Here is a 57,671-nt window from a genome sequence, read left to right as displayed (position 1 = left end):
CGAATCGTTCGCCGAACTCATCGGCCTGCTTACGCTCGGCGGCATCAACGCGCGTCGGCAAGAAGCGGAAGGGCGGCGCTATTTCGGAAAGTTCCATCGTCCCTCGGCGGCCGGAGCGCTCGACTGGCGCCAGCCTGCCGCGGAGCTAGCCACGCTCGTGCGGGCTCTCGACCACGGACGCCATCGCAACCCCGTCTGCTCGCCGAAAGTGCGCATAAATGATCAAGTGCTGGTAGTCGGCGAGGCCCTCGCAATTGCGGCAGCGGAGGATGAACTTGCCGAGCCGGGCACCATCCTCGAAATCAACGACCAAGAACTCCACATCGCTACCGGCGACGGCACGCTGGCCGTGCGTCGTTTCGCCACGACCTGCGGCCGCGAGCAGTCGATCGCCGACGTCGTCGCACGACATGGGCTCACGGTGGGCCAAGCGTTCGATCTGCTTTCGGATTCGGAAGCCGAGCGCTTGACCACGCTCAACGCGCAACTGGCTCGGGGCGAAGACTATTGGGTTCGGCGATTGCCGACGCTCGATGCCGCTGCGATTCCGTATGTCGGCGGCGATATCCAAGCGAGCGAGATCCCGCTTTACGTCGACGTGCGACAAGTGATCCCGGCCGATTTCGTCGATCGCTACTTCGACGACGGCGCGGCCGATGCGCTCGTTTGCGCCTTGGCGGGCTATCTGGCGCGCGTCGGCGAAAAGAATGCCTTCGATCTCGGCTATGCCGATGCCGCGCTGCACGAAGCCGTGGGCGATCTCACCGGCTGGACAGCTACGCACGTTCCGCTCCGTTTCGAGATCGACCCTTCGCAAACGCTCGCCGCGACGCTCGCCGCCAACGCGCCCCACTTCGCCGCCGTCCGTAAACATCCGACCTATCTCCACGATCTGCTTGGCCGCAATCCGCCGCTCTACGACCGGCCGGAACTCGCCGCCGGCACGGCGCTGCCGATCGTGATCGATTGCCGCGACGACATCGCGACGTTTCGCCCGAGCGGTCGGGCAGCGCTCGTCGCCGTCGTGTCGATTCGTCAACGGATGATCCGCTGGATGTACGATTCGGCCTTGGTCTCGTCGGCCGCCTTCTCGACGATGCGCCTTCAGTTCTCGCATTTTCTGGCAGGCCTGTCCGCCCTGCCGCAAGCGAAGCTCGCGGAAATCGAACTTCTTTCGACCTCCGAAAAGAAAATGATTTTGCACGGCTGGAACGCCACGGCCGTCGACTATCGCCGCGACGCCACGGTCGCAACGTTGTTCGCCGAGCAAGCCGCGCGCACTCCGGATGCCGTCGCCGTCGTCTTCGAGAATCGGAGCCTCACCTACGCTAAGTTGAACGAGCGCGCCGGCCGCTTGGCCGCGCATCTGCAAACACTCGGCGTCGGGCCCGATCGGCTCGTCGGCATCCATCTCGAACGCTCGGAGAAGCTCGTCGTCGCCGTGCTTGCCGTGCTCAAAGCCGGCGGCGCCTATCTCCCGCTCGATCCGAATTATCCCGACGATCGCCTCGCCTTCATGATCGACGATGCCGCCGCGCCGGTCATCATCACCGAGCGTGAAACGATCGACCGGCTCCCGAGCCATCGGGCTGCCGTCGTCGATATCGATGCCGATTGGTCCGCGATCGCCGAACTCGCTCCGAGCGACGCCGCGAACAACGCCCGGCCCGAGAACCTCGCCTACGTCATCTACACCTCGGGCTCCACCGGCAAGCCGAAGGGAGTGATGATCGAGCATCGGAACGTCGTCAACTTCTTCGTCGGCATGGACGGCCGACTCGAACACGACCCGGCCGGCACTTGGCTCGCCGTGACGAGCCTCTCGTTCGACATTCACGTCCTCGAACTACTCTGGACCCTCACACGCGGCTTCCAGGTGATCATGCATCGCGACCGCGAACGAACCCTGGCGCCGGCCATCGCCACGACCTCCGACGCACACTCCGCGCGGAAGATGGATTTCAGCCTGTTCTATTTTTCCGCCGACAGCGAAGAACACTCCGCAGATAAATATCGCTTGCTGCTCGAAGGAGCGAAGTGGGGCGACGCGCACGACTTCTGCGCCGTCTGGACTCCGGAACGCCACTTTCATAGCTTCGGTGGGCTTTATCCGAATCCCGCGGTCACGGGAGCCGCCGTCGCGGCGATTACGAAAAACGTTCAGATTCGCGCCGGCAGCATCGTGCTTCCGCTGCATCATCCGCTGCGGGTCGCCGAAGAATGGCAAGTCGTCGACAATCTGTCGAACGGTCGGGCCGCGATTTCGGTCGCCGCCGGCTGGCAGCCGAACGATTTCGTGCTGATGCCGCAAAACTATCGCGACGCCAAGAGTGCGATGTTCCGCGACTTGGAAATCGTGAAGCGCTTGTGGCGCGGCGAAGCGGTCGAGTTTCCCGGCGCTACCGGTGCGCCGATCTCAGTGCGTACGCTACCGCGACCGATTCAAAAAGAGATTCCGGTTTGGGTCACGACCGCCGGCAACATCGAAACCTACCGCATGGCCGGAGCCGTCGGCGCGAATGTGCTCACGCACCTCCTCGGCCAAACGATCGAAGAGCTCGCTCCGAAGATCGCGGCCTATCGGGCCGAGCGCGCCGCGCACGGCTTCGATCCCGAAGCCGGCGTCGTGTCGTTGATGTTGCATACGTTCGTCGGTGAAGACGAGTCTGAGGTGCGCAATCTCGTGCGCGGCCCGTTGAAGGCCTATCTCGGCACCTCGCTCAATTTACTCAAGCAATACGCCTGGGCCTTCCCGGCGTTCACGCGCCGCAAAGAAATGGCCGGCGACCAAGGTACCGACTTCGACTCGCTGACGCCCGACGAACAAGACGCTCTCTTGGAGTTCGCCTTCGAGCGCTACTATGAAACCAGCGGCCTCTTCGGCAACTCGGCCCGCTGCCTGGCGATGGTCGATCGCTTAAAAGCGATCGGCGTCGGCGAGATCGCTTGCTTGATCGATTTCGGGATCCCGACCGAAACGGTGCTCGCGCATCTGCCGCAGTTGAACGACGTACGCTTGGGCTCGAATACCGCAGCGAGCTCGACGGCCGAATTCGAACATCACGACATCGCCTTCGCTCCCGACTCCGGCGATTACTCGCTCGCGGCCTTGCTCGAGCGACATCACGTCACGCACTTTCAATGCACCCCGTCGCTCGCGCGGATGCTCCTTTCCGACGACGCCGGCCGTGCGGCGGTGGGCGGCTTGAAAAACTTCCTCATCGGCGGCGAGGCGTTGCCGGTCGATCTGGCCGCCGACCTCGAGCGCCTCGTCGGCGGCACGGTCATCAATATGTACGGCCCGACGGAAACCACCGTCTGGTCGACCACGCAAGTCGTCGGTGGGGCACCCGGCCCGATCCCGATCGGCCGACCGATTGCGAACACGCAGCTCTACATTCTCGACGCCGCACGGGCACCCGTGCCGGTCGGCGTGGCGGGCGAGCTTTACATCGGCGGCGACAGCGTGACGCGCGGCTACTTGAACCGCGCCGAGCTCACGGCCGAGCGCTTCGTGCCCGACCCGTTTGCCGCGCGCTCCGCAGCGCGCATGTATCGCACCGGCGACTTAGTTCGTTATCGAGCCGACGGCGTGGTCGAGTTCCTCGGCCGGACCGATCATCAAGTCAAAATCCGCGGCCATCGGATCGAGCTGGGTGAGATCGAAGCCCGTCTCACGGCGCATGCCGGCGTGCGGCAATGCGTCGTCGTGCCGCGCGAGATCGCCGCGGGCGATGTGCGACTCGTCGCGTACTACGTGGCCGATGCCGCCACGGTCGGCACCACGATCGACGATGCCGAGCTGCGCAAGCATGTCCGCGATCAACTCCCCGACTACATGACCCCGTCGCACTTCGTCGCCTTAGTGGCTCTGCCGCTCACGCCGAACGGCAAAATCGATCGTAAGGCTCTACCGGCCGTCGAAGTTGCGCCCGCAACGGTCGCCGCGGCTTCGTTCGTCGCTCCGGAAAGCGAACTCGAAGTGCAGATCGCCGCGCTGTGGCAAGACTTGCTCGGCCGCGAACAGGTCGGACTCGACGACAACTTTTTCGATATCGGCGGCCACTCGCTGCTCGTCGTCCGGATGCATCGCCGGCTCGCCCAAGCGATCACCGTTCCCGTCGCACTCACCGATCTGTTCCGCTTTCCGACGATCCGAACCCTGACGGCGCATCTCACCGGCCCGAGCAGTTCGGCCGACGCAGCAGCGGAAACGGCCGATCGTGCGAAGCAGCGCCGCGATTCGCTCGACCGCCGACGCCGCACCGCGACCCGTCGCTAACCCCACTTGAATCACACGCAGCACGTTCGCCTCGCCCGTCGACTTTTCCTTCGCTTCGCCTTGTGCCTTATCGGACGAACGCAATGACCTTAGCAGCAGACTTTCAACCCGGTCCCAACGATATCGCGGTGATCGGTCTCGGGCTGCACGTGCCGGGTGCCGATTCGTCGGCCCGCTTCTGGCAGAACCTGCACGACGGCGTCGAATCGGTGCGGCGTTTCACGGATGCCGAGCTTACCGCCGCCGGTGTCGCACAGGAATTGCTCGACGATCCGAACTACGTGAAGGCCGGCGCCGTTCTCGACGGCGTCGAGTTGTTCGATGCCGAATTCTTCGGGCTCAGCGCCAAAGAAGCGGCGATCATGGACCCGCAACATCGCCACTTTCTGGAATGCGCTTGGGAAGCGCTCGAAAACGGGGCGCGCACGCCCGACAAGTTCGACGGCCGAATCGGTGTCTTCGCCGGTTGCGGAATGGGATCGTACTTCCAACAAAACATTCTCACGAATCCGGAACTCGTCGACTCGGTCGGCATGTTCCTGCTGCGTCATACGGGCAACGACAAGGATTTTCTGGCGACGCGCGTCTCCTATTGCTTCGATCTGAAAGGCCCGAGCGTCAGCGTGCAGACCGCTTGCTCGACATCGCTCGTCGCGATTCATACCGCCTGCCAAAGCCTGCTCGCGGGGGAATGCGATATGGCGCTCGCCGGCGGCTCGACGATCGAGCTGCCGCATCGCCAGGGTTATCTCTACAAGAAGAATGAAATCCTCTCGCCCGACGGGCATTGCCGCGCTTTCGATCATCGCTCGCAAGGGACGATCTTCGGCAGCGGAGCGGGCGTGATCGCGTTGCGTCGTTTGGAAGACGCTCTGCGTGACGGAGATCGCGTGTTGGCGATCGTCAAAGGCTCGGCCGTGAACAACGACGGCGCTGGAAAAGTCGGGTACTTCGCGCCGAGCGTGGAAGGGCAATCCGCGGCGATGGCCGAAGCGATGGCCGTGGCCGACGTGCCGGCCGATTCGATCGGCTACGTCGAATGCCACGGCACCGGCACGCCGATCGGCGACCCGATCGAAATCGCGGCATTGACGCATGCCTACCGACAATCGACCGACCGCAAAGGTTTCTGCGCGATCGGTTCCGTGAAGACGAACATCGGCCATCTCGACACGGCGGCCGGAGTCGTCGGCGTGTCGAAAGTCGTGCTGAGTTTGGAACACAAGCAACTTCCGGCCAGCCTGAACTTCGAGGCCCCGAACCCGGCGATCGATTTCGAGTCCTCGCCGTTTCAGGTGAACGCGAAGTTGCGCGATTGGGCCGCCGGCCCGACGCCGCGCCGCGCCGCGGTCAACTCGCTCGGCGTCGGCGGCACGAACGCGCATCTGATCCTCGAAGAAGCGCCGCAGCGGCCGGAGTCGTCCAATGGCGAACCGACTCAATTGCTCACGCTCTCGGCGCGCAACCGCGCAGCCCTCGACGATGCGGCTCGCCGCCTTGCCGAACACTTGCGAGCCCATCCCGAGCAGAAGCTCGCCGATGTCGCTTACACTTTGTTTCAAGGGCGCAAGAAGTTCGACGTCCGGCGCGTCGTCGCCGCGAGCTCGCATGAAGAAGCGGCTACGTTGCTCGACGCGAACCCCGCCGCGCGTGTGTTCACGCACAAAGCAGCCGATGCGAAACCATCGGTCGTGTTCATGTTTCCCGGCGGCGGCGCGCAGTATCCTCGGATGGGCTGCGAACTGTACGACTCCGAGCCGGTTTATCGACAATGGATCGATCGGGGCCTCGCTTGGCTCGACGGCAAACTCGACATCGATCTCCGCGCACTTTGGTTCGCCCAAGACGAACGCGACGCGGCCTCGAAGGGGCTCTGGGAGCGGCCTTCCATTCAGCTCCCTGCGCTCTATCTCTGCGAATACGCCCTCGCGCAGCTTTGGATCTCGCGCGGCGTCAAACCCGCCGCCTTGCTCGGCCATAGCCTCGGCGAGAACACGGCCGGCGCCGTGGCTGGGGTCTTCTCGTTCGAAGATGGGCTCGGCTTAGTCACCTTGCGCGGAAAACTGTTCGAGCGCGTCACAGCCGGCGGAATGCTCAGCGTTCCGCTCGCGGCGGAAGTGCTGCTGCCGATGTTGGGCGATGCGCTCGACCTCGCCACGATCAACGGTCCGGAACTTTGCACCGTCTCCGGCACGAACGGAGCGATCGAAGCGTTCGCCGCGCGGCTCAGCGACGACGGCGTCGAAGCCAAACGGATCCCGATCAAGATCGCGGCCCATTCGCGACTGCTCGAACCGATCTTAGCCGATTTCGCCGCGTATCTTCGGAGCATTCCGCTCCGCAAGCCGACGTTGCCGATCGTCTCGAACCGGACCGGCACGTGGCTCACCGACGCGGAAGCGATCGATCCGCTCTATTGGGTCGGTCATTTGCGCCACACTATCCGTTTCGCCGATAACATCTCGACGTTGCTCAAGACTCCGGGACGAGTGATGCTCGAAGTCGGGCCGGGCAAGACTCTCGGTTCGCTCGCGCGGCAACATCGCGAACTGCAACAGTCGCAAACGATCATTTCGTCGCTCAAGCATGCGAAGGAAACGGTCAACGATGCGGCGTTCTTTCTCACGGCGCTCGGCCGGCTGTGGGCCGTCGACGTGGCGATCGACGAAGCACTGCTGTGGCCGAACCAACGTCGGCATCGAATCGAACTTCCGAGCTATCCGTTTCAACGGAGCCGCTACTGGATCGAGCCGGGTAAGGGGAGCACTGCCGAGCAAGCCGGCGCTTCGCTGCCCGAGCGCATCGCCGATCCAAACAAATGGTTCTATCGTCCGACTTGGAAACAGCGCGAAGTCGAAGAAGCCGACGAAACGCTCGCGCCGACCACTTGGCTCGTCTTCGTCGACGAAGCAGGCCTCGGCGATCGGCTCGTCGCCCGACTTCGTTCGCGCGGCCATGAAGTCGTCACGGTTCGCCCCGGCGATGCCTTCGCGCGGCACGGCGCCGACAGTTACGTCCTCGCCCCGGAACATGGTCGCGACGGTTACGATGCCCTCGTGCGAGCGCTCGTCGCCGGCGGCAAGGTGCCGAGCCGCATCGTGCATCTGTGGCTGACGACGAAAGACGAATCGTTCCGGCCCGGCTCGAGTTTCTTTCATCGCAATCAAGAGCATGGGTTCTACAGCTTGCTCTTCTTGGCTCAGGCGATCGGCGCGGAAGCGCTGCCGGGCCCGCTGCACATTTCGGTCGTGACGAGCGGAATGCAGCAGACTCGCGACGAGGCCCTGCCGTATCCGGAAAAGGGAACGGTGCTTGGCCCGGTCGGCGTGATTCCGCGCGAGCTCACCGGCACGACTTGCGACACGATCGACGTAGCGCTGCCGCAGCCGCGCCGCTTCGGCGGCAAACGCCGCGCGACGGAGCAACTGGAAACCATCGTAGCGCAATTGTTCGACGAACTCGCGCAACCGCCGGCGAATCGGCGCACGGCGCTGCGCGACGATCGCCGCTACGAGCTCGCTTACGTGAAGCAATCGCCGGCCGGCGCCGCACCGCTCGGGGAAGCCCAAGCCGTCGTCGATCGGGTCCGCAAAAACGGCGTCTACCTGCTTACCGGAGGGCTCGGCGGGATCGGTCTCGTCGTGGCGGAGCATCTCGCGCGCACGGCGAAAGCGAAGCTCGTTCTCGTCGGACGTTCGACGCTGCCCCCCGCCGGCGAATGGGACACTTGGCTCCGCAGCCATGCCGACGACGAGGCCGTGAGCCGCAAGATTCAAAAGGTGCGCGAGCTGGAATCGCTCGGGGCCGAAGTGTTGCTGGCCGAAGCCGACGTGACCGATCTGGAAGCGATGCGCGGCGTCGTGGCGACGGCGAAAAAACGGTTCGGCGGATTGCACGGCGTCGTCCATGCGGCCGGCACCATTCGCGACGACCTAATTCCGTTCAAGACGCAAAGCGATGCCGAAGAGGTCTTCGCACCGAAGGTTCACGGCACGCTCGTACTCGATCAATTGCTTGCCGACGAGCGACTCGACTTCTTCGTGTTGTTCTCGTCGACGAGCACGGCGATCTGCCCGGCAGGACAAGTCGATTACGTCGCAGCGAACGCCTTCTTGAACACCTATGCGCAAAGCCGTTGCCGCGCCGATCGGTTCGTCGTCGCTTTGAATTGGGGAATCTGGAACGAAGTCGGCATGACGGCCAAACCCGTCGCCGACTCGACCGCGCCGGCGAGCGATCGCGAGGAGCCGGTCGTGCATCCGTTGTTCGACTATCGGCTCGGCAACTTGCACGACGCCGAAGTGGCGCTCATCGGACGTCATTCGGTCGCCGCGCATTGGGTCTACGACGAACATCGAACCGCCGGCGGACAAGCGATGTTGCCCGGCACCGGTTATTTGGAACTGGCCCGCAGCGCCTTGGCGGAAGTCGGCGAGACAGGCGGCTTCACGCTGGAAGACCTCTTCTTCCTTCGGCCGCTGGCACTGGAAGACGACGGCTCACGCGAGGTCGGCGTCGTGCTCGCGCGGAGTGCCGAAGGGTATGACTTCCGCGTGCAGAGTCGGCTTCCTACCGTCGACCGCACCGGCAATTGGGACCTGCACGCTCAAGGTCGGCTGATCTTGAGCGATGCCGAGGCACCGGCGAATGTCGACATCGACATCGCCGCGATCGACCTGCGTTGCGAGCGGCTGCGCGAAGCCAATAACCACGGCGAACTCCGCACCAAGCAAGAAGACCATCTCCGTTTCGGTCCTCGCTGGCGTGTGCTTCAAGCGATCGCCTACGGCGACAACGAAGCCTTAGCACATCTCGCCCTGCCGCGGAAGTTCCTCGGCGACTTGGAACAGTACCGACTCCATCCGGCGCTGCTGGACCTCGCCACCGGGTTCGCGATGAGCCTCATCGACGGCTACGAAAACTCGCGCGATCTTTGGGTGCCGGTGTCGTACAAACAACTTCAATACTTCGCTCCGCTCGAAGCCGAGATCGTCAGTTGGGTTCGCGGGCACGGCGTTAACAAAGTCGACGCTCCTTTCGCCACGTTCGACATCACGGTCACCGACCGCTCGGGCCGGGTCTTGCTCGAAGTCGCCGAGTTCACGCTCAAGCGTTTGGCGAGCCCGGAGATTTTCACTGCCGACGCCATCCCGACCTCGGCCGGCTTCGTCGGCGCGGCGCTCGAAGCGACCGGCACGAACGACATCGAGCGCGAGCCGGCGTCGCGAACCGAACTTGCGTTCCGTCGCAACTTGCGCAACGGCATTCGTAGCGAAGAAGGGGCCGAAGCGTTCGCCGCGGTGCTCCGCCGCTCGACGAGTGCCGTATCGATCGTCTCTTCGCTCGATCTTCCGGCACTCATTCGCCAGGCCGATGCAATCGTCGAGACGGCAAAGACCGACGGGTCGGCGAAGTTCGCCCGACCGCAGATCGAAGGGGAGCTTATCGAGCCGCGCGACGATCTCGAACGAACTCTGGTCGGTATCTGGAGCGAGTTGCTGGGGGTCGAGTCGATCGGCGTTCGCGATAGCTTCTTCGATCTCGGGGGGCATTCGTTGATCGCGGTTCGGCTGTTCGCGCAGATCAAAAAGTCGTTCCATGTCGAGTTCCCGATTTCGGTGTTGTTCGGCGCGCCGACGATCGAAGCCTGCGCCAACCTGATTCGCGCGGAGATCGGCGATGCCGCCGGAACGAACTCGCCGGCGCAAGCGAAGCCGGAGAGACAGACGACGCGCTACACGCATCTCGTGGCGATGCACGAAGGGGCCGGCAACTCGAAACGGCCGCTCTTCATCGTCGCGGGCATGTTCGGAAACATTCTGAATCTACGGCATTTGGCTCATCTCGTCGGGAACGATCGTCCTTGCTACGGCCTGCAAGCTCGCGGGCTCTACGGCGAGCACGAGCCGCACGAAACCTTCGAGGAGATGGCAGTCGACTATCTGCGCGAACTGCGCACGGTGCAGCCGCAAGGGCCTTACCTGCTCGCGGGCTTCTCGGGCGGCGGCATCACGGCTTACGAAATGGCACGGCAACTCAAAGCCGCCGGCGAAGAGGTAGCGCTGTTGTGCATGCTCGACACGCCGCTGCCGGTGAGTCGCGAATTGTGGGTCAGCGAAAAGATCCAAATGCATCTGCAACGGATCGCTAAGGAAAAGCATCGCTACTTCTGGAACTTCATCTCCGATCGCTGCGCTTGGGAATATCGCAAGCTGATGAACCGCTTGTTCCCGAAAAGCGCGCCGACCGAAACGACGCAGTATCACTCCGCCACGATCCAGCAAGCGTTCCTCAAAGCGTGCGACTTGTATCGGACGCCCGACTACCACGGAAAAATGTTGCTGCTTCGTCCGCGACAGAAGCCGACGCACGTCTTCGGTCCGAACCGGATGATCAACCACGATCGCCGCTTCATCTTCCCCGACAACGGCTGGTCGCAGCATGGGGTCGAAGTCGAGTTGCAGGAAGTGCCCGGCGATCACGACAGCATGGTGCTCGAGCCGCACGTCCGTACGTTGGCGACGAAACTTCGCAAAGCGATCGACCGCGCGGAAGCGGCCTACTCAGGCCGACGCCGCCCCGTCGCGAGGCCAGCCGCCTCGAGCGATGAGGCGTTTCTTAATGCACCGAGAGTCGCCGAGCCGGCCAGTTCGCCGGACACCGTCGAGGTGCGACATTAATGGAAAATTCGCGCCAATCGATTCCGGAGTTCTGGCAACCGACGTCGACCGCACCGGTGCCCCCTCTCGGTTTTCCACAACCCAAACGAATCCTCATCGCCAAGCCGGGCCTCGACGGCCACGACCGTGGAGCGAAGTACGTGGCGCAAGTCTTGCGCGATGCAGGCTTTGAAGTTTCCTACACCGGCATCCGTCGAACTCCACGACAGATTGTCGCTGCGGGAATTTTCCGCCAAGTCGACGCCATCGGCCTAAGCCTCTTATCTGGAGCGCATAATTTCTTGTTCGCTCAGGTGGTCGAGGCCCTGAAAGAACGGGATGCGAGCCACATTTATCTGTTCGGGGGGGGCGTCATCCCTGCGAAAGATGTCGATTTTTTAATGTCGCTCGGAGTGCAAGCCGTGTTCACGCCCGGCGCGTCTGCGGCCGAGATCGTCGCGGCGTTCGAGCGTGTGCTCGGCGGAGCGAAGATCACGGTCGCGAACACGGATGTCGCGCAGGTTTGAGTTGAGAATCGGGCAGTCCGTAGCGCAATTACTCTTTGCCGAGAATCGAGCCTGGGATTCATGTCGAACGTCGCACCCAACACGACGACGCAACTCGCCGACGCGGCCCACGATTGGCGTGCGGGCCTGCTGGCCGACGCGCTGCGCAAATCGCCGGAGCGCATCCCGACGTTCGTGACCGCGAGCAACGACCCCGTCGAACGACTCTATCTTCCTTCCGACGATGCCGCGCAGGGCTATGTCGAGAAGCTTGGCTTTCCCGGTCAGTTTCCCTACACGCGCGGCGTGCAGCCGACGATGTATCGCGGCCGGCTCTGGACGATGCGGCAATATGCCGGCTTCTCGACCGCCGAAGAATCGAATCGACGTTATCGCTACCTGCTCGCCCAAGGCAGCACAGGCCTGTCCGTAGCGTTCGATCTGCCGACGCAAATCGGTTACGACAGCGATGCGCCGGAAGCCGTAGGCGAGGTCGGGCGCGTCGGCGTGGCGATCGATTCTCTCGCCGATATGGAAACGCTCTTCGACGGCATTCCGCTCGACGCGGTCTCGACCTCGATGACGATCAACGCCACCGGCGCGATCTTACTGGCGATGTACATTGCAGTCGCGGAGCAACAGGGAGTTTCCCCTGCGAAGCTGACCGGCACACTGCAGAACGACATTCTCAAAGAGTATATCGCTCGCGGCACGTATCGCTTTCCGCCGCAAGCCTCGCTTCGAATCACGAGCGATATCTTCGCTTATTGCACGAGCGCCACGCCGAAGTTCAACACGATCAGCATCAGCGGCTACCACATTCGCGAGGCCGGCAGCACGGCCGCGCAAGAGGTCGGCTTCACGCTGGCCGATGCGATCTGCTACATCGAAACGGCCCTGCAAGCCGGACTCGCGATCGACGACTTCGGCCCCCGCTTGGCGTTCTTTTTCGCTGCACATACCGACCTGTTCGAGGAAGCGGCGAAGTTTCGCGCGGCCCGGCGCTTGTATGCCCGCATCATGCGCGAGCGTTTCGGCGCGCAAGACCCGCGTAGTTGCATGCTTCGCTTCCACACGCAAACCGGCGGCGTAACGCTCACGGCGCAACAACCGGAAAACAACGTCGTGCGCGTCACGATTCAAGCCCTCGCCGCGGTGCTCGGCGGCACGCAGTCGTTGCATACGAACAGCAAAGACGAAGCTCTCTCGCTGCCGACGGAAGAAGCCGTTTCGCTCGCGCTGCGCACGCAGCAGGTGATCGCGCACGAAAGCGGCGTCGTCAACACGATCGATCCGCTCGGGGGGAGCTACTACGTCGAAGCGCTGACCGACCGCATCGAGCAAGAAGCCGAAGCCTACATCGAAGCGATCGACGATCTCGGCGGCATGGTCGCGGCGATCGAGCGCGGCTACCCGCAGCGCGAGATCGAGCGTTCGGCGTACCGCTTCAATCGGGCGATCGACACGCGCGAGCGCTCGATCGTCGGCGTGAATTGCCACACGACGGGAGAAGCCCCGTCGATTCCGCTCTTCAGGTTGGATGAACAAGCGACCGCCGGGCAACTCGAGCGTTTGCGGTCGGTGCGTGCGAATCGCGATGTCGCGGTCGTCGAACGGACGCTCGCCGAGATAGGCACGGCTGCCCGAGGGACCGAGAACCTGATGCCGCCGATCGTCGCGGCGGTGAAGGCTTACGCCACGATCGGCGAAATCTGTCGCGTGCTGGCCGATGTGTTCGGCGAATACGAGCAGAACGCCACTCAGCAAACGGACCAACAAACAGAGTCGCCGGAAGCGGTAGAGTAACACGCATGGCTCCCACGATCATTCATTCGCCTCTCTCGACGACGCCCCCGGTGTTGGGCCTCGGCGGAGCTGCGCTTCCCTCGGCCGAGCCGACGCCGCTGGCGCGCCTCACGGCCGCGGTCGCCATTCGCGGACTCGATCATTTAGGGATCGCCGTGGCGAGCCTCGCCGCAGCGCGACCGTTTTACGAAGCGACTCTCGGAGCCGTGTTCGAGGGAGAAGAAGTCGTGGCGGAGCAGAAGGTGCGCGTCGCCTTTTACCAGCTCGGCACCGATGCGAGCGCCGTCCGACTCGAACTCTTGGAACCGCTCGACGAGGCCTCGCCGATCGCCAAGTTTCTCGCGAAGCGAGGGCCGGGCCTGCATCACACGGCGTACCTCGTCGACGACACGGCCTTAGCGCTCCAAGCCGCCGAGCAAGCCGGCTTGCGTTTGATCGACCGTGTTCCCCGCCTGGGTGCCCACGGTGCGAGGATCGGTTTCTTGCACCCGCAAGGGACCGGCGGAATGTTGATCGAGCTTTGTTCGCACCCGACGAAAGACAAGACGCCGCAGCCGGAATTGGAATGATTCCCGTAGGTCCGACGATCTAAGAACCATGTCGCAATTATTCGATAACACGATCGACTCCGACGAGCCCGCCCCAAGCGGGCTCGGGCCCGAGGCGCGCGCGCTGTTGGACGACTGGAGCCGCAACGGCCCTGAGCGGCGGATCGAAGGTTCGATCCTCGAGGTCTTCATGCGGCAAGCTGCGAGTCTGCCCGACGTCGTGGCCGTCGCGAAGGGAGACCGGAGCGTTACGTTTGCGGAACTGCATCGCGCGGCCGACGTCGTCGCCCGGCGCGGTTTACGTGCCGCTCGACCCGAAGTATCCGTCGCAACGCTTGAAATCGATCCTAGCCGACGCCGCGCCGAAGTCCGTCGTCTACGATCGACCGTTGCCGGCCGATATCGCGGCGACCGCGCAAAGCACGCTTTCGATCGCCGACTTCCAGGCCTTTGAAAAAGCCGACTCGATCGCGACAAAGAACGCCTTCCAAGACGCTCCGCACGCGCTGACCGATCGAGCCGTGGTCCTCTACACGTCGGGCTCGACGGGAACCCCGAAGGGGGTCGTGCTCACGCATCGCAATCTCGCGAACCACAACGCCTACGTCATTCGGATGCTCGGCCTCCAGGTAGGCGATCGACGCACGGCACTCGCTTCGATCAATTTCGATGCCTCGCTCGAAGAACATTTCTGCACGTTGAACGCCGGCGCAACCCTCGTGCTCCCCGGGCAGAACACGCTCGACTCGATGGACGGGTTTCTCAAGTTCATCGCCGTGGAGCGGCTTTCCGGCTTCTTCGTCACGACTTCGCTCTGGCGCGAGCTGACGAACTATCTCTACGAAACGCGCCGCGAACTTCCTCCGACGTTGCGCGCTTTAATGGTCGGCGGCGAACAAGCGTCGCTGGCCGTATATCGTAGATTTTTGCAAGTCGGCGGCCGGAAGATTCGCTGGATCAACGTCTACGGTCCCACCGAAACGGCGATCTATTCCTCGACCTACGAACACGATCCCGTGCGCGACGCCGACGCCGGCGATGCGCCGCCGATCGGGCGCCCGATCGATAACACGCTCCTATATCTTCTCGACGAGGCAGGCCGACTCGTCGCTCCCGGCAAGGAAGGGGAGCTTTACATCGGCGGGCTCGGAGTGTCCGAAGGCTATCTCGGGCGCGAGGATCTCACACGGCAAAAGTTCGTCGAGAACCCGTCGCCGGAGATTCCGCCGGGGCGTTACTATCGAACCGGCGACTTGGTGCGCTTCCGCGCCGACGGACAACTCGAATACGTTTGCCGACTCGACAACCAAGTGAAGCTTCGCGGCTTTCGGATCGAGCCGGGCGAGATCGAAGCGACGTTGCTGCAACATCCGACGGTGCGCGATGCCGTGGTCGTCGTGGTGACTTCGCCGTCGGCGACGCGCTATCTCGCGGCTTACGTGGTCTTGCAGCCCGGCGCGTCGTGGAGCGCCGAGGCGTTGCGGTTGTTCGCGCAAGATCGGCTGCCGGAATACATGGTGCCGCAGACTTTTCTGCAATTGGAAAGCCTGCCGCAAAGTGCGAACGGCAAGATCGATCGTCGCGCATTGCCGGAGCCCTTCTACTTCGAGCCGAAGGACGACGCGGAAGATCCTCAAGGAGCGATCGAAACGACGGAACTCGAACGACAGATTCTCGAGGTCTGGCGCGAGACGTTTCAGCTCGACGAGATCGGCCTGCACGACGACTTCTTCGCGCTGGGCGGCGACTCGCTCAAAGCGATGTCGCTCACGGCGAGGCTTGAAGCGACTGTCGGCCGCAAAGTGACGCCGACGATGCTCTTCGAGTGTCGCACGGTCGAGCACTTGGCCGCGGCGCTCGAATACTCGGTCGATGAAGTCTACGACGCGCCGGTCTTGCTGCGGGAAGGAGAACTCGGCCGACCGTTGTTCTTCCTCCATTCGCTGGCCGGCGATGTGTGGATCTATCGCGAAACGATCGCCGCGCTCCGTTCGACGCAAGCCGTGTACGGCATCCAATTGCCTCGACTCAACGACGAATCGCCCGACGCACACGTCGCGGAAGTCGCAGCGTGTGCGCGCGACTACATCGAAATGCTCCGTGGCATTCAGCCGCAGGGCCCTTATCGACTTGCCGGTTATTCGTCGGGCGCGTGGATGGCCTACGAAATCGCGCGGCAACTCGAAGCGCTCGGCGAAGAGGTCGAATTCCTTGGGCTGCTCGATGCCGGTGTCCCGCTCGCGCTCGAACGAACTCTGACCGCTTCGCGCTTCCATCGCCTTCGGGCCCTATCGCGCAATCTCCCGCTCTACCTCGGCGAACTCGCCGGCATGCCGGCGACCGAACGCCGCCGCGCACTCGCGCGCTGCCGACAGGCGGTCGCAAAAACGGCTCGTCGCTTACTCGGCCGCGCCGACCGAGCGCCGGCCGACGGCGACGCGGCGCAATGCACAGCCGACGGCGAGTTCATGAGCCACTTCGCGGAAGACATTTCGTTCTTCTCGCCGGTCCGGCTCCGGATGATTAAGGAACACTTCCACGCAATCGAGCGCTATATCGCCGGCCCGCTCCAAGGGGGCGCGCATCTGTTTCGCGCCGCCCGTCAACCGTTGTCCGCCGTGCAGACACCGCTGCTCGGTTGGGAGCATCTCATTCGCGGACCGATCCGCGTACGCAACATCACCGGCACGCATGCCACGCTGATGTACGGGGCACACGCGCTAGGGCTCGCCGCCGCGATCGACGACGAACTCGAGCGCCTGCCGAAGATCGAAGCGCCACGGCCGAAGCTTTACGAGCCGGTCGCAGTCTAGTCGCCAGCGCGACGAGCTACTTTTTCTTCTTCGTAGTTTTTTTCTTCGCGACCTTCGTCGGCGGCGACTTCGCCACGGCTTTTTTCACCGGCGCAGTTTTCGTCGCCGTGGCCTTCGGCTTTTCCGGTTTCGCGCCGAGTGCGTCTAAGGCCGCGAGGACTTCGGCATCATGACCGTCGACGTTTACCTTGCGCCACACCTTGCGCACGATGCCCGCGCCGTCGATCAGAAACGTCGAGCGCTGGATCCCCATCGACTTCTTGCCGTACATATTCTTCTCGCGCCAGGCACCGAACGCTTCGGCCGTCTTGTGGTCGACGTCGGCCAAGAGGGGAAAGTTTAAGGAGAACTTGTCGCGGAACTTCCCGTGGCTCTTCACATCGTCGGTGCTGATGCCGAGCACCGTAGCTCCGTGTGCTTTCAGCTCGCCGCTCCGATCGCGAAATGCGCAGGCCTCGCGCGTGCAGCCCGGCGTGTCGTCGCGCGGATAAAAGTAGACGACGACCGGCCCGCCGCGGAGTCCGCCGAGCTTGACCGGTGGCCCTTGATCCGAGGCGAGCGTGAAGTCCGGCGCTTTGCTTCCTTCTTCCAGCCAAGTGTCGTTCGTCGGTTTGCTTGGGTCGGCCATCGGGTGTTCTCGCTGAAAACGGCATGAAACGAGGCAAGATCGACACATTTTAGCGCATCTGCCGCTCTCCGCCGGCCCGGGAGGGGAAAATTCCGCCGCCCCGGCAAAGAACCTTCCGCCGATTCCTCTTGTCTCGGTAGAATGGAGATAGTTCGCAGCAGATTCACCCGAGGGACGGTCGTGGCCACCAGCAGCTTGAAAGTCGAAAACTCCGCGGTAGCGTCGCGCGAACGAGCATTGAACAGAGCCTTGGCAGCCGCTCAAACGGCACACGAAAATCGAGCCCGAGAGATCGTCGTGCTCGACCTGCGCGAGCTTACGACGGAGTTCGACTACTTCGTCATCGCGACCGGCTCCAGCACGCGGCAACTCCACGCCATCAGCGAAGAGATCGACCACAAGCTCGAAGACGATCTGCGCGATCGCCGGCTCGGCGTCGAAGGCTATCAAACCGGCGGCTGGATCTTGCTCGACTACGGGGACATCATCATCCATCTGTTCGACGGCAAGACCCGCGACTACTACCGCCTCGACGAACTTTGGACCGGCGCGAAGCGCGTACCGTTCACGCCGAAAGACCCAGCGAAGTAAAGTAGCAGGCACGTTCCACGTGCCGTATGCCACAAGCGCCGGACGAAGCGCACCGCCGGATCGAGCCGCCCTCTCGGTGAGCGAGGGACGTAAGTCGCCACTCTTCCACGCGCACCCGAGCTACCGAGCAACTCACGTCCCCCGCTTGCCAACGCCCCGCCGGGTTGAACAATCCGGTCGCATCGTTTCCAATCGGCGGATTACGTTTCTCTCGACTCGAATTTCCTCGACTAAGTTGAAGCCACGGCCATGAATGCTCGTCGATTGTTGCGCGATCGCCTCGAAGCGGCTCTCTCCGGTTGGGTCTCGCCGGCCGACATTGCGACCGTCGTCGAGATGGTCATCCCGAGCCAAGACCCGCGCAACGGCGACTACCAGATCAACAGCGCGATGCCGCTCGGCAAGCTCTTGAAGCGCCCGCCGCGCGAAGTGGCCGAAGAGATCAAAGCCAAGCTCGACGTCGCGGAATTTTGCGACGAGCCTTCGATCGCCGGCCCGGGCTTCATCAACTTGAAACTGCGCGACGATTGGCTCACGGCGCAATTGCAGATCGCCGTGCGCGACGAACGCTTGAACATCGCGCCGGTCGCCGAGCCGAAGACCTACGTCGTCGACTTCTCCGGCCCGAACGTCGCGAAACCGATGCACGTCGGACACATCCGTTCGACCGCGATCGGCGACAGCATTTGCCGGACGCTGAACTTCCTCTGGCACCACGCCGTCGGCGACAACCACATCGGCGACTGGGGGACGCAGTTCGGCATGATCATCTACGGCTTCCGCCACTTCCGCGACGAAGCGGCGTACAAGGCGAACCCGGTAGATGAGCTGTCGCGGTTGTATCGACAGGTGAATCAACTCGTCGGCTACTTCCAAGGCAAGGACGAGTTGCCGAAGCTCCGCGAAAAGCTCGCAGGCACCGAAGCGATGCTCCGAGTCGCCGAAGCGACGAAGCCGACCGGGGACAAAAACGCCGATAAAAAGGCCGCGCAAACGCTGAAGAAAGCGCAGCGCGACGTCGGCGAACAGCGCGAGGCCGTTGCCGATCTCGAAGCCAAGCTCGCGCAGATCGACGCCGACGCCGCACTGGCGAAGCTCGCCGCGGCGCATCCGAAGATCGGCTCGGCCGTGCTCGAAGAGACCGCGAAGCTGCACTCCGGCGATGCCGAGAACCTGCGGCTCTGGCAAGAGTTTATGCCGCCGTGCCTCACGACGCTGGAAGAGACGTACAAGCGATTATCGGTCACGTTCGACGAAACGCTCGGCGAGAGCTTCTACCACGATCAACTATCCGACGTCGTCGAAGAGCTCAAGCGTAAAGGGATCGCCCGCGAAAGCGACGGCGCGCTCTGCGTCTTCTTTCCCGACCAAGAAGTGCCGATGCTCATTCGGAAAAAAGACGGCGCGTTTCTCTACGCGACGACCGATCTCGCGACGATCCGCTACCGGATGCAGCGCTGGAAGCCCGACGCGATGCTCTATGTGGTCGACCATCGGCAGAGCCTGCACTTCGAACATCTGTTCGCCGCCGCGAAGCTCTGGGGTTTCGCTGCCTGCGACTTCCGGCATGTGAGCTTCGGCACCGTGCTCGGCAAAGACGGCCGGCCGTATAAGACGCGCTCCGGCGACGCCGTTGGACTCAAGTCGCTACTCGACGAAGCGGTCGATCGGGCTCATGCCATCGTGAGCGAGAACGACGATCGCAAAACCGGCGGCGCAGAGCTTAGCGCCGAAGATCGACGACGGATCGCCGAAATCGTCGGCATCGGGGCGTTGAAATACGCCGACCTGTCGCAGAACCGGACCAGTGACTATGAGTTCAGCTACGACAAGATGCTGGCGATGAGCGGCAACACGGCCACGTATATGCAGTATGCCTATGCCCGCGTGCGTAGCATCTTCCGCCGGGGCGAGATCCTAGTCGACATGCTGCGCCGCAGTGCGGCGGGAATGCAACTCGAGTTGCCTGCCGAGCGCGCGCTCGCGATCGCGATCTTGCGCTTCGAGGAAGCCCTGGAAACGGCGGTCGCCGACTTCCGCCCGAACGTACTCACGTCGTATCTCTACGATTTGGCGAACCACTACTCGACGTTCTTCGAGCAATGCCCGGTGCTGAAAGCGCCGACGGACGAAACGAAGCACAGCCGCCTATTGCTCTGCGATCTCACGGCCCGCACGATCAAGCTCGGCCTGACGTTGTTGAATATCGACGTCGTCGAGCAAATGTAGACGGGCAAATGTAGTCGGGCAGATGTAGACCGTCGTTCACTCCGGAAACAGCCGCAAATACTCTTGCTGGCAGAAGCGATCGGTCATGCCCGCGAGATAGTCGCACACGCTTCGGCCGAGGCCGTAGACTTCGATCCGTTGGCGAAACGACTCCGGCATCAGCTCCGGCCGCTTCGTAAAGCCGGCGAACATCTCGCGTAGCTGCTGTTGCGCAATGAGCCGGGAAGCGACGACCGTCGGGTGACGATACACGCGGGCATACAAGAACTTTTCCAACTCGGCCTTGAGGGCGAACAGCTCGTCGTTCGGCCGCACGATGACTTGCGCCTGCCGCACCTGCTCGGTCGATTCGATCCCCCAGGCTTCGAGTCGTTCGGTGGAGCACGCAAGCAAATCGCTCACTTGCCAATCGATCAGCTCATGCAAGATGCAGCGCTTGAGTTCGCCGGCTTCGAGCGCCGCATAACGGCTGCGGACGCGCGACGTCGCCTCGCGCCACAGCGGCACCTCGTCGAGCTCGGCGATCGTAAGCAAGCCGAGATGCAGCGCATCGTCGACGTCGTGCGTGTCGTAAGCCGTGCTGTCGGCCGCGTCGACGACTTGCGATTCCAAGAGCGGCCTCGTCGCCGAGCCCCGCTTCATCGCTCGCGTTTGCTGCCCTTCGAGCACTTCCAAGCTTAAATTCAGCCCCGAGAATTCCGGGTAGCGTTGCTCGATGATCTCGACGATGCGTAGCGCTTGCCGGTTGTGCGAGAACCCGACCTCGCCCGTGCTCGCCTGAGCCCGCACGCAGTCGTCGAGCACGTCTTCGCCGGCGTGTCCGAACGGGGGATGCCCGATGTCGTGCATGAGGGCGAGGGCTTCGATCAGGTCTTCGTTTAAGCGAAGCGCGCGGCCCAACGTGCGCGACACGCTCGCCACTTCGTGCGTATGCGTGAGCCGCGTCCGGTGGAAGTCTCCCATTTCGCGCGTGAACACTTGCGTCTTGCCGCTCAGCCGACGATAAGCCGTGCTATGCACGATCCGATCGCGATCGCGCTGGAACGGGCTCCGGTAGGCGTGAGTCGGTTCTTCGTGCTTCCGCCCCTTCGAGGCTGCGCCGGCCATCGCATAATCGGCCAGCAGCGCGCGCTCGCGATCGACGAATGTTTGCGACGATCTCTGTAGCGGGCCGTTAAACGGCGTCGGACTTGAGCGCATCCGTCAGGAACTCCCAAAGCGTGTCGAGCGATTGCGGGATGACCCGCACTCCGGCGAAGACCGGCATAAAATTCGTGTCGCCGTTCCACCGCGGAACGACATGCCAATGGAGATGGCCGGGCAGACCTGCTCCGGCGATCTTGCCGAGATTGAGACCGACGTTGATCCCCTCGGCGTTCAATTTTTTTTCGACGATACCGACGAGTCGTGCGAGCGTCTGCATTAGTTCCAAATGTTCCTCGGGCTCCAGTTCGTCGAGCCGGCCTTTGTGTGCTTGCGGTGCAATCAGCAGATGGCCGTTGTTGTAGGGGTAGCGATTGAGCACGATCAGCGTTCGCGCTCCCCGCCCGACGACGAAGTTGCGCCGATCATCCTCGGGCGTGGCGACGTCGCGGCAGAGGAAACACGCATGATCGGCCCCTTCGCGCCAGCGCGGTTCGGCCCGCGGCGCTTCGTCCTGGGCTTCCCCCCCTTGGATATAGCCGAGCCGCCAAGGAGCCCAAAGTTGTTCGTAGTTCATCGTCGAATGCTCCCGTGACGAGGGCTCGCGAAACCGCAAGCGGCGACGGCCTGCGTTGCTAGTAAGTCTATACGTGTGCTTCGTTTAAGGAAAGGCGTGCCGCCGCCGGCGGGAAACCTCAAGCCGGCAAGCTGTAACGGTCGAAAAGAACTTAAGGATCGCAACGATTCTCGGGATCATGCCGCGCTCGCGCGGCGCGTGTTACGATGAAGCGGTGTCGCCGGCCGGAGCTTCTTGTTCGGAGCTCGGCTGCGACGTCGTCCTCGTAGTGCGTGAGTTTCTCGATGAACGTTGCCCTTACGTCGCTTCGCCGCCGTAGGCCTTCGCCTGTTTCGCGCCCACAGACGGACGACGAACTATCGATGAACTTTCGTGTCGACCTGGAATCGTTTCGCGGCCCGCTCGATCTGTTGTTGTATCTCGTGCGCAAACACGAGATCGACATCGTCGACATGCCGATTGCGCTCGTCACGGAACAGTTCTGCGCGCATCTCGACTTACTGGAGAAGCTCGACATCGACGGGATCGGCGAGTTTCTCGAAATGGCGAGCACGCTGATCGAGATCAAGTCGCGGTTGGTGTTGCCGCACGCGGACGAAGTCGAAGAGCCGCTCGACGACCCGCGGCAAGACCTCGTGCGCCAACTGCTCGAATACAAAAAGTTTCGCGATGCCGCGAGCATGCTCGAAGACAAATGCCGAACGTGGCAAGAGCACTTCGGCCGGCTCGCCATCGAACGCCCGAGCCCGACCGACGATCTGGCGAACGAAGCGATTCAAGAGGTCGAGTTGTGGGACTTGGTCAGCGCGTTTGCGCGGATCGTGCGCGATCGCAAAGGCCCGGCGCAGACGAACATCGTGTACGACGACACGCCGATCCACGTGCATATGAAACGCATCGCCGCGTTGCTGAATGAACAGGGCAGTGTCGCGCTCGGCGAGCTCTTCGAGCCGGGCATGCACAAGTCGAAGCTCGTCGGCATGTTCCTCGCCGTGCTCGAATTGGCCCGGCACCATAGCGTGAAAACGGAACAGTCGAATCTGTTCGGCGAGATCATGGTCTTCCCCGGGACGTCGGGCAAGGTGTCGGTCGAAGACGATGCGGCGGACGAGTACGACCACCAACGGACGGACGATGTCCGCACCACGGCCGTCGCCGAACCTGCCGCCGACACGGCACACGCGCAACCCGCCGCGCCGCACTTCGCCGCCGCAGCCGAACCGGCCCGCACCCGCAAGCCGCGGGCGAAGAAGCCGAAGTAGCCGGCCGAATCATTCGTCTTTCGGACGACGATAGGGAAACCGGATCCAGCGGCGATGAATAGTATGACCGATTCGGGCGAGTTAGCGGAGATCGTTCGGCTGACGCTGCAAGTCTCGGCTGTCGCCGTGTCGTCGGCGACGCTCGTCGGCGTGCCCCTCGGGGCGTGGCTCGGGCTCGCGAAGTTTCCCGGGCGCGAGATCGTCGTCGGGATCATTCACACCGGCATGGCGCTGCCGCCGGTCGTCGTCGGGCTGCTCGTCTATCTGCTCCTCTCGCGCAGCGGACCGCTCGGCGCTTGGGGTTGGCTTTATACTCCGCAAGCGATGATGGTCGCGCAGTTCATCTTAGCGCTGCCGCTCGTCGTCGGCATTACCATGCACGCCGTGGCGGCGGTGCCGCGCGAATTGTTCGATCAACTTCGCGGGCTCGGCGCTTCGCCGAGCCAAGCGCGGCGCGCGATCCTCCGCGAGGCCCGCAGCGGCGTCGGCCTCGCAATCGCGACGGCCTTGGGGCGCAGCCTCTCGGAAGTCGGGGCAGTGTTGATGGTCGGCGGCAATATCCAAGGGCACACCCGCGTCTTGACGACCTCGATCGTACTCGAAACGGCGCGCGGAGAGTTTTCAATGGCGCTCGCGCTCGGAGCCGTGTTGATGACGCTGGCGCTCCTCGTCAACTTCGTTATCCTGCGCACGCAAGCGCGAGGGATGGCATGAGCGAGACGCCGCTAGTGCATGTCGATTGGATCGAAAAGCGCTTGAGCGCGACGTTTCGCCTGAGCGCTCCGACGTTGACGATTGCCCGCGGCGAAACGCTGGCGATCGTCGGGCCGACAGGTGCCGGAAAAAGTACGCTACTAAAGATGCTCGCCGGACTTATCGCGCCCGACCAAGGTCGCGTCTCGTTCGACGGAGCCGACCTCGCGAAGCCGGCGGAGAGCCAAGCGGCGCGGCATCGCATCGCTTGGATGCCGCAGAATCCGTTGATGCAGCGAGGCTCGGTTCGTTACAACGTCGAGTACGGTTTGCGGATTCGCGGCCTTTCCGACCAAGCGACGCGCAACGCGAAGGTCGACGCGATTCTGGCCCTGCTCGATCTCACGAAGCTCGCCGCGCAATCGGCACGAACTCTCTCCGGCGGGCAGATTCAACTGACCGCGCTGGCTCGGGCACTCGTCGTCGAACCGGAGCTCTTGGTGCTCGACGAGCCGACGGCGAACCTCGACCCGGCCCGAGTCGCGATGGTCGAAACAGCACTGCGCACGACTGCGCGCGAGCGCCGGCCGGCGATCGTGTGGGCCACGCACAACTTGTTCCAAGCCCGTCGCACGGCCGAGCGGGTTTGTTTAATATTAGACGGCGTGCCGATCGAAACGGCCGCGACGGAAACCTTCTTCACGCAGCCGCGCGACTCGCGCACTGCCGACTTCGTCGCCGGTAAGATGATCTATTAAGCACGCTTCGCCCGCCATGATGAAGGGACGCTTCTTATGAACCTTTCCCGTTGCTGGTTGCTCGCGTTGCTCGCCTTGTTGCCGGCGAGCGGCTGTAGCTCCGATACGAAACCCGCCAAGCAGCAAGCATCGGCGGCGGCGACGATCACGCTGCAAACGACGACGAGCCCGCGCGATTCCGGCTTGCTCGATTACTTGCTGCCGAAGTTTCGGGAGCAGTCGGGCATCGATGTGAAGGTAGTCGCCGTCGGGAGCGGACAAGCGCTTGAGAACTCGCGCCGCGGCGACGGCGATGTGATCATCTCGCACTCGCCCGAGGCCGAGCAGAAATTCATGGACGACGGTTTCGGCGTCTCGCGGCGTCCATTGATGGAAAACGATTTCATCATCGTCGGACCTGCGACCGACCCGGCGAAGGTGAAGGGCCTCAAGTCGGCGGCCGAGGCCGTGCGCACGATCTCGGAAGCGAAAGCCCCGTTCGTTTCTCGCAGCGACGAGTCGGGAACGCACGTCAAAGAAAAATCTTTTTGGAAGTCGGCCAAAGTCGAGCCGAGCGGCGATTGGTATGTTCGCGCCGGCTTGGGCATGGCCGATGCGCTGCGCATGGCGGACGAAAAGCAAGCGTATACGCTGACCGATCGAGGCACTTACCTCGCGCTCCGCGAGAAGTTGAAGAACGTGCCGCTCGTCGAAGGGGATCCGGCCCTGATCAACCGCTATTCGGTCATCGTCGTCTCGGCGGCGAAGCATCCCGGCTTGCATCAACCGGAAGCGACGAAGTTCGCCGACTTTCTCCTCACGCCGGAAACGAAGAAGCGGATCGGCGAATTCGGCCGCGAGAAGTTCGGCGAGTCGCTGTTTCGACCGGCGCCCTAACCCTTATCGGGCCGTTGGAACGGCGACGTCCTTCTTCTTCGTCAATAGCGAGACGAGGATCACCGTGGCGAAGCCGAGCGGGATCGTGACGATGCCGGGTTGGCTGAACGGCATCGGGGCCAAGTCGGGCGAGAGGCCGTAGACGTCTTTATAGGCATCGGCGCTGAGGAGCACCCAGCCGAGCGACGAGACCATGCCGACCAAGATGCCGGCGATGATGCCTTGCCGCGTCGTTCCCTTCCAGAAGAGCATCGTGGCGAGCGACGGCATATTGGCCGAGGCCGCGACGCTGAACGCCCAGCCGACCAAGAACGTCACGTTCATCTTCTCAAACAAGATGCCGAGGATGATCGCAATCACCCCGACGACGACCGACCCGATCCGCCCGAAGCGCACCTTCTTGTGGTCGTCCATCTCGAGCTTGAAGAAGCCGGAGAGCAGATCATGCACCACGGCGCCGGAAGCCGCGACGATCAGGCCTGCGACCGTTCCGAGCACGGTCGTGAAGGCGATCGCCGAAATGATCGCGAAGAGCGTCTCGCCGATGCTCTTCGCCAAGAGCGGAGCAGCCATGTTCGAGTTGGTCACGTCGATCGCGCCGCTCGTCATCGCGCCGAGGCCAATGAACAACGTGAGCACGTAGAAGAACCCGATCGAGGCGATGCCGACGACCGTACTCTTTCGCGCCGCGGCTTGGTCTTTCACCGTGTAGTAGCGAATCAGAATGTGCGGCAGCGAAGCGGTGCCGAAGAAGAGCGCGAGCATGAGCGAAAGAAAGTTCAGCTTCTTCGAGAACTCCGGCGCACGCAGGCCGGCGAACGTCGGACTGTTCCCCGGCATGAGGACGTCGGAGCCTTTCGTCGGCGTCGGATAGTAAACCGTGGTGACGGAGCCGTCGGCCTCGGTGATCTTCTTTTTGTCTTCGGCCCAGAGCAGCATCGTGCTCTGTTCGAGCGTACTTAAATACTCGAGCGGGCCGAGCTTCCCGGTCGACTTGGCATCGCCCGGCAACTTAGCCACCGTGCCGACCGGAAAGAAGTCGGCTTCGCCTGGTCCTTTGCCCCACGGCTTGCCGTTGACGAGCTTCTTGCCCTCTTTCGTGATCGTCGAGGCCTGGCATTCGATCAGTCCCGATTGCCCTTCGAGCTCGAACTTCTTCCAAACGGTGACGATTCCTTCGGCATCGCGAGTTCGGGAATAAGCCGATTTGCTCCAATCGCCGGTTGGTGCGACTTCGGTTGCCGATTTCGCTTCACTCGCCCCACTCAGCAAGATCCGCGGCCGGGTCGCCGCGTCGCTCTCCGAGGGATCGACGAGCCCGCGGTTCAAGATCGCCACGGTGAGCACCGTGCTGAACACGACCAACAGCGAGCCCTTGAGGAACTGCACGTACGTCGTGCTCACCATGCCGGCCGTGACGACGATCATCACGACCACGGCACCGACCAAGCAGACGCCGATCGCGTGGTCGAACCCTAGCAGCGGTTTCACGAGCGCGCCCGCGCCGACCATTTGCGGGATCAAGTAGAAGATGCTGACGACGAGCGTGCTGATGCCGGCCGCGAGCTTGATGCCGGGCGAGCCGAACTTCGCGTCGAGCGCGTCGGCGAACGTGTACTTGCCCAAACGCTTCAAGGGCTCGGCGACGACGAACAGCGCCACGACCCAGCCCGCCAGGTAGCCGATCGAGTAGAGGAACCCGTCGTAGCCGTAGAACGCGATCATCCCGCAGATGCCGAGAAACGACGCCGCGGAAAGATAATCGCCGGCGAACGCCACGCCGTTGACGAACCAATGAATCTGTCCGCCGGCGGCGAAATAGCTCTTCGCCGAGCTCGTCTTGCGCGCGAAGTAGAAGCTGATCGCCAACGTCACGAAGACGAACAGAGCAAAGATCACGACGGCCGAAAGCGAGGCTTCGTACTTCACGGGCACATCCTTATCGAGGCAAAAACGCAGACCGAAGAAACCGAAATCGAGCGAACGACGCGACTACCGAGCAGCACGGCAACAACGCTACCGCGGCGCATGCGTGCGGCAGATCCAAGCGTAGACCAACGCCAAGCAGAGCGCTTTGATGATGAGCCCGAAGCCGTAGAGCACGGCGACGTTCAAGCCGAACGGCCCGATGGTGCGCAGCGTCTGCGGCGAGAAGGCCGCGAGAAACACATAGATCGCATAGACGGCGAGATACAACACGAACAGCTTCATGCCGAGCTTGGCATTCCGCGCGGCCGTGATTTCATCTTCCGTTTCAATGTGCGTCGAAGGACCGTGGTCGAGACCCATAGCAGATGATTCCGAATGCAGGAGCGGAGATTAGTGCATCGACAGGCGCAAGCGGGGCCCCTCAGCGTAAGCGAAAGCCCGCCGAGGTTCCATCGGCTAACGACCGGCCGAGAGAGTTTTCCGAGACGGACCCGCTTAATAGACGGACGGTTTAATAATCCAGCACGACTTGCAAGATCGGCTGGCCGGCGTCGGGCATCGTGAGCGATTCGAGCAGCTCGGGCTTGCCCTGCGCCGTGAGCTGAGTCTTGTTGAAGTCGTTGACGGTCTTCAACACCTTCGTCCGTACGGCAGGCTGCCCACCGAAGACGACCATCAGCGTCGAGGCGGTCTCCGCCGTGCCGTTTTTCATCAGGGCGCTGGCATAGAACCGCACGGCTCCGGCCGCGTATAGGTCTTCCACAAGCTTCTTGGCGTCGTCTCGCTTGAGCTTGGCGTTGGTGAACTTATGGTTCGCTTCGTCCTTCAGCCAGGCTCGCGCCTCGGCAAACACTTCCTTAATTTGGTCGTATTGATTGGCCGAAAGCTTAGCGACCTCGTCCAACTGCTCGGGCGTCGCCTGAGCTCCTGCTTGCCCGGCCCCGCACGAAAACAACCCCACCACGGCAACGGCGAACGCGATGCGACGCAACATGCTTTGCTCCTCAAGATGTGAAATGGACGAGAAGGGACCGAGCCGGGCTATTTTGCAACCCGGCACGCCGCGAAGCAACGGGCCGCAACGTTGTAGGTATGCTCCGCATGCCGCGACCGAACCCGCGCCGCACCATCGTCGTCTTGGTAGCAGGCGAATTACGATCCCGACCTCTCTCGGCCGGGGCGCGCGTACCGGGCCTGCAACTTTGTCGTAACTTCGCTACGTCACTTGCTTTGATCGCGATCCTGCGAAGAAGCGTCGGGCATGCCGGCACGCCGCGGTTGCCGTTGACCCACCTTCGTGTTTCCCTAAAATACGGCACTCTTTAGACTTATCGCTCGAAAGAGTTATCGCTCTCCACCTTCTCTAGCACTGCGCCTGCCTGCCATGTCGACCGAAGATGTCAGTACGCCCGGAGTCCACGAAGCCGCGCGCCGCGAAAAGCTGCGCAAGATCACCGAGCTCGGGCACGACCCGTGGGGCCACCGGTTCGACGACCATCTGTCGATCGGGTCGATCCGCAAGCGCGAGAACGAAATCACGGAAGAGATCCCGGCCGAAGCCGCGGTCGAAGGGGCGCGCGACAAGGGCCCGATCTTGCATGGGCCGAAGGTGCGCGCCGCCGGCCGGATCGTGCTCCAGCGCACGAAGGGGAAGCTGATCTTCCTCGACATTAAAGATTGGACCGGCAAGATTCAGGTCTTCATCGGCCGGGGCCAAGTCGGCGAAGAGAATTGGGCGCTGGCCGAGAACTTCGACCTCGGCGACTTGATCGGCGTCGAAGGAGAGTTCAAGCGGACGAAGACCGGCGAGCTGACGATCTTCGCCGAGCAGCTCACCTTTCTCACGAAGTCAGTGCTGCCGCATCCCGATAAGTTCCACGGCATCCAAGACGCCGAACAGCGGCAACGGATGCGCTATATCGACCTCATTTACACCGAAGGGGCGCTCGATCGGTTCCTGCAACGAACCAAGATCGTGCAGTCGATCCGGAGCACGCTCGGCGGCGAAGGGTTCGTCGAAATCGAAGGCCCGACGTTGCACGCCATTGCCGGCGGCGCGGCGGCGCGCCCTTTCGAAACGCACCACAACGCGCTCGACATGCAGCTCTACATGCGCATCGCGCTCGAGCTGCACTTGAAGCGGCTGCTCGTCGGCGGCGTCGAAAGGGTTTACGAACTCGGCCGGGTCTACCGCAACGAAGGTATCAGCCCGCGGCATAATCCCGAATTCACGATGCTCGAGGTCTACCAGGCCTACGGCGACTATCGCTCGATGATGGACCTGACCGAGAAGCTGATCGTCGGCGCGATTCGCGCCAGCCGGCCCGCGGGCGACGATTCGCTGGTGTTGAAGTGGGGCGAGAAGACGATCGACTTCACGCCGCCGTTCCAACGCCTGAGTTACGACGAGCTCTTCGAGAAGCACGCCGGCGTGCGCCCCGACGACGAAGCCGCGGTGAAGGCGCTGGCGGAAAAGATCGGCTTCGAGACGACCGGCAAGCATCCGGATGTCATCAAGAGCGAAGTCTTCGAAGAGAAGGTGGAAGACGCGCTCGTCGGGCCGATCTTCGTAATCGATTATCCGGCGAGCATCTGCCCGCTGACGAAGCGGAAGCGCGACAATCCGCGCGTCGCCGAACGGTTCGAGCTGTTCGTGCATGGTATGGAAGTCGCCAATGCCTACACCGAGCTGAACGATCCGTACCTGCAAGAAGAGCTTTTCAGCGGCCAACTCGAAGGACAAAAAGAAGAAGATTCGATGTCGAAGATGGACCACGACTTCGTCCGCGCCTTGAAGCACGGCATGCCCCCTGCCGGCGGCTTAGGGATCGGTATCGATCGCTTAGTAATGCTGCTGACGAACGCCCAAACGATTCGCGATGTGATTTTGTTCCCAGTGCTACGACACGAAGTTTAGAGGGGCCAGGGCCAAGGATATGGCCGAGGGAATGCGAAAGCTTCGTCATTAGACATTAGTCATTCGTCATTCCCATCCTCCCACTTTCCGAAGAATAACCGCTTCGACAAACCAAGCCGCCCAACGAAACCCAAGGATGGGTAAATGTACGTCTTCCTCCTCTGCCGCAAATATCTTTCGACCCGCTACATCGCGCTGGCTTCGGTCGTGAGCGTGTTGCTCGGCGTGGCGACGATGATCGTCGTCAATAGCGTGATGAAGGGCTTCGCCGTCGAGATGCAAGCCCGCATCCACGGCGTCCTCTCCGACGTCGTCTTCGAGGCGCAGAGCCTCGAGGGGTTCGTCGATGCCCAGTGGCACATGAACGAAATCCGTAAGGCGGCCGGCGAGTATATCGAAGGGATGACGCCGACCGTCGTCGTCCCGGCGATGCTCAGCTATAAGGTGCAGCGGCAATGGGTCACGCAGCCGGTGCAGCTCATCGGCATCGATGCGCGAACGCAATCGCAAGCGAGCGACTTCGGGCAGTTCCTCCAACATCCCGACAACCGCAAGAACTTCAGCTTCAACCTCCGCGAGGCGGGCTACGACACGCAAGACGGCCGCCGCGCTTCGCTCGCCGAAGCCGGCTGGGGGCATCGTCGCGATGAAGCCGCGTTCAACCACACGCAAGCCGAGCCGCCCGACAACGATCCGCTCGGGCTGCGCGGGCCCGCCCCTTCGACATCGCCGAACGACGGCGCAGCGGCAAGCTCCCCGTATGCCGTAGCCGCCGGTCCGACCAATCCCGCGCCGCAGCCGAAGCCGGCCGTGCCGCAAAACGCGTTCGAGATCGCGCAGGCCGAGGCCGTGAAGACCGGGAATCCGTTTCCTGCCGCGCCGCCGTCGCAAAACACGTTCGATCCCGCCAAGCAGCAGCATTCCGGCCTCGTGCTCGGCATCGCGCTGGCGAGCTACCAAGATCGCGCGGGCCAAGAACAATTTCTCGTCATGCCTGGCGACGACGTCCGCCTCACGCTTCCTGCCGCCGGCACACCGCCGCGCGCGATCGACGACCTCTTCACGGTCACCGACTTCTACGAATGCAAAATGAGCGAATACGATTCGCAGTTCGTCTTCGTGCCGATCGAGAAGTTGCAGAAGCTTCGGGGCATGATCGACCCGCAAACCGGCAACGCGCGCGTGACTTCGATTCAAATCAAACTCAAGAACGATGCCGACGGCATCATCGTCCGCGACAAGCTCAAGGCCGTGTTCCATCCGCAGTTGTATCGCGTGTCGACGTGGCGCGATAAGCAAGGAGCGCTCCTCGCCGCCGTGCAAATGGAGACCGCGATCTTGAACGTCCTGTTGTTCCTCATCATCGCCGTCGCCGGCTTCGGCATCCTCGCGATCTTCTTCATGATCGTCGTCGAGAAGACCAAAGACATCGGCATCTTGAAGTCGCTCGGTGCTTCGTCGCGCGGCATCATGGGGATCTTCCTCGCCTACGGCTTATCGCTCGGCGCCGTCGGTGCCGGAGGAGGGCTCATCACCGGCCTCGCATTCGTCCATTACATCAACGAGATCGCCGACGTCCTCAGCCACGTGACCGGCCGAAAGGTGTTCGATCCGTCGATCTATTACTTCTATAAGATCCCTACGATCGTCGATCCTGCGACGGTCGCGATGATCGTCGTCGGCGCGCTCGGCATCGCCGTCGGGGCGAGCATCTTGCCCGCGCTCCGCGCGGCGCGCATGCATCCGGTCGAAGCGCTCCGTTACGATTAACGTCGCGCGACCAGCAACCGCCCCGCCCGAGATGCGTTACACGCCCTTCGCCCGATCCACCGCCGAGAACGAAGCATGTCTCCCTCGCAACCGCGCCCAACGTCCGACGAAGGGCAGCGCCTTTCGCCGCGCCTGCAATTGCTGAAGGCCGAGGAAGCCGATCCGGCCCCGGTCGTCGATCCGCAGCAGATCCATATCGAGGCGGTCGACCTACAGAAAAACTACTTCAAAGGAGCGCACAAGATTCCGGTGCTGCGGGGCGCAACGCTCCAAGTGCATCGAGGGGAATTTCTCGCGATCATCGGCTCGAGCGGCTCCGGAAAAAGTACGCTACTGCATCTGCTCGGCACGCTCGATCGGCCCGACCAGGGAGAGGTTCGGCTCGACGGCCGGCGGATCGACAACCGCCCGACGCGCGAGTGCGACGTGCTGCGAAACACGCAATTCGGCCTGATCTTTCAGTTTTATCATCTGCTGCCGGAAATGACGGCGCTCGAGAACGTGCTGTCGCCGAGCATGATTTCCGACGGCGTTTTCAAATACTGGCGCCGCCGGCGCGAACATGAAGCCGAGGCTAAGCGTCTGTTAGAGATCGTCGGCCTCGGGCACCGCTTGCATCACAAACCGCGGGAGCTTTCCGGCGGCGAAATGCAGCGCACCGCGATCGCCCGAGCCTTGATCACCGGACCGAAAGTGTTGCTGGCCGACGAACCGACCGGAAACCTCGACCGCTCGACCGGCAACGACATTCTGCGCATCCTGCGGTCGTTGAACGAACGCGAAAACCTCACTATAGTCATGGTCACCCACGACCTAGCCATTGCCGAACAGGCCGATAGAATCGTACGCTTGGTAGAAGGCCGCGTCGAACCGTAGCGAAGCAAAAACGTACGACACCCGAACACATTCGCCGGCGGCCGAGCCACGCAGCTCGCGCCGCCGACTTTATCGATATTGAATTTCGTAACGTTCGCGAAACCGCAAGCGAAGAACGATACCGCGAGAAAACACCTGAGTCTTTCGCATCCGTTCCGCCTCGTGCTTTTCCGAACTGCCCCCCGACCCCTGACCCCCGACCCCTTCCCCCCATGTCTCTCAAAATTTACATCGCCGGAAAGTTCTACGACAAAGCCGACGCCAAGATCAGCGTCTACGATCATGGGCTGCTCTACGGCGACGGCATCTTCGAGGGGTTGCGCAGCTACGGCGGCAAGGTCTTCCAACTGCAAGAGCATCTGCGCCGGCTCTACGAGTCGGCGAAGTCGATCTGGCTCGAGATCCCGATCTCGATCGAAGCGATGACGGCCGCGGTGCTCGAGACGTTGATCGTCAACAATCTGTCCGACGCCTATATCCGCCTCGTCGTCACGCGCGGCGCGGGGAGCCTCGGGCTCGATCCCACGCGCACCAGCGATCCGCAGATCATCATCATCGCCGACAAGATCACGCTCTACCCGCCGGAGTTCTACGAGAAGGGGCTCCAGATCATCACGGCGAGCACGATTCGCAACCATCCGGCGGCCCTGTCGCCGCGCATCAAGTCGCTCAATTACTTGAACAACATCCTCGCGAAGATCGAAGGGCTGCAAGCCGGCTGCATCGAAGCGCTGATGCTCAACAGCAAAGGTGAGGTCGCCGAATGCACGGGCGACAACATCTTCTTGATCCGACACAAGCAGTTGCTCACCCCTTCGATCGAGGCCGGCATTCTCGAAGGAGTGACGCGCGACGCCGTGATCCAACTCGGACGCGAGGCGGGCTTGGAAGTGCGCGAGATTCCGCTCACGAAGCACGATGTCTATATCGCCGACGAATGCTTCCTGACGGGCACCGCGGCGGAAGTAATTCCGGTCGTGAAGGTCGATAGCCGCACGATCGGCCACGGCGAACCCGGCCCGATCACGCGCGACCTCATGGCCCGCTTCAAGAAGCTGACGCGCGGCCAATAGTGCTCGCCTCGGAGACTACATCGCCATCGCGCGGCGGCGTTCCGCCATCGCGGGTTGCGGCGGCAGTTCCAGGCCTGCGCGGCGCAGTTCACTTTGCAGTCGGCGAACTTCCTGCTCGAGTTGGAACCGCTCTTGTCGCCACGCTTGGCCGCGCTGCAGCAGATCGGAGTCTTGCCGTTCGAGTTCCGCTTCGCGGTGCGTGAGATAGGCCGCTTGCTGCTCGATCTCTTCGCTCCGGGCATCGGCCCAACGCCGCAATTCGAGCGATTGCGTCCGCATCCGTTCGCTTTCGTTCGCGAGGTCGACGCGCAACGATTCGAGCTCGCCGGCCTGCGCCGAAAGATCGATCTGCACCAAGCGATACTGCTCGCTCAACTTGCCCCGCAGACGGGCCACTTGTTCGGTCAAAGCGGCCGGCGGGACGCTGCCCGAGAGCTGCGTCCAGAGTTCTTCGGCGGCGAGTCGCATCTCGAGCGTTTCGCGTTGCGAGGCGGCGAGCTCGTCTTGTTCTCGGCGAATCGCGGCGCGGCGGAAATCGAGTTGTTCGCCGTGGCGTTCGAGCGACTCGCGCCGCTCGTTCAACTCCATTTCCGCGCGCCGCCGCAATTCCGCCGCTTCGAGTCGGTCGCTTCTGCTTTGCGCGGCCAATCGCTCCCGTTGTTCTTCTAACTCCGCGCGCAGTCGCTCCCACTCGATCATCGCCGACTTCAATCGTAGCTCCTGTTCGCCGACGGCCGATTCTCGTCGACCGAGCTCCGCTTCGCGCTCGTCGAGCTCGGCCTGCATTTTCACTTGATATTCGCTCGGCTCGGCGGCCGTGCGCTCAATCTCTTCGCGCCGGCGGCGCAGGTCTTCGTGCCGGGCTTCGAGCACGCGCGCCGCTTCGATCTGCTCGGCACGCAGCTCTTCGCTCGTGCGCAGCGCGCTCCGCTCCGCTTCCGCTCGGGCCGCTTGAATCTGCGTTTGATGCTCGATCGCCAGTTGTTCCAACTCGGCGCGCCGCTGCTCGAAAGCTTCGTCGCGCGCCAGCACCAAGGCTTCGTGCTCGGCGGCTTTCAGTCGCACCGATTCCTGCCAGTCGGCTTTCGTCCGCTGGAGCTCTTCGTAGTGTCGAGCCACGGTCTCTTCGACTTCGTTAAGACTCGCGGCGCGTTGCGAAGCGATTTCCGCTTGCTGCCGGCGAACGTCGTCGATCGTCGCTTGCAGTTCTTCGCGCCGCGCTTCGACTTCCGCCAGAGCACTGCGCTGCGCCGCCATCGCCGCGCCGGCTTCCATTGCGACCTGTGCGGTGCGCTCTTCGAATTCGCGCTCGCGCCGTGCCGCCAAGTCGGCGATTTCCTTTAGCGCTTCATCACGGGCCTGCTGCGCCGCTTCGACTTCGTTCCACACGTCGGTCGCTGCGCTTTGGATCTCCGTCAGCTTGATGTAGCGTTGCTCGATCTCGGCCTCGCGGGCCGCGAAGCCCGACTCGCGGTCGGCCAGCTCCAACCGGCGTTCGGTAAGCCAGGCCTGCGCCGTGCGACGATCTTGATCGTGCAGCGCCAGTTGCCGTTGCCACTCCGACTCGCGACGATCCAACTCTTGCTGCCGCGACCTCAGATGCACGGCCAATTGCCGCGCCTGATTGCGCAACAACTCGACCGCTTCCAAGTCGACGACGACGGGCTCGACCTCGTCGAGTTCTTGAGCATCGCTTTCCGCATCGACGGAAGAGTCTTCAAGCACCGTCGCGTCGTCGAGCAAAGCGTCGTCGTGGGCAGACTCATCGTGGGCCGATTCGCCGAGTTCATCGTCGGCAAGTTCGTCGCCGGCGAGCGCGTCTTCCGCCTCGCGGCGTTCTCCGTGCGGCGGGTCGACGCGCGTATCGGTCGACAAGAACCGGCTGCCGGTTTCGTCCGTGGTTCGCGATCGGGTTTCGTTCCGCGTTTTCTTCGCCATGCCGCACCTCGCGCCGCTGATCGGGTCGCCGAAGTCGTGTCGACGCTAGCAGCCCGAGGGCCGCGCAATCGCCACAACCGGCAAAGTCTTACAGCCACGTAAATCGGCAATCGGCGCGATGAAGTTGACGGCAGTTTGGAGATTTTGCAGAAAGATTAACGCCGCCGGCGATGCATGTGGTGCTGAACTTCCCTAACGTTAGACTAGCAGTCTGAAAAACGCTCACGTCCACCACCACGGTGTTAGATGGCCGCAGTCCAAACGGAAAGGTCACCGTACTTCCGAACTGCGCTCAATGTCATTATCGGAATGATGGCGATTTCGCTTCTTTGGAGCTTGCTCAGTTCGGGTGGCACAGGTGAGGCCCACTACCGAAGCTTTGGAAATCTAGAGACGAAATATGCTTGGCGAGCGCGCGGAATCTTCCCTGCAAAGGCGGAATACCTCTTCGTTCTTTCAGATTATCCTTTGGACTTGGAGTATCTGAGAGATCTCAAGCTCTGGAGAGTTCGCTTCCGAAACGAAAAGCAGTTTGAATTCTCCGCTGGCGACGAATCCCTACTATGGATCGACACGGAATACGGAGTGAGACGCTTGGATGTGCGCCCGACAAAGAACCTATTCGATAAAATCGAAGCTCGACGAGCAGAAGCCGAATCACATCGATTTACGTCTGCGGAGCAGTTCTTAGAGTTCGTTAACAAAAGCTAGCGACTCAGGGCATAAAAAACCGCGAGGAGGAAGCAAGACCGAAGCGCCGCAACTCGGCAGCACCTCGGCCCAGCCTCCTCCCCGCGAGAAGACTTCTGGTTTTCTGACCCCCGACCCCTGACGCCCGACCCCTGCTTACTTAGCCGCATCCAGCGCCGCTTGCAGCACGCTCTTCGGCTTCGCACCGACGAAGCGATCGACCACTTCGCCACCCTTGAAGATCATCAACGTCGGAATGCTTTGCACTCCGTAAGCTCCGGCCGCTTGCGGGCTGTCGTCGACGTTGACCTTGCCGACCTTGATCGAACCGGCATATTCGGCCGCTAAGGCATCGATCATCGGCGCGATCTGACGGCAAGGGCCACACCACGGAGCCCAGAAGTCGACCAACACGGCTTGGCCCGATTTAAGTACTTCCGCATCGAAATTCGCATCCGTGAATTCGACCGTATTGGCACCCATGAGACTACTCCTCAACGAAAAGTTATTGATTGGCTGTTGGCGACGAAGTTGTAATGCAGGCGAATTATAGGGTCCACCGGGCTGTCGTCCAAGTCCCGACCTGCCCCTCTCACTGATATACCGAGGCCAGCCGAAGTTCTTACACGCTACACGCAATTGCGGTTTGAAGCCGTAAGATATCGACTTGTCTCGACGTTTACGGCGGTTGCTTTCTACGGCAAAGCGGCTCGAATGGTTCGCTCCGCCGTCGTATTCCGACTTTCGCTCCGACATGAAGGGAACCACGCCGATGTCGCACGCCGCCCCATCCTCGAACGACGCACCCGCCGGCGACGTTCGCTTCCCTTGTTACTTAGTCACGAAGGACGCCGCCGGGGTTCGGGGGGAAATCACGACCAAGTCGATCGACGAACTGCCCCCGGGCGAGCTCCTGATTCGGGTCGCGTATTCCTCGCTGAACTTCAAAGACGCCCTTTCGGCGACCGGCAATCCCGCCGTCACCAGAAAGTTCCCCCACGTGCCGGGCATCGATGCGGCGGGGACCGTCGTCGCGGTCGCGAACACGGCAGGCGCCGCGACCGAGATTCGCGTCGGCGATGCCGTCGTCGTCACCGGACACGACCTCGGGCAGAACACTTGGGGCGGCATGGCCGGCTACGTGCGCGTGCCGGCCGCGTGGGCCGTGAAGCTGCCGTCGAAGCTCGATCCGCGCGCGGCGATGATCTACGGCACGGCAGGGCTCACGGCGGCGCAATGCGTCGAAGCGCTCATCGCGCGCGGCGTCGCCCCGGCAAGCGGCGAGGTCGTCGTCACCGGCGCATCGGGCGGGGTCGGCTCGATTGCCGTCGGGCTGCTCGCGAAGCTCGGCTACGAAGTAACCGCGGTCACAGGCAAAGCCGAGGCGAAGGAGTTGCTCACCAAGCTCGGCGCCAAGCAATTTCTTGCCCGCGCCGATGTCGAAGATGCGACGACGAAGCCCTTGCTGAAAACTCGCTTCGCCGGCGCGGTCGATACGGTCGGTGGAATCACGCTCGCGACGCTCGTGCGCAGCATGAACCGCATGGGAGTCGTCGCGGCTTGCGGACTCGTTGGCGGTGTGGACGTGCCGCTCACGGTGATGCCGTTCATCTTGCGCGGGGTCGACCTCGTCGGCATCGATTCGGTCGAGTGTCCGCAGGCGCAGCGCGAGCGAATCTGGTCGAACCTCGCCGACGCTTGGCGCCTGCCGCTGCTCGCCGAACTCGCCACGGAAGCGGCGCTCGCCGATGTGCCGGCGCAAGTCGAGCGCATTCTCAAGGGTGGCGTCACCGGTCGGGTGATCGTTCGCCCGACGGCATAAGCCGGTTTCGATCGCTTGAATTGCCGTGCGGCACGCGCTGCGGCGCTTCCCTGCGCCCACGGCGGCAACTATCGTGTTAGGGCTCGCATCGTTCTCCCGTCTCCTTTTTTAAGGACATTCGCTATGAAACAGTTCACGTCTCTCGCACTCCTCGCGCTCGCGGCGATCAGTTTCGCGCCGAGTGCTCGCGCTGCCGAGCCGCCGAAGCCGCTTAAGGCGCTTCTGATCGTCGGCGGTTGTTGCCACGACTACACCTTTCAAAAGCGGATCATCGCCGACGGCGTTTCGGCTCGGGCCCATGTCGAGTTCACCGTCGTGCAAGACGGCGGCAGTTCGACCGATGCCAAGATCAAGCTCTACGAAGATCCCGAGTGGGCCAAAGGCTTCGACGTAATCCTGCACGACGAATGTTTTGCGAGCGTGAAGGAACAGGAATGGATGGACAAAGTACTCGCGCCGCATAAGGCCGGCACTCCAGCCGTGCTCTTGCATTGTGCCATGCATTGCTACCGCAGCGGCACCGACGAATGGTTTAAGTTCTGCGGAGTCCACTCGACCGGCCACGGCCCGCAAGAGCCGATCTCGATCACGAACGTCGACGCGGCGCATCCGTCTCTGAAAGCGACGCCCGAATGGACGACGATCAACGAAGAACTATACAACAACGTGAAGGTGTTCGACTCGGCCCATCCGTTGCAAAAGGGGAAGCAACACATCAAGCAAAAAGACGGCACCGAGAAAGACGTCGAAGCGGTCGTCACTTGGACGAACAACTATCAGGATAAGACCCGCGTCTTCGCGACGACGCTCGGCCACAACAGCTACACCTGCGCCGATCCGCGCTATCTCGACATGGTCACTCGCGGCTTGCTCTGGGCCTGCGATAAGCCGGCCGATGAGTATCTGAAGAAGTTCGACGCCGCGACGCACAAGTTCGAGTGGCAAGATCAGCTGAAGCCGCCGCAAGCGAAGGGCCCGCAGCCGCAAAAGGCGCCCGCTCAAGCGACTCCGCCGAAGAAAGACGGCGCCTCGCTCGGCACCGGCTCTTCGCCTGGAAATGGCACGACGAAGGAAAACGTCGCGTTCAACAAGCCCGTCACCGCCTCATCGTTCCAAGGAGGGAACGAGACGGCCGGGGCGGTCGACGGGAGCTTCGATACCCGCTGGTGTGCCGACGGCGCCCAGCATGGCGAATGGCTCCAGGTCGATCTCGGCAAGCCGACGGAGCTCACCGGCTGCCGCATCGTGTGGGAGATGGGGAAGAGCGATTACCGCTACCGGCTCGAAGGCTCGGCCGATACGAAAGCTTGGAAAATGCTCGTCGACCAAACGGCCGACGCCCCGCCGAATCAGTTGCATTTGCATCGGTTCAAGGCCGGCGACGTGCGCTACGTCCGGCTCACGGTCGTGAGCCAAAAAGAGCAGCAATGGGCCAGCCTGTTCGAGCTCGAACTTCTCGGCACGAAAGACGTCCCGACGGGATCATCATCGACGGTCGATGGTGCTCCCGCCGCGGCGTCGCGCGCCAGTTCCCACACCGATCCGTTGCTCTCCGGCGTGAAGGTTCCCGTCGGCTATGAAGCGCTCGTGTTCGCCGCGCCGCCGAACGTGTCGTACCCGACGTGCCTCTCCGCGGCACCGACGGGAGAGCTCTATGTCGGCGTCGATGAGAACGGCTCGCTCGATCGGGCTCCGAATCGGGGCAAGGTCGTGAAGTGCATCGACACCGACGGCGACGGCCGCGCCGACCGGTTCCAAGACTTCGCCAAGATGGACTCGCCGCGCGGGCTCATCTACGACGACGGCTCCCTCTACGTGCTCCACCCGCCGAAGCTCTCCGTGTTTCACGACACCGACGGCGACGGCAAGTCGGACACCAGCGAAACGCTCGTCGACGGCATCGGGTTCGATCTCAACTTCCGCGGCGCCGACCACACCACGAACGGCATTCGCCTCGGCATCGACGGCTGGATCTACATCGCCGTCGGCGACTACGGCTTCATTAAAGCCCGCGGCAAAGACGGGCGCGAGCAACAACTGCACGGCGGCGGAGTCGCACGCGTGCGCACCGACGGCTCGGGCCTGGAGCTTGTCTCCGTCGGGCAGCGCAACATCTACGATGTCGCGATCGATCCGTTCATGAACCTCTTCACACGCGACAACACCAACGACGGCGGCGGCTGGAACGTCCGGCTCAGCCATGTGGTGCCGCTCGGCAACTACGGCTATCCGCGGCTCTATATGAACTTCCCCGGCGAGTTCGTCGAGCCGCTGGCCGACTACGGCGGCGGCTCGCCGTGCGGGGCCCTGTATCTCGACGAGCCGCAAGCGTTCGGGCCGGAGCTCGGGCGAGGGCTATACACCGTCGAATGGGGCCGCAGCGGCATCATGCGCCATCCTCTGACGCCGAAGGGTGCGACCTTCGAGGCGAAGGAAGAGACGTTCATCTCCGTCCCCCGCCCGACCGATATGGACGTCGACGGGATGGGAAACCTGTTCATCTCCAGCTGGCGCGACGGCAGCTTTACCTATTCCGGCCCGATGGTCGGGTATCTGTTGAAAGTGCGGAAGAAGGACGCGCAGCCGGAGGTGTTTCCGGATTTGCGTAAGCAAAGCGATGAAGAGCTCATCGCCGGGATCGCGAGCCCGAGCGGCGTGAAGCGATTGGCTTCGCAGCGGGAGCTGTTGCGCCGTAGCAAGACGATGGCTGCGAATAAGACGAAGCAAGTTGCCGAGGATCTTCGGAAGCACAGCCGCTCCGATATCGATCTTGCAGCTCGTACCGCAGCGGTTTTCACGCAAGTACAATTCCCGCCCTTCACGCCTCTGCTCACATCCGATGACTTCGAGCCGGAAACCATCGAAACTTGGATTCGTGCGCTAAGCGATAGCCCGCATGGCCGCGAGACTTTCATTCAAGGCGATGGACCGACTGCACTCGTCGCCACGCTCGGCATATCCAACCCGCGAGCGCGGCTCGTCGCTGCATCGGCCATAGCGCGATTGGATCTGCGTGCCCTGAATGGTTCGATCGTGCCACTCACGGCCGATGCCGATCCAACGGTCGCGCACGTCGCGATCAATGCCCTCGTGCAACTCAAAGCGATCGACGAATGCTTGAAGCCGCTTAGCGATCCGGCGACGAAGCCCGAGCTTTTCGCCGGGTGCTGCCGTGTGTTGCAAGGTTTGCACGAGCCGAAGGTCGTCGATGGTTTGCTCGCTGCGCTGGAAACGAATAAGAGCGACGACGCGAAACGTCGGCTCGTTGCGTCGGCCCTGTGCCGGTTGCACTTCCGCGAAGACGTGTGGGACGGCACGTGGTGGAGCACTCGGCCCGACACGACCGGGCCGTATTACAAGCCGGTGGCGTGGAGCGAGACGAAGCGGATCGGCACGGCGCTGGAAGCCCTGCGCGGCCGGGGAGACGCCGCGTGGAGCGATTGGCTCGCCGTCGAGGCGTTGCGAAATCGATTCGAGCTGTCGGGCGCCGATCGCGCGTTGACGGCCTATATGCAAAGCCACCCCCAAGAGCGGCCGGCGATGCTGCGGCTGCTCGGCACGAAGCTGAACTTCTTGAAGTATGCGGGAGACTACGTCGCGTCGATCGCGCTCGATGGAAGCGCACCGATCGACGAACGGATCGCCGCTTGCGGCCTGCTGACGCGGCGGGCGAACTCCGGCGGATTGGAAACGGCGCTCGGCACGTTCGCGCGGCTCGACGGCGCAGCGATCCGCGCGAAGCCGCAGCTCGGAACCGCGCGAACCGAGTTCCTGCGCGCCGTCGCGATTCCGCCGAACCTCGATGAGCTCGAGCGGTTCGCCTTCGGCTCGGTGCCGGAACGAAGCACGCTCGCCTTCGCCGTGATGCTCATCATGACGCAAGAAGCCAACACGCCGCCGGCCGCTCGGGAGCGCGTGAACGGCGCAATCGAAAAAGGCTGGAAAACGCCGGCGTTGACGCCCGACCTGCTGCGCGCGATCGCGCTCACCGATGCCGACGCCTTCGCCGACCGCGTATTGGCGCTGCGCAAAAGCGAAAGCGAGCCGATTCGAGCCGCCGCCGAACACGCCGCCAAAGAGCTCCGCCTCGACGATCGGGCGAAGGACGCGAAGACGATCGCGCAACTCAACTTCGACGAGGTGCAGGCCAAGGTGCTCGGCAGAAACGGCAACGCGGCGGTCGGCGCGAAGCTGTTCGGCAAGCAAGGGTGCATCAACTGCCACGCCGTCGCGGCGAACGAACCGCCGAAAGGGCCGTTTCTCGGCGGCATCGCCACGCGCTACCCGCGCAAGGAGCTCGTCGAGTCGATCTTGAAGCCGAGCGCGAAGATCGCGCAAGGCTTCGAGACGCAATACGTCGTCACCGACGACGGGCTATCGCAAGAAGGGTTCATCGTGCGCGAGTCGGGGGACGAGATCGAGCTGCGCAACCAGAACGGCGTGTCGAAGGTGATCCCGAAGAAGTCGATCGAAGAGCGAGGCAAACGAGAACTCTCGATCATGCCGACCGGCCTAGCCGACAGACTGACGCTGGACGACCTCACGGCGATCTTGGCGTATCTGGAAACACTGAAGGGGAAGTAAGAAGTAAAAACGCAAAATGCAAAAGTGAGATTGCCTTAGAACATTGCTCCGACCGTTTTGCGTTTTGCATTCCGACTTTTTACTTTTCCTGCAGGCTCGCCGCCGTGACGACCATCTCTAGTTTGTAGCCCACGCCGAGGCCCGCTTGCACGCAGGCTCTTACCGGGGCGTGGCCGGGGAGCATCCATTCGTCCCAGAGTTTGTTCAGCGTCGGCATGTCGGCCAGGTCGGCGAGATAGACGACGATCTGCAAGAGCCGCGTCCGGTCGGAGCCGATCCGTTCGAGTGCGCCGTCGATCTGCGACAAAATCTGCGAGACTTGTCCGGCGAAGGTTTGCTCCGGGTCGTCGGCCACTTCGGCCCAATACGCGGTGCCGGCGTGGATCACGATCTCCGACCAATGCCGGCCGGTTCCGAGGCGTTGGATGTCGGGAAGCATGCACGAACTCCTTAGCGTTGAGATCGCGAAATCGCAAGCGGCGACGGTTGGACGGTAGCCGGCTGCGGTGATTGTTGCAGCGCCAATTGCAGCGGGCAATTCAGCGGATCGATTTTCAGTCCGCGGCGATACGCGTCGAGCATTCGCCGCGAGCGCTCGGCCAATTCACGCCGGACCTCGCGCCGCTTGCCGCGCACGCGGGCGATCTTCATATCGTCGTAGCCGGTCGTCTGATGACGCATCCAGGCGATGACCGCCGCTTCGGCCCGACGCTCGATCGGAATGCGCTCCGTGCGGGCCACTGTGCCGCTGCCGACCGGCGTGGCATGCGCTGCGACGACCTTCGCCAGTCGCTCGGCGAGCGAGGCATGCAGCGGCGCAAAGGCTAAGAAGTCGACGACGGCCCGACCGAAATCTTCGACGTAGGCCGTCTGCTTCACGTCGCGCCGCGCGGCATCGGCCGCCTTGCGTTTCGCATACGCCGGGTCGGCCCGTTCAACGGCCAAGTCGGCGCGGATCTTCGCGACGATGCCGGCCGGAGCCCAAACGCCGAGCGAAAACATCTTATTGCGACGCTTCTCCTGCACGGTCCACGAAGGCCCGGCGGCCTTGATGCGCCGCGTCAGGCCGGGATCGCCGGGCGGGACGAGCGCCCAATCGGCGGGAGCTTCGATGACTTGTCCTTGCGCGGTGCGTACGCTTCGCGCGTGCGCACCAGGCGCGACGATTCTTGTTTGCGTCGGCATCGTTCATCCTTAACGAAGCACGAAGGTCGAATCTCGAATGACGAAAGAAATCCGAAGCAGGAATGACGAAAAGACCCTTCGTGCTTCGACCTTCGTCATTCTTTCGTCATTCGGACTTCGACCTTCGTCATTTACTTCCGGTTCTTCCAATCGACGTTCGCCAGCTTGCAGAGCGCGAGTTGCATCGCTTGCACGCCGTCGCGGCCGTGGCCTTGGGCTTGCAGCGAGATGTAAAGTTGGTTGGCGAGCGCGAGGCCCGGCATCGCAATTCCCATCCGGCGCGACTCGGCCAGCGCGATCCCCATGTCTTTGATGAAGTGCTCGATCGCGAAGCCGGGATCGAAATTGTTGGCGATCATCCGAGGTCCGTAATTCAGGAGCGACCAGCTACCGGCCGCACCGGTCGACACCGATTGCAGCACGGTGTTGAGGTCGAGCCCGGCCTTATACGCATAGAGCAAGCCTTCGCTGAGCGCGACCATGTTCGCCGCGATGAGCGTTTGGTTGACCATCTTCGTATGCTGGCCGGCGCCGGCGGGGCCTTGATGCACGATCGTCTTGCCCATCGCTTCCCAACAGGGTTGCAAAGCCTCGACCACGGCCTTGTCGCCGCCGATCATAATCGACAACCGAGCCTCGCGGGCACCGATATCGCCGCCGGAAACGGGAGCATCGACCGAGTGAACTCCCTTGGCCTTCGCCGCCTCGGCGATTTCGATCGCGAGCGAAGGTTCGCTGGTCGTCATGTCCACAAGAATGCCGCCGGCCTTGATGCCGGCGAGCGCGCCGTCGCTACCGAGCAGCACCGAGCGCACGTCGGAAGGAAAGCCGACGATCGAGAAGACGACGTCGCTTTGCTCGGCGACTTGCTTCGGGGTCGCGGCCCACTTCGCACCTTTTTCGATCAGCGGCTGCGCTTTGTCTTGCGAGCGATTGTAGACCGTCAGCGAAAAGCCTTTGCTCATCAGGTGGCCGGCCATGCTCTTGCCCATCACTCCGGTGCCGATCCAACCGAGGCGCGTTTTTCCGGGAACGATTTCGACGACGCTCATGTGCGACTCAACCTTCTGATGAAATTGTCGGAATGGAAAAGGAATTCAAGGCGGGAATCGGCCATTGCGCCGGCCGAAGGAAACGGCGAGGCGAACACGCTCGCGGCAGCCGCGGCGACGATGCGCAGATGCGAAACTTACCAGCGATGGGTCGGCGGCTCAAGAATCTCGCGGATCAAGACCGCGTTGCGCATGCTCATCGGGTCGGCGAACATGGCGATCAGCTGCACCACTTGGTTCGGGCCGGTCGGCGTATCGTTCGTGGTCGAACCGGCGGCCGAGCCTTCCTTGAGCGAACCGACCTGGTGGTCGAACACGGTATGCACATGGCCGCCGATATCGGTGTCGACGGTCTGTTGCAAATGCGAGAGCCGGCCGGCTCGTTCGGCGAAGCGGTTCGTGTTGAGATGCTCTTGCACATGCTGCCCGACGTTGCCGCCGAGCCGCACTTCATCAAGCTCGCGAGTCGACTCCTGCGGCTTCAAGCGCGACTGCTCGGCCAACGTGCGGCGCTGCGGCTGCTTGTCGTCTTTGCGCGGCGGCTGCTGGCCCGAGGCTTGCTGATTCTTACGCTTGCCGGGTTGCTTCGGTTGCTTTTGTTGCGTCGGCAGAGGTCGCGCGACTTGCTGTTGAGGCCGCTGCTGCTGCTGCGGTTGTTGCTGCGGGCGGGGTTGCTGTTGCGGCGGGCGCGTATGCGATTGCGAGGTCGCCTTGCGGGCCTCTTGCAGAAACTTCTCGACTTCGTCGAGCAGCGTCTTCTGACCGGGCGCGGCGCCTCCCGCTCCGCCGGCGCCGGGCTGCCGCGGCATTTGCGGCGGCTTCTTCTTATTCGCGCCGAACAGTTGGTTGAGCAGGCCGACGGAAATGATCACCACCCAGATGATCAGTTGCGTCCAATCGGCGGCAAACAGGACCCACGCGGCGATCATGACGGAGCCCTCTGCATGTTGCGCGGATTGCCCGCCGCGGCGATGCTGCTGCGCATGTCGGTATCGGCTTGCACGTTGCGCAGCTTGTAGTAGTCCATGATGCTGAGCTTGCCGGAGCGGATCGCGTCGGCGATCGCCTTCGGCACTTGTGCTTCGGCTTCGGTCACTTTCGCGCGGCTCTGCTCGATCTCGGCGATGTTCTCTTGCTCTTCGGCTACGGCCATCGCGCGGCGGCCTTCGGCGTTGGCCCGAGCGACGCGCGTGTCGGCTTCGGCCTGATCGGCTTGCAGCCTCGCGCCGACGTTGTCGCCGACGTCGATATCGGCGATGTCGATCGAGACGATCTCAAACGCGGTTTGCGAATCGAGCCGGCGGGCGAGCACCGCCTTCGAGATGCGGTCGGGATTCTCGAGTACGTCGCTATGTTTCGCCGACGAGCCGATCGCGCTGACGATCCCTTCGCCGACGCGGGCGATAATGGTCTCTTCCGTCGCTCCGCCGATCAACTGGCGAATGTTCGCGCGCACGGTGACGCGGGCCTTCACTTTGAGTTGGATCCCGTTCTTCGCGACAGCGTCGAGCGATTCCTTGCCGGAGTTCGCGCCGGGGCAGTCGATCACTTTCGGATAGACGCTCGTCTGCACGGCTTCGAGCACGTTGCGGCCGGCGAGATCGATGGCCGTGGCAAGCCGGAAATCGAGAGGGATATTCTTCGCTTTATTGGCCGCCATGATAGCGCGAATCACGAGCGCCACGTTGCCGCCGGCAAGGTAGTGGGCCTCGAGCGCCTTGCTGGTCAGGCCGGTTTCTTCGCCCAGACCGGCCTGCACCGCCATGATCTTGCTGCGCACGATCACGTCGGGCCGAACCTTGCGAAACGTCATGCCGACGAGATCCCAAATGCCGATCCCTGCGCCGGTCGTGACCGATTGGATCCAGAGCCGAAAGTATTTGGCGAAGACCAAAAACAGGATCAGGAAAATGATGATGACGACGATCAGCCCGATGATCACTAAGGCGTTCGTCGTATCGGCACCGAAAAGGACGGGCATGGTGGATCTCATGGCGGAAGGGAGAGCGCGAAGGGGCGAGCGTTGAAGAAAACTTCAGCGACAGGCAAACGAATCGTCCCCGAGCCGCAGGGGGCTGTCAAGCGAACGGCGACGGGATGGCCGACCCGGAATTCGCCCGCATCTTTTTCTCTTTGGATGACCACTTAGCCGGCTCCCGCACGGCGGGCATTGACGAAACAGAGCCGGAGCTTAGAGCTTACTGCTTAGCAAGCTTCACGTTTGCTGATTTATCCCTACGGTAGAAATCGAACACGACTTTACCTCCCCCCCCGACCACCGATTCGCCTTCAGACACTTACGGCGATTTGATCCGTGGAATTCACTGCGACATATCGTCGCACTAAATTGGACAGGCTTAGCACGGCAACGCTCACGACTATATCACCACAAACCATTTCAATCGAATAACTTGCGAATCATCGCATCTTAATCGCAGAGCGATTTCTTACCTTAATTTTCGTAAGTGAAAAGAATTGAATATAAATCAAAAAATGATCGACGTAACTGATGCAGCAGCGTTACGCGGTCACTAAAATGAAAGGACTCAATAACAGTTAAAAACACTCATCGCGGGTGGTTTGTTCGTAGAACTTGAATCGCCGTGTGGCATGAAGCCGCTTGGGATCATTCATGAATCATCGTAGCCGAAGCAGATCGATCGGAAATATTCGATCTGTTTTCCGCTAGTCGAAGCGCGTGAAGTTCACCATGAACGACAGATCGGATAGCGCGCCGCTGCGAGTCTCCGTTTGCATTCCGACCTGCGCGCGCTCCACGCTGTTAGGCCGCGCGATCGCATCCGTGCTTGCCCAGTCGCAGCTCCCTTTCGAGATCTTGATCGGCGACGACTCCGAAGACGACGAGACGGCCGAATTCATTCGTCATTTGCAAGACGATGCAGGTGTCCCCTTACGCCTGTTTCGCAATCGACCCGCCCTGGGGCTAGGGCGCAACATCGCCAACCTTTTTGCGAACGTCCGAGCGGAAGCCATCTTGCTGCTCCACGACGACGACACGGTGGAGCCGAAAGCGATCGAGACGCTGTCGCAGGCGCTCGCGCAAGACGGCGTGATCGTCGCGTTCGGCCGAAGTTGGATCGTCGACGGATCAGGCCAGAAGAACACGAAACGAACGGAAGATTTGAATCGCTACTACCACCGCCGCGAGAAATACCGCGGACTCATTCACGACACGCTGACCAGTGCCGTGGTGCAGCAGATGCCGGACTCCGGCTTCATGATTCGGACTAAGGCGGCCCACAAAGCTTCCTATGCATGGGCCGCGCGCTATCGAAACGCGTGCGGTTTCGTTTACAACGTAGAACTTGCGCAACGGGCCGAAGGTGCGTTCTACTTCTGCGATGAGTACCTGCACTGTTATCACCTTACCGAAGGCTCGCTCAGTAAATCTCCGCGGGGAAATTCGGCGGTGATGGCCTTCGCGTATGCCGACTCGTTGCGGGACAAAGTTCCGAATCAAGAACTCTATCGGAAGTGGATGCTCGAACGTTCGACGGTCGCGATCGGCCAAGCGGCGAAGCTCGGTCTGTTGTCGCAGGGTTGGCGCTGGTTTTTCGGCCCTTACCATCGCCGCAAAATAGCCTCGGTTTCAGGCTGCAAATCGGCCGTGAAGCTTCTCTGGGCTTTCCTGCGCGGTCGCCATCACGACGGCCAAAAGCCGGTGATCCCCAGCCTCGAAGCAGAACCTCGCGACGAAGCAGCGCTGCAGAACAGTCGCAAAAGCATCGATGAATTCGTAACGGCCGACTCCGGTGCGCATAAGATCCTCTAAGAGCCGCTGAACCTAAGCGCCGCTGAGCGCTAGTCGGTCTTCGCGCCCAAGCGCTTCATCACCTTGCCGGCGGATGTGAACGCGATCCCGAGATAGTGCGAAGCGTTCACCATCAGGGCTTCGACGAGCGGGCTATTTCACTTCGGCATCGGCTTGCCACGCGACGATGAAGTTCGCGCCGAGCCCGCCGGCCTGTATTATCTCAATCCCCTGCCGATTCAAGAGCTCGCGAATCGGTGGATCGGCAAGTACGACCGGTGCCGCGTGCAAGCGCTCGCCGATCTTAAAAAGCACTCGAGGAACAAACCGATGGCTGAATCGAAAACGCCCGACGTGATCGGTCCGAAGCCGAAGTTCATGTACGTCATCTACATTCGCACGACCGCCGCGAAGCTGTGGCAAGCGCTCGTCGATCCGGAACTCACGCGGCGATTCTGGGTCGAAACATGGCAAGACTGCGCGTGGAAAGTCGGCGCGTCGTGGAAGCTGATGATTCCCGACGGCCGAGTCGGCGACAGCGGCGAGGTGTTGGAAATCGAACCGGAGAAGCGGCTCGTCCTCTCCTGGCGCAACGAATTCCAACCACACTTGAAGGCCGAAGGCTACTCGCGCATGACCTATGTTCTGGAAACGATGGGAGAAGTCGTCAAACTTACCGTGACGCACGACATCGACCTCCCGAACTCGAAGCTCATCGAAGGGGTCTCCGGCGGCTGGCCGATGATCCTCTCGAGCCTCAAGAGCTTGCTCGAAACGGGCGAGTCGCTCGAAGCGACCCGCTCGTGGCCGAAAGGAATGTGAAGCGAGTTGCCGCTCGAAAGTCGTCGCCCGAAAGTCGCGATCCGAAAGCCGCCGGCCTAAATAGTCTTCTTGAAGTCGTCGCACTTGCGTGTGATGATCGGCGGCGTGGATGGGGCGTGACTCCGATCTTCGAGAGATTTCGACACGTCGCGGCGCACGAGATAGTCCGCTCGCTTCGGAGAGCGGTTGCATCGCGACGACGAATCGCCGTGTGAATGTCCGCGACTGCGTGACGCCGCTTGTCGTCGCGCGGCCACGGACTAGTCGACCGCTCGAACCGGGAACTGCGGAAGGACCACTGTGTCGTCATGCGACGCGGCGGGCCGCAACGGTTCGAGTCGTGGATTCTTCAGTGAACTACGGTCGGCGCAAGGCGACGATGGTTACCGAACTCCGCTCGCGCCGTGCAGGCTTCGGCTTGTGCGTCGTGCGCGTATTCGGGCCTCATCCCGGCCTGCGGCCTGCGGCTCACGGCCTACGGGCGATCGACCGGAACGAAGCGCGACCGAGGTCCACTCGCGCTCCGCTTCCGCGCCGTATCGCTCGCAGCTCGGCAGTCGCACGTCGGGCTTCGGCGACGTCGCGCGTGCGGATGACGTGCGCGACGGCCGGCGAATGATTTCGCCGCGCGTTCTTCGGAACTCGACGGAGCGAACGGAGGGGCGCTCTGCGGAGCGCGGCCGCTCCTCGGGCGTCGTCCGGTGCGTCGTCTCCGCGGGTGTCGGCGGCTATCGCAAGCGCCGACCGCTCGCTCGGGATGCAGTTCTGCGCAGACACGTTCGACAAGATGCCCGACCGAAACGTCGGAGCCGGCGCACGAATCTTTTTTTCGAGATGTTTTATTCACGCGCGAAAAACATCGCGCGAATCAGGGCGGTGTCGCGCGCAAATCGCGAAACCGCAAGCGAACCGCGCCGCCGACGAGCGGCTTCCTCTCCTTTCTCTCTTCCGACCCCCGACCCCTGACCTCCGACCTCTTCCCGGCGAGCCCCCTTATTTGATAAAATGCCCGATTGTCTCCCTGCTACCGATTCCTTCTCTACATAAAGCCGAGCCGTCGCCGATGGGCACTCACTACATTTATCAGATCCAAGGCCTCAATAAAAAGTTCGGCACGCGCGAGCTGCTCAAGGATATTTGGCTCTCGTTTTATCCCGGCGCCAAGATCGGCGTGCTCGGCAAGAACGGCTCCGGAAAAAGTACGCTGCTCAAGATCATGGCCGGGCTCGATAAAGAGTTCGAAGGGGAAGCCAAGCTTACCGACGGCTATTCCGTCGGCTACGTCGCCCAAGAGCCGAAGCTGAATCCCGACAAAGACGTTTGGGGCAACGTGCAGGAAGCGGTGCAATCGACGCGCGACATCTTGAACCGCTTCGACGAAATCAACGCGAAGCTCGGCGAGCCGATGGACGCCGACAAGATGGACAAGCTCCTCGCCGAGCAATCCCGCGTGCAAGACAAGATCGACCTCTTGAACGCTTGGGAACTCGATCGGCAAGTCGAGATTGCGATGGATGCGATGCAATTACCTCCGAGCGATGCCCCGGTCGCGACTCTCTCGGGCGGCGAGCGGCGGCGCGTGGCCCTTTGCAAGATGCTGCTTTGGAAGCCCGACCTACTGCTGCTCGATGAGCCGACGAACCACTTGGATGCCGAGAGCGTCAACTGGCTCGAGCGCCACTTGGCCGCCTACACCGGTACGGTCGTCGCCGTGACGCACGATCGCTACTTCCTCGACAACGTTGCGCAGTACATCCTCGAAATCGAGCGCGGCCGAGGCTACCCGTTCGAAGGAAATTACTCGAGCTGGCTCGTGCAGAAGCAAGTTCGCCTGGAGAAGGAAGAAGGAGAAGCCGCCACGCGGCGCAAAACTTTGGCCCGCGAACTCGAATGGATTCGCATGTCTCCCAAGGCGCGGCAAGCGAAGAGCAAGGCCCGCATCACCGCTTATGAAAAGCTCGCCGCGGAGTCCGTCGAGGAGAAGGAAGGCGAATTCGAAATGCAGATCCCGCCGGGCAAGAAGCTCGGCGAGTTGGTGATCGAAGCGAAGAACATCACGAAGTCGTACGGCGATCGGGTGCTGATCGATAACCTCAGCTTCCGCCTGCCGCCGGGCGGAATCGTCGGCGTCATCGGCCCCAACGGCGCCGGCAAGACGACTCTGTTCCGCATGCTTGTCGGCCAAGAAGCGCCTGATTCCGGCGAACTCAAAGTCGGCGAGACGGTGCAACTCGGCTACGTCGATCAGAACCGCGACGCGCTCGATCCGAACAAGACCGTGTGGGAAGAAATCTCCGACGGTCTCGACAATATCGACATGGGCGGCAAGCGGATCGCCTCGCGGGCGTTCGTCGCGCGTCTCAATTTCGGCGGCTCCGACCAGCAGAAGCTCGTAGGAACGCTCTCCGGCGGCGAGCGCAACCGCGTGCATTTGGCGAAGCTCCTCCGTCGCGGCTCAAACGTCTTGCTGCTCGACGAACCATCGAACGATCTCGACGTCGACACGCTCCGCGCGCTCGAAGAAGCGATCCAAAACTACTCCGGCTGCGTCGTCGTGATCTCCCACGATCGCTGGTTCCTCGATCGCCTCGCCACGCACATCCTCGCCTTCGAGGGAGACGGCTATGTGCATTGGTGCGAAGGGAATTTCCAAACGTACGAAGAGCAACGGAAGCGCCGCCTCGGCCAGAACGAAGACGAACCGGCCCGCTTCAAGTATAAGAAACTCGCGCACTAGAAACGCTCACGCACTTCCACCAAGGCTCACGACGATGACCGTATTGCATTCCGGAACGACGAAGAAGTTCTCGGCCAATTGGGGCAACGTGTTCGGCTCGAGCGGCGCGAAGGCCCAAGCGGCCGCGAAACCGCAAGCGAAGGACGCGAAGACGAACGTGAAGGTGAAGGCCGCCAAGAAAGACGCAGCACCGAAAGTTGCCGCGAAGCCGGCTCCTGCGAAGAAGACCAAGGCGAAGAAGAAGTAACGTTCGCTTAGCGGCGCGTCATCAGCAAGCTCCAGCCGAGCGGGCCGGACGAGCCATCGGACTCTTCGAAACGTCGCGCAACCAAACGATCGATGCGGCAGATTTTCTCGAAGTCGCCGGCGAGTTCCGCGGCAGTCACTTTCGGTGGCCCGCCCACTTCGCCGGCGTCGGGATTGCCGGCAAGGATCAGTAGCCGCGAACCGGCCGGCATCAACCGCCGCACGGTCGCCAGATAGCCGCTGAGTTGGCCCGCGCGACGGATGCAGTGGTAACAGCCTCGATCGAACAGAAAATCGAATGGGCCGGTGACTCCGTCGGGCTTCGCAACCGCATCGAGCTTCGTCACATCGGCCGTAAGGAACGTCGGTGCGCGCAGCGGCGGCGTGAACGTAGCTTGCGAAGCACGCGTAGCGGCTCGCGCGATCGCCGGTGGCGCGAAGTCGATGCCGGTGGTCGTGAAGCCTTGCTCTGCGAGATACACCACGTTCGTTCCGGTGCCGCAGCCGAGCTCGATCGCACGCCCAGATCCGTTCGCATCTGCTATCAGTTCGCCGCTCTCGATCAACCGACGAAGCTCGACCTCGACGCGACCGCTATCCCAAGGGGTTTCTTCCAACTCGTAGCGGCGTTGCCAATCTTCCGCAGTCGTCGTCGGTTTTCGTTCGGAATCGGCCATCGATAACACTTTCGTAAGAACTTAGTTCGACTTACCGCACGTGCCCGCAAAGTCGCTCGAACCGTTAAAGTTTGCGCATAGTGCCAGACGAATCTATCGTCGATGACTATGCCTAGCGTCACTACCGAGCCATGCGCCGCACGCCGGCAACGACTGCACGTCGCGCTGTTTTTCAGTTGCGCGCTCGGCCTACTTTTTAGCAGCGCCGGCGGCTGCACGCGAACGTACTATCGCCAGCAAGCCGATCGGGAAGTCACGCACATCCTCGATCAGAAGAACATGCCGGGCCGTTGGGGTCTGCCGAACTTCCGGTTGGAATACGATCCGCGCAGTCGCTACTTCGACCCGACGAATCCCGATCATCCGCCGATGCCTCCCGACGATCCCAACTCACACGTCTTCATGCACGTCGTCGACGGCATGAAGGGGGCGCGCAACTATCACGTCGACGGCGATTTGAAGGCGGTGCAGAGTCCCTACTGGCGCCAACAACTCGCCACCTACGCCGATGTCGACGACGACGGCACCGTAAACCTCACGCTCAACGGCGCCGTGCGGATGGCGATCGTCAACGAGCCCGACTATCGTCAGCAATTGGAAGAGCTGTACTTCTCGGCGCTCGACGTCAGCACGGAGCGTTTCCGTTTCGACACGCAATTCTTCGGCGGCATCAACCCGCTACTCTACACGCAACAAGCGAAGAACGCCCCGAGCGCCGGCGGTCTCTCCCGCAGCACGCTCGGCATTAACGACAACCTGCGTTTCCAGCGCCAGTTCGCCGCAGGCGGTCAATTGTTCGTCGGCTTCATCAACACGATCGTGTGGCAATTCGCCGGCCCGGATACGAACTCGAATACGACGATTCTCAATTTCAGTTTGATTCAGCCCCTCTTGCGCGCCGGCGGACGGCGCTTCATTCTCGAGCAGCTCACGATCGTCGAGCGCGGGATGCTCGCCAACTTGCGCGCCTTCGAGCGCTATCGGCAAGGCTTCTACACCAATCTCGCGGTCGGCGACGGCGGCACGACCGGTGCCCAACGCCGCGGCGGGTTCTTCGGCGGCACAGGCCTTACCGGGTTCACAGGCCAAGGCTCGACCGGCTTCGGCGGCGTCGGCGATGCGACCGGCTTCGGTCGCGGCGGAACCGGCAACGCCGTCGGCGGCGGAACGGTCGGCTCCGGGTTTGCCGGCGGCGGGGCGGGAACCATCGGCGGCTACATCGGATTGCTCCAGCAGACGCAGCAGATCCGTAACTCGCGTCAAAACCTAAATGCCCAACTCCGCACGCTCAAGCTGCTGCTCGCCAACCTCGAAGCCGGCACGATCGACATCGCGCAGGTCGATCAATTCCGCCAGAACATCGAAACCGCGAAAGCGACGTTGCTGCAAAGCGAGATCACGCGCGACAACGCGACGGAGACCTACGTTCGCACGTTGATCGGCCTTCCTCCCGATCTGCCGATGGCGCTCGACGATGAATTGATTCGCCAATTCCAGTTTATCGATCCCAAGACCAACGCGCTCTACGAACGGGTCGAAGACTTCGTCGACGAACTCGGCAACTTGCCCCTCACGCCCGACCTCGACATTCTCACGATGGCCCTCGACCGGCTCGAAGCGTTCCGCAAGGAAACGGCCGTCAATCTCAACTTGATTCGCGACGACTTGAAGCGCTGGGAAGCCGGGCGTGATGCGCGCCGGCAAACGATGACCGCCGAAGAGAGTGCGATCTTCGACGCCGATCTCGTTAAGAGCAAAGCGACGTTCGCCGATCTCGAAGCGGCCTTCGGCCTCAACGCCGCCGAAGCGGTCAAGCTGCGAGCCACGCTCGCGCCCGCCACGCGCAAGCAAACGACCGACTCGCTCGTCGTCACGGCGAAGGGGCTGGCATCGTTGATTCAGGAATCGTCGCTGGTGCAAGTCCGGTCGCGGCTCGAATCGGTGACGCTCAACCCGATCGCGCTCGATCCGCAGCTCGGGCTGCAAATCGCGCGGGCGAACCGTCTCGATTGGATGAACAACCGCGCCGCGCTCGTCGACTCTTGGCGCTTGATCGCGTACAACGCCCGTTCGCTCCTCTCGACCTTAAACATCACGATCGACGGCAACCTCTCGACGCGCGGCGACAACCCGGTAAAGTTCCAGTCGTCGACCGGTACGCTCCGGGCCGGCTTGCAGTTCGACGCTCCGTTCACGCGGCTCGTCGAACGAAACAACTATCGCTCGGCGTTGATCGAGTACCAGCGTGATCGCCGGACGTATATTCAATACGAAGATACGGTGAACCAATCGTTGCGGCAGACGCTCCGGACGTTGAAGCAACTCGAAGTGAATCTCGAAATCCAGCGCCGCGCCGTGGTCATCGCCGCGCGCCGCGTCGATCAGACGCGCGAAGTGTTGAGCAAGCCGCCCGACCCGGTACAGCCGGGCACCGCCGCAGCCGGCCTCGGCCCGACCGCGGCCTTGAACCTCTTAACCGCGCTCAACGACTTGCAGGGCTCGCAGAACAACTTCATGAGCGTATGGCTCAACCACTACGCCTCGCGCATGATCCTCGTGCGCGAGCTCGGCTTGATGCAACTCGACGACAACAATCTCTGGATCGATCGCCCGCTGGACGAACTGCTGGCGAACGCCGAGATGTGTCCGCCTGAGGAACTACCGCCCGACGTGCCGCAACAATGGTACGAAGCGCTCGACCGGTTGCCGCCGACGGGAGAAGAAGTTCCCAGCGACGCCGCCGGTGGAACGGCGAACGAACTCCCTGCGCCGCGCCGTCGCGACTTCGACGTCGACCCCGACGCCGGGGGCGATCTGATGCCGGCGATTCCGAAACCACCCGTGCTTCCGCCGCCGCAACAGCAGCAACAGTTGCCGCGACTCAACTCCCCGAGCGGCGAGCCGGCTACGCCTCCCGCGCGCGGCGCGCGCCGCACCACGCACGAACCGAAGACCGCCGACGTAGCGCCCGCCGGGCCGCTGCGCACGGCATCGAAGACGCGCATCGTTTCGGAAGAAGAGCTCGCGCCGCCGAGCGAGGGCACCGTCGAGAGAGTCGTGGAACCGCCCGCGCCGCTTAAGCCGGCCCGATCGGGACAGGCTTTGTTCGGCTCACCGCCGCCGCCTTAATGATGGCTACTGTAAAGAGTTCATCGCGCAGCGGCACTCACCACAGGTGACTGGAAAAAGCCGGCAATAGGCCGAGGTTCCTCTTATACTGATCCCGTTCGTCCCGCCCCGTTCGTCTCCCTTCCGCTTCGCCATCGACTTCAGGAGTTTTTCTCATGGCACGCTCTCCTCGCAAGACCACCGCGCAAACTCCCCGTCGCGATTTCCTGAAGGCCTCGACCACGGCGATCGCGGCCGCGACGTTCGGCTCGAGCTTCGTCATCAGCGGCACGAAATCGTCGGGTCGCGCGATCGGAGCCAACGAGCGCGTGCGGGTCGCCGTCGCCGGCTTGAACGGCCGAGGCCATGCGCACACCGGCGCATATTTCAACATGGCCGATGTCGAGGTCGCCTACCTCGTCGATCCCGACACGCGAACCTACGCCAAGCATCTCTCGAAGATCGACGAGAAGAAGCGGACCGACAAGCCGCAACAAGTACAAGACATTCGTAAGGCGCTCGACGACAAGAACGTCGATGCCGTCTCGATCGCGACGCCGAACCACTGGCACGCGCTGATGACCATCTGGGCCTGCGAGGCCGGCAAAGACGTCTACGTCGAGAAGCCTTGCAGCCACAACATTCACGAAGGGCGCATCGCCGTCGAAGCCGCGCGGAAGCACAACCGCATCGTGCAGCACGGGACGCAGAATCGGGCCTCGAAGGCGTGGAGCGAACTGGCCGTGGCCGTGAAGGCGGGCACGTTCGGCAAGCTCGTCGTCTCGCGCGGGCTCTGCTACAAGCCACGCAAAAGCATCGGGATGAAACCGGTTACGCCGGCGCCGGCCGAAATCGATTTCAATCTCTGGCTCGGCCCCGCTCCGGAGCAACCGCACCACGGCAACCTCGTGCATTACAACTGGCACTGGTTCTGGGATTTCGGCAACGGCGACTTCGGCAACCAAGGGGTGCATCAAGCCGACATCGCCCGTTGGATGATTCCCGGCGCGACGTTGCCGAAGAGCGTCGTCAGCGTCGGTGGTCGGGTCGGCTACATGGATCAAGGCCAAACCCCGAACACGCAGATCAACCTCTACGATTT

42 protein-coding genes (1 of these 42 running past the window's edge) are annotated in these 57,671 nt (G+C 62.4%); 26 read left to right on the top strand and 16 right to left on the bottom strand.

All coding sequences use genetic code 11. The features are described from left to right. The 5 genes from K8U03_18525 to mce all read left to right on the top strand — a co-directional run. Nucleotides 1-4,282 carry the 3' portion of an LLM class flavin-dependent oxidoreductase gene (locus K8U03_18525; GenBank protein MCE9606887.1) on the top strand. 491 nt of this gene lie to the left of the window's left edge, so only the last 4,282 of its 4,773 coding nucleotides appear in the window; its start codon lies beyond the left edge, outside the window; the stop codon is at nucleotides 4,280-4,282. A gap of 83 nt (nucleotides 4,283-4,365) precedes the next feature. Then, nucleotides 4,366-10,962 carry an SDR family NAD(P)-dependent oxidoreductase gene (locus K8U03_18520; GenBank protein MCE9606886.1) on the top strand — a complete coding sequence of 2,199 codons (6,597 nt, stop codon included), beginning with the start codon at nucleotides 4,366-4,368 and terminating at the stop codon, nucleotides 10,960-10,962. After that, entirely contained in the window at nucleotides 10,962-11,468 is a 507-nt protein-coding gene (locus tag K8U03_18515; protein MCE9606885.1) for a cobalamin B12-binding domain-containing protein, read from the top strand. Before K8U03_18520 ends, K8U03_18515 begins: the two co-directional genes overlap by 1 nt. A gap of 60 nt (nucleotides 11,469-11,528) precedes the next feature. Next, nucleotides 11,529-13,253, top strand: a complete 1,725-nt coding sequence (locus tag K8U03_18510; protein ID MCE9606884.1) for a methylmalonyl-CoA mutase family protein — start codon at nucleotides 11,529-11,531, stop codon at nucleotides 13,251-13,253. A gap of 5 nt (nucleotides 13,254-13,258) precedes the next feature. Further along, entirely contained in the window at nucleotides 13,259-13,822 is a 564-nt protein-coding gene (mce, locus tag K8U03_18505) for a methylmalonyl-CoA epimerase (protein ID MCE9606883.1), read from the top strand. A 37-nt stretch (nucleotides 13,823-13,859) separates the two neighbouring features. On the opposite strand, the gene K8U03_18500 is transcribed toward mce, so the two are convergent. Beyond that, the gene (locus tag K8U03_18500; GenBank protein MCE9606882.1) at nucleotides 13,860-14,069 is read right to left on the bottom strand and encodes a hypothetical protein; all 210 of its coding nucleotides are present in this window, start codon (nucleotides 14,067-14,069) and stop codon (nucleotides 13,860-13,862) included. Here K8U03_18500 and K8U03_18495 point away from each other — a divergent pair. Next, the gene (locus K8U03_18495; protein ID MCE9606881.1) at nucleotides 14,056-16,614 is read left to right on the top strand and encodes an amino acid adenylation domain-containing protein; all 2,559 of its coding nucleotides are present in this window, start codon (nucleotides 14,056-14,058) and stop codon (nucleotides 16,612-16,614) included. The two genes, K8U03_18500 and K8U03_18495, sit on opposite strands and share 14 nt — an antisense overlap. Nucleotides 16,615-16,630: 16 nt before the next feature. On the opposite strand, the gene bcp is transcribed toward K8U03_18495, so the two are convergent. Beyond that, nucleotides 16,631-17,242, bottom strand: coding sequence for a thioredoxin-dependent thiol peroxidase (bcp, locus tag K8U03_18490; GenBank protein ID MCE9606880.1), 612 nt, complete (start codon nucleotides 17,240-17,242; stop codon nucleotides 16,631-16,633). Nucleotides 17,243-17,383: 141 nt separating this feature from the next. Between bcp and rsfS the strand changes: the two genes are divergently transcribed. Both rsfS and argS read left to right on the top strand, forming a co-directional pair. Continuing rightward, on the top strand, nucleotides 17,384-17,833 hold the full coding sequence (rsfS, locus tag K8U03_18485) for a ribosome silencing factor (protein ID MCE9606879.1): 450 nt from the start codon (nucleotides 17,384-17,386) through the stop codon (nucleotides 17,831-17,833). A 249-nt stretch (nucleotides 17,834-18,082) separates the two neighbouring features. After that, a complete protein-coding gene (gene argS, locus K8U03_18480) occupies nucleotides 18,083-20,062 on the top strand; it encodes an arginine--tRNA ligase (GenBank protein MCE9606878.1) in 1,980 nt (659 codons plus the stop codon). A 36-nt stretch (nucleotides 20,063-20,098) separates the two neighbouring features. Here argS and dgt read toward each other — a convergent pair whose 3' ends face one another. Together dgt and K8U03_18470 are read right to left on the bottom strand one after the other, a co-directional pair. Further along, nucleotides 20,099-21,262 carry a dNTP triphosphohydrolase gene (gene dgt / locus K8U03_18475; GenBank protein ID MCE9606877.1) on the bottom strand — a complete coding sequence of 388 codons (1,164 nt, stop codon included), beginning with the start codon at nucleotides 21,260-21,262 and terminating at the stop codon, nucleotides 20,099-20,101. After that, on the bottom strand, nucleotides 21,237-21,782 hold the full coding sequence (locus K8U03_18470; protein ID MCE9606876.1) for an HIT domain-containing protein: 546 nt from the start codon (nucleotides 21,780-21,782) through the stop codon (nucleotides 21,237-21,239). Before K8U03_18470 ends, dgt begins: the two co-directional genes overlap by 26 nt. A 178-nt stretch (nucleotides 21,783-21,960) precedes the next feature. Here K8U03_18470 and K8U03_18465 point away from each other — a divergent pair, with 178 nt between their 5' ends. The 5 genes from K8U03_18465 (at nucleotide 21,961) to K8U03_18445 (ending at nucleotide 25,371) form a co-directional block, all read left to right on the top strand. After that, on the top strand, nucleotides 21,961-22,101 hold the full coding sequence (locus K8U03_18465; GenBank protein ID MCE9606875.1) for a hypothetical protein: 141 nt from the start codon (nucleotides 21,961-21,963) through the stop codon (nucleotides 22,099-22,101). 43 nt (nucleotides 22,102-22,144) lie between these two features. Continuing rightward, complete coding sequence (locus tag K8U03_18460; protein ID MCE9606874.1) at nucleotides 22,145-23,044, top strand: segregation/condensation protein A; 900 nt, start codon at nucleotides 22,145-22,147, stop codon at nucleotides 23,042-23,044. Between the two features lie 63 nt (nucleotides 23,045-23,107). After that, nucleotides 23,108-23,758, top strand: a complete 651-nt coding sequence (locus K8U03_18455) for an ABC transporter permease (GenBank protein ID MCE9606873.1) — start codon at nucleotides 23,108-23,110, stop codon at nucleotides 23,756-23,758. After that, nucleotides 23,755-24,495, top strand: a complete 741-nt coding sequence (locus tag K8U03_18450) for an ATP-binding cassette domain-containing protein (protein ID MCE9606872.1) — start codon at nucleotides 23,755-23,757, stop codon at nucleotides 24,493-24,495. Before K8U03_18455 ends, K8U03_18450 begins: the two co-directional genes overlap by 4 nt. A 36-nt stretch (nucleotides 24,496-24,531) precedes the next feature. Further along, nucleotides 24,532-25,371, top strand: coding sequence for a substrate-binding domain-containing protein (locus K8U03_18445; protein ID MCE9606871.1), 840 nt, complete (start codon nucleotides 24,532-24,534; stop codon nucleotides 25,369-25,371). A gap of 3 nt (nucleotides 25,372-25,374) precedes the next feature. Here K8U03_18445 and K8U03_18440 read toward each other — a convergent pair whose 3' ends face one another. The 3 genes from K8U03_18440 to K8U03_18430 form a co-directional block, all read right to left on the bottom strand. Then, a complete protein-coding gene (locus K8U03_18440) occupies nucleotides 25,375-27,300 on the bottom strand; it encodes a cation acetate symporter (GenBank protein MCE9606870.1) in 1,926 nt (641 codons plus the stop codon). 87 nt (nucleotides 27,301-27,387) lie between these two features. Beyond that, on the bottom strand, nucleotides 27,388-27,660 hold the full coding sequence (locus tag K8U03_18435; GenBank protein ID MCE9606869.1) for a DUF485 domain-containing protein: 273 nt from the start codon (nucleotides 27,658-27,660) through the stop codon (nucleotides 27,388-27,390). Nucleotides 27,661-27,811: 151 nt separating this feature from the next. Beyond that, nucleotides 27,812-28,294, bottom strand: coding sequence for a hypothetical protein (locus tag K8U03_18430; GenBank protein ID MCE9606868.1), 483 nt, complete (start codon nucleotides 28,292-28,294; stop codon nucleotides 27,812-27,814). A 390-nt stretch (nucleotides 28,295-28,684) separates the two neighbouring features. Here K8U03_18430 and lysS point away from each other — a divergent pair, with 390 nt between their 5' ends. The 4 genes from lysS (at nucleotide 28,685) to ilvE (ending at nucleotide 33,936) form a co-directional block, all read left to right on the top strand. Beyond that, nucleotides 28,685-30,217 carry a lysine--tRNA ligase gene (gene lysS, locus K8U03_18425; protein ID MCE9606867.1) on the top strand — a complete coding sequence of 511 codons (1,533 nt, stop codon included), beginning with the start codon at nucleotides 28,685-28,687 and terminating at the stop codon, nucleotides 30,215-30,217. A gap of 144 nt (nucleotides 30,218-30,361) precedes the next feature. Then, entirely contained in the window at nucleotides 30,362-31,987 is a 1,626-nt protein-coding gene (locus K8U03_18420; GenBank protein ID MCE9606866.1) for an FtsX-like permease family protein, read from the top strand. Between the two features lie 75 nt (nucleotides 31,988-32,062). Then, entirely contained in the window at nucleotides 32,063-32,863 is an 801-nt protein-coding gene (locus tag K8U03_18415; protein ID MCE9606865.1) for an ABC transporter ATP-binding protein, read from the top strand. Between the two features lie 212 nt (nucleotides 32,864-33,075). Continuing rightward, the gene (ilvE, locus tag K8U03_18410) at nucleotides 33,076-33,936 is read left to right on the top strand and encodes a branched-chain-amino-acid transaminase (protein MCE9606864.1); all 861 of its coding nucleotides are present in this window, start codon (nucleotides 33,076-33,078) and stop codon (nucleotides 33,934-33,936) included. Between the two features lie 15 nt (nucleotides 33,937-33,951). Here ilvE and K8U03_18405 read toward each other — a convergent pair whose 3' ends face one another. Continuing rightward, the gene (locus K8U03_18405) at nucleotides 33,952-35,874 is read right to left on the bottom strand and encodes a hypothetical protein (protein MCE9606863.1); all 1,923 of its coding nucleotides are present in this window, start codon (nucleotides 35,872-35,874) and stop codon (nucleotides 33,952-33,954) included. 246 nt (nucleotides 35,875-36,120) lie between these two features. Between K8U03_18405 and K8U03_18400 the strand changes: the two genes are divergently transcribed. Then, a complete protein-coding gene (locus K8U03_18400; protein ID MCE9606862.1) occupies nucleotides 36,121-36,585 on the top strand; it encodes a hypothetical protein in 465 nt (154 codons plus the stop codon). 135 nt (nucleotides 36,586-36,720) lie between these two features. Here K8U03_18400 and trxA read toward each other — a convergent pair whose 3' ends face one another. After that, nucleotides 36,721-37,047, bottom strand: coding sequence for a thioredoxin (gene trxA / locus K8U03_18395; protein MCE9606861.1), 327 nt, complete (start codon nucleotides 37,045-37,047; stop codon nucleotides 36,721-36,723). Between the two features lie 289 nt (nucleotides 37,048-37,336). Between trxA and K8U03_18390 the strand changes: the two genes are divergently transcribed. Both K8U03_18390 and K8U03_18385 read left to right on the top strand, forming a co-directional pair. Then, nucleotides 37,337-38,386, top strand: coding sequence for a YhdH/YhfP family quinone oxidoreductase (locus K8U03_18390; protein MCE9606860.1), 1,050 nt, complete (start codon nucleotides 37,337-37,339; stop codon nucleotides 38,384-38,386). 123 nt (nucleotides 38,387-38,509) lie between these two features. Continuing rightward, nucleotides 38,510-42,970: a discoidin domain-containing protein gene (locus K8U03_18385; protein MCE9606859.1), complete on the top strand. Its 4,461-nt coding sequence runs from the start codon at nucleotides 38,510-38,512 to the stop codon at nucleotides 42,968-42,970. A 79-nt stretch (nucleotides 42,971-43,049) separates the two neighbouring features. Here K8U03_18385 and K8U03_18380 read toward each other — a convergent pair whose 3' ends face one another. From K8U03_18380 to floA, 5 genes are all read right to left on the bottom strand, one after another. After that, nucleotides 43,050-43,409, bottom strand: coding sequence for a RidA family protein (locus K8U03_18380; protein MCE9606858.1), 360 nt, complete (start codon nucleotides 43,407-43,409; stop codon nucleotides 43,050-43,052). Between the two features lie 11 nt (nucleotides 43,410-43,420). Further along, complete coding sequence (locus K8U03_18375; protein MCE9606857.1) at nucleotides 43,421-44,155, bottom strand: DUF2293 domain-containing protein; 735 nt, start codon at nucleotides 44,153-44,155, stop codon at nucleotides 43,421-43,423. A 131-nt stretch (nucleotides 44,156-44,286) separates the two neighbouring features. After that, nucleotides 44,287-45,207, bottom strand: a complete 921-nt coding sequence (locus tag K8U03_18370; GenBank protein MCE9606856.1) for an NAD(P)-dependent oxidoreductase — start codon at nucleotides 45,205-45,207, stop codon at nucleotides 44,287-44,289. A gap of 137 nt (nucleotides 45,208-45,344) precedes the next feature. Next, nucleotides 45,345-46,136, bottom strand: coding sequence for a hypothetical protein (locus tag K8U03_18365; GenBank protein ID MCE9606855.1), 792 nt, complete (start codon nucleotides 46,134-46,136; stop codon nucleotides 45,345-45,347). Beyond that, nucleotides 46,133-47,188: a flotillin-like protein FloA gene (floA, locus tag K8U03_18360; GenBank protein MCE9606854.1), complete on the bottom strand. Its 1,056-nt coding sequence runs from the start codon at nucleotides 47,186-47,188 to the stop codon at nucleotides 46,133-46,135. Before floA ends, K8U03_18365 begins: the two co-directional genes overlap by 4 nt. Nucleotides 47,189-47,917: 729 nt before the next feature. On the opposite strand from floA, the gene K8U03_18355 reads away from it, so the two are divergent. Then, nucleotides 47,918-49,000, top strand: coding sequence for a glycosyltransferase (locus tag K8U03_18355; GenBank protein MCE9606853.1), 1,083 nt, complete (start codon nucleotides 47,918-47,920; stop codon nucleotides 48,998-49,000). Nucleotides 49,001-49,132: 132 nt separating this feature from the next. On the opposite strand, the gene K8U03_18350 is transcribed toward K8U03_18355, so the two are convergent. Next, nucleotides 49,133-49,294, bottom strand: coding sequence for a DUF3124 domain-containing protein (locus K8U03_18350; GenBank protein MCE9606852.1), 162 nt, complete (start codon nucleotides 49,292-49,294; stop codon nucleotides 49,133-49,135). A gap of 15 nt (nucleotides 49,295-49,309) precedes the next feature. Between K8U03_18350 and K8U03_18345 the strand changes: the two genes are divergently transcribed. From K8U03_18345 to K8U03_18335, 3 genes are all read left to right on the top strand, one after another. Next, nucleotides 49,310-49,801 (top strand): SRPBCC family protein, encoded by a 492-nt coding sequence (locus tag K8U03_18345; protein ID MCE9606851.1) that lies wholly within the window; start codon nucleotides 49,310-49,312, stop codon nucleotides 49,799-49,801. 1,063 nt (nucleotides 49,802-50,864) lie between these two features. Continuing rightward, complete coding sequence (gene ettA, locus K8U03_18340) at nucleotides 50,865-52,538, top strand: energy-dependent translational throttle protein EttA (GenBank protein ID MCE9606850.1); 1,674 nt, start codon at nucleotides 50,865-50,867, stop codon at nucleotides 52,536-52,538. 34 nt (nucleotides 52,539-52,572) lie between these two features. Continuing rightward, nucleotides 52,573-52,785 carry a hypothetical protein gene (locus K8U03_18335; GenBank protein ID MCE9606849.1) on the top strand — a complete coding sequence of 71 codons (213 nt, stop codon included), beginning with the start codon at nucleotides 52,573-52,575 and terminating at the stop codon, nucleotides 52,783-52,785. A gap of 7 nt (nucleotides 52,786-52,792) precedes the next feature. Here K8U03_18335 and K8U03_18330 read toward each other — a convergent pair whose 3' ends face one another. Further along, on the bottom strand, nucleotides 52,793-53,461 hold the full coding sequence (locus K8U03_18330; protein MCE9606848.1) for a methyltransferase domain-containing protein: 669 nt from the start codon (nucleotides 53,459-53,461) through the stop codon (nucleotides 52,793-52,795). 102 nt (nucleotides 53,462-53,563) lie between these two features. Here K8U03_18330 and K8U03_18325 point away from each other — a divergent pair, with 102 nt between their 5' ends. Together K8U03_18325 and K8U03_18320 are read left to right on the top strand one after the other, a co-directional pair. After that, complete coding sequence (locus K8U03_18325) at nucleotides 53,564-56,590, top strand: TolC family protein (protein MCE9606847.1); 3,027 nt, start codon at nucleotides 53,564-53,566, stop codon at nucleotides 56,588-56,590. A 155-nt stretch (nucleotides 56,591-56,745) separates the two neighbouring features. Then, on the top strand, nucleotides 56,746-57,671 hold a 926-nt coding region (locus K8U03_18320; protein ID MCE9606846.1), incomplete at its 3' end, for a Gfo/Idh/MocA family oxidoreductase.

The organism is Planctomycetia bacterium (assembly GCA_021413845.1).
In the GTDB taxonomy this organism is placed as follows: domain Bacteria; phylum Planctomycetota; class Planctomycetia; order Pirellulales; family PNKZ01; genus PNKZ01.
Note: the sequence above shows the minus strand (reverse complement) of the source record. Positions and strands in the feature narration are given on the sequence as shown.

Excerpts from the sequence above, each read along its gene's own strand:
- K8U03_18520 (MCE9606886.1), top strand. The coding sequence starts at position 4,366 with ATGACCTTAGCAGCAGACTTTCAACCCGGTCCCAACGATATCGCGGTG.
- K8U03_18515 (MCE9606885.1), top strand. The coding sequence starts at position 10,962 with ATGGAAAATTCGCGCCAATCGATTCCGGAGTTCTGGCAACCGACGTCG.
- K8U03_18510 (MCE9606884.1), top strand. The coding sequence starts at position 11,529 with ATGTCGAACGTCGCACCCAACACGACGACGCAACTCGCCGACGCGGCC.
- mce (MCE9606883.1), top strand. The coding sequence starts at position 13,259 with ATGGCTCCCACGATCATTCATTCGCCTCTCTCGACGACGCCCCCGGTG.
- K8U03_18500 (MCE9606882.1), bottom strand. The coding sequence starts at position 14,069 with ATGCAGTTCCGCAAACGTAACGCTCCGGTCTCCCTTCGCGACGGCCAC.
- bcp (MCE9606880.1), bottom strand. The coding sequence starts at position 17,242 with ATGGCCGACCCAAGCAAACCGACGAACGACACTTGGCTGGAAGAAGGA.
- rsfS (MCE9606879.1), top strand. The coding sequence starts at position 17,384 with ATGGAGATAGTTCGCAGCAGATTCACCCGAGGGACGGTCGTGGCCACC.
- argS (MCE9606878.1), top strand. The coding sequence starts at position 18,083 with ATGAATGCTCGTCGATTGTTGCGCGATCGCCTCGAAGCGGCTCTCTCC.
- dgt (MCE9606877.1), bottom strand. The coding sequence starts at position 21,262 with ATGCGCTCAAGTCCGACGCCGTTTAACGGCCCGCTACAGAGATCGTCG.
- K8U03_18470 (MCE9606876.1), bottom strand. The coding sequence starts at position 21,782 with ATGAACTACGAACAACTTTGGGCTCCTTGGCGGCTCGGCTATATCCAA.
- K8U03_18465 (MCE9606875.1), top strand. The coding sequence starts at position 21,961 with ATGCCGCGCTCGCGCGGCGCGTGTTACGATGAAGCGGTGTCGCCGGCC.
- K8U03_18460 (MCE9606874.1), top strand. The coding sequence starts at position 22,145 with ATGAACTTTCGTGTCGACCTGGAATCGTTTCGCGGCCCGCTCGATCTG.
- K8U03_18455 (MCE9606873.1), top strand. The coding sequence starts at position 23,108 with ATGACCGATTCGGGCGAGTTAGCGGAGATCGTTCGGCTGACGCTGCAA.
- K8U03_18450 (MCE9606872.1), top strand. The coding sequence starts at position 23,755 with ATGAGCGAGACGCCGCTAGTGCATGTCGATTGGATCGAAAAGCGCTTG.
- K8U03_18445 (MCE9606871.1), top strand. The coding sequence starts at position 24,532 with ATGAACCTTTCCCGTTGCTGGTTGCTCGCGTTGCTCGCCTTGTTGCCG.
- K8U03_18435 (MCE9606869.1), bottom strand. The coding sequence starts at position 27,660 with ATGGGTCTCGACCACGGTCCTTCGACGCACATTGAAACGGAAGATGAA.
- K8U03_18430 (MCE9606868.1), bottom strand. The coding sequence starts at position 28,294 with ATGTTGCGTCGCATCGCGTTCGCCGTTGCCGTGGTGGGGTTGTTTTCG.
- lysS (MCE9606867.1), top strand. The coding sequence starts at position 28,685 with ATGTCGACCGAAGATGTCAGTACGCCCGGAGTCCACGAAGCCGCGCGC.
- K8U03_18420 (MCE9606866.1), top strand. The coding sequence starts at position 30,362 with ATGTACGTCTTCCTCCTCTGCCGCAAATATCTTTCGACCCGCTACATC.
- K8U03_18415 (MCE9606865.1), top strand. The coding sequence starts at position 32,063 with ATGTCTCCCTCGCAACCGCGCCCAACGTCCGACGAAGGGCAGCGCCTT.
- ilvE (MCE9606864.1), top strand. The coding sequence starts at position 33,076 with ATGTCTCTCAAAATTTACATCGCCGGAAAGTTCTACGACAAAGCCGAC.
- K8U03_18405 (MCE9606863.1), bottom strand. The coding sequence starts at position 35,874 with ATGGCGAAGAAAACGCGGAACGAAACCCGATCGCGAACCACGGACGAA.
- K8U03_18400 (MCE9606862.1), top strand. The coding sequence starts at position 36,121 with ATGGCCGCAGTCCAAACGGAAAGGTCACCGTACTTCCGAACTGCGCTC.
- trxA (MCE9606861.1), bottom strand. The coding sequence starts at position 37,047 with ATGGGTGCCAATACGGTCGAATTCACGGATGCGAATTTCGATGCGGAA.
- K8U03_18390 (MCE9606860.1), top strand. The coding sequence starts at position 37,337 with ATGTCGCACGCCGCCCCATCCTCGAACGACGCACCCGCCGGCGACGTT.
- K8U03_18385 (MCE9606859.1), top strand. The coding sequence starts at position 38,510 with ATGAAACAGTTCACGTCTCTCGCACTCCTCGCGCTCGCGGCGATCAGT.
- K8U03_18380 (MCE9606858.1), bottom strand. The coding sequence starts at position 43,409 with ATGCTTCCCGACATCCAACGCCTCGGAACCGGCCGGCATTGGTCGGAG.
- K8U03_18375 (MCE9606857.1), bottom strand. The coding sequence starts at position 44,155 with ATGCCGACGCAAACAAGAATCGTCGCGCCTGGTGCGCACGCGCGAAGC.
- K8U03_18370 (MCE9606856.1), bottom strand. The coding sequence starts at position 45,207 with ATGAGCGTCGTCGAAATCGTTCCCGGAAAAACGCGCCTCGGTTGGATC.
- K8U03_18365 (MCE9606855.1), bottom strand. The coding sequence starts at position 46,136 with ATGATCGCCGCGTGGGTCCTGTTTGCCGCCGATTGGACGCAACTGATC.
- floA (MCE9606854.1), bottom strand. The coding sequence starts at position 47,188 with ATGCCCGTCCTTTTCGGTGCCGATACGACGAACGCCTTAGTGATCATC.
- K8U03_18355 (MCE9606853.1), top strand. The coding sequence starts at position 47,918 with ATGAACGACAGATCGGATAGCGCGCCGCTGCGAGTCTCCGTTTGCATT.
- K8U03_18345 (MCE9606851.1), top strand. The coding sequence starts at position 49,310 with ATGGCTGAATCGAAAACGCCCGACGTGATCGGTCCGAAGCCGAAGTTC.
- ettA (MCE9606850.1), top strand. The coding sequence starts at position 50,865 with ATGGGCACTCACTACATTTATCAGATCCAAGGCCTCAATAAAAAGTTC.
- K8U03_18335 (MCE9606849.1), top strand. The coding sequence starts at position 52,573 with ATGACCGTATTGCATTCCGGAACGACGAAGAAGTTCTCGGCCAATTGG.
- K8U03_18330 (MCE9606848.1), bottom strand. The coding sequence starts at position 53,461 with ATGGCCGATTCCGAACGAAAACCGACGACGACTGCGGAAGATTGGCAA.
- K8U03_18325 (MCE9606847.1), top strand. The coding sequence starts at position 53,564 with ATGACTATGCCTAGCGTCACTACCGAGCCATGCGCCGCACGCCGGCAA.